The sequence below is a fragment of the Chitinophaga costaii genome (assembly GCF_900094705.1).
GTDB lineage: Bacteria > Bacteroidota > Bacteroidia > Chitinophagales > Chitinophagaceae > Chitinophaga > Chitinophaga costaii.
In genome coordinates this window covers 1-43116 of record NZ_FMAR01000020.1, presented here as the reverse complement: position 1 = coordinate 43116, position 43116 = coordinate 1, and the positions used below count along the sequence as shown (strand labels likewise).

30 protein-coding genes are annotated in these 43116 nt (G+C 48.0%); 10 read left to right on the top strand and 20 right to left on the bottom strand.

All coding sequences use genetic code 11. The features are described 5' to 3' along the window. Positions 1-139: 139 nt before the first annotated feature. The 3 genes from GA0116948_RS19685 to GA0116948_RS19675 all read right to left on the bottom strand — a co-directional run bounded on the left by GA0116948_RS19685 (position 140) and on the right by GA0116948_RS19675 (position 4370). A complete protein-coding gene (locus GA0116948_RS19685; protein WP_089715429.1) occupies positions 140-1609 on the bottom strand; it encodes a glycoside hydrolase family 130 protein in 1470 nt (489 codons plus the stop codon). Positions 1610-1671: 62 nt separating this feature from the next. Beyond that, entirely contained in the window at positions 1672-2949 is a 1278-nt protein-coding gene (locus GA0116948_RS19680) for a glucose-1-phosphate adenylyltransferase (protein ID WP_089715427.1), read from the bottom strand. A 2-nt stretch (positions 2950-2951) separates the two neighbouring features. Continuing rightward, on the bottom strand, positions 2952-4370 hold the full coding sequence (locus GA0116948_RS19675; RefSeq protein WP_089715425.1) for a glycogen synthase: 1419 nt from the start codon (positions 4368-4370) through the stop codon (positions 2952-2954). A 458-nt stretch (positions 4371-4828) separates the two neighbouring features. Between GA0116948_RS19675 and GA0116948_RS19670 the strand changes: the two genes are divergently transcribed. From GA0116948_RS19670 to GA0116948_RS19660, 3 genes are all read left to right on the top strand, one after another. Further along, positions 4829-5749, top strand: a complete 921-nt coding sequence (locus GA0116948_RS19670) for a DUF72 domain-containing protein (RefSeq protein ID WP_089715423.1) — start codon at positions 4829-4831, stop codon at positions 5747-5749. A 199-nt stretch (positions 5750-5948) separates the two neighbouring features. Next, positions 5949-8876 carry an FAD-binding and (Fe-S)-binding domain-containing protein gene (locus GA0116948_RS19665; RefSeq protein ID WP_240619270.1) on the top strand — a complete coding sequence of 976 codons (2928 nt, stop codon included), beginning with the start codon at positions 5949-5951 and terminating at the stop codon, positions 8874-8876. Between the two features lie 74 nt (positions 8877-8950). Then, positions 8951-9625 (top strand): hypothetical protein, encoded by a 675-nt coding sequence (locus GA0116948_RS19660; RefSeq protein ID WP_089715422.1) that lies wholly within the window; start codon positions 8951-8953, stop codon positions 9623-9625. On the opposite strand, the gene GA0116948_RS19655 is transcribed toward GA0116948_RS19660, so the two are convergent. Next, the gene (locus GA0116948_RS19655) at positions 9606-9818 is read right to left on the bottom strand and encodes a hypothetical protein (protein WP_089715420.1); all 213 of its coding nucleotides are present in this window, start codon (positions 9816-9818) and stop codon (positions 9606-9608) included. The two genes, GA0116948_RS19660 and GA0116948_RS19655, sit on opposite strands and share 20 nt — an antisense overlap. Positions 9819-10063: 245 nt before the next feature. On the opposite strand from GA0116948_RS19655, the gene GA0116948_RS19650 reads away from it, so the two are divergent. Beyond that, positions 10064-11116 carry a hypothetical protein gene (locus GA0116948_RS19650; protein WP_089715419.1) on the top strand — a complete coding sequence of 351 codons (1053 nt, stop codon included), beginning with the start codon at positions 10064-10066 and terminating at the stop codon, positions 11114-11116. An 883-nt stretch (positions 11117-11999) separates the two neighbouring features. Beyond that, the gene (locus GA0116948_RS19640) at positions 12000-12530 is read left to right on the top strand and encodes a hypothetical protein (RefSeq protein WP_089715414.1); all 531 of its coding nucleotides are present in this window, start codon (positions 12000-12002) and stop codon (positions 12528-12530) included. Between the two features lie 185 nt (positions 12531-12715). Here GA0116948_RS19640 and GA0116948_RS19635 read toward each other — a convergent pair whose 3' ends face one another. After that, positions 12716-13327 (bottom strand): D-glycero-alpha-D-manno-heptose-1,7-bisphosphate 7-phosphatase, encoded by a 612-nt coding sequence (locus GA0116948_RS19635; RefSeq protein WP_089715432.1) that lies wholly within the window; start codon positions 13325-13327, stop codon positions 12716-12718. Between the two features lie 199 nt (positions 13328-13526). On the opposite strand from GA0116948_RS19635, the gene GA0116948_RS19630 reads away from it, so the two are divergent. After that, entirely contained in the window at positions 13527-14351 is an 825-nt protein-coding gene (locus tag GA0116948_RS19630; RefSeq protein ID WP_089715412.1) for a mechanosensitive ion channel family protein, read from the top strand. 57 nt (positions 14352-14408) lie between these two features. On the opposite strand, the gene GA0116948_RS19625 is transcribed toward GA0116948_RS19630, so the two are convergent. Beyond that, complete coding sequence (locus GA0116948_RS19625) at positions 14409-15086, bottom strand: hypothetical protein (protein WP_089715410.1); 678 nt, start codon at positions 15084-15086, stop codon at positions 14409-14411. Between the two features lie 367 nt (positions 15087-15453). Here GA0116948_RS19625 and GA0116948_RS21340 point away from each other — a divergent pair, with 367 nt between their 5' ends. After that, the gene (locus GA0116948_RS21340; RefSeq protein ID WP_165798540.1) at positions 15454-16071 is read left to right on the top strand and encodes a hypothetical protein; all 618 of its coding nucleotides are present in this window, start codon (positions 15454-15456) and stop codon (positions 16069-16071) included. A 91-nt stretch (positions 16072-16162) separates the two neighbouring features. Here GA0116948_RS21340 and GA0116948_RS19615 read toward each other — a convergent pair whose 3' ends face one another. Continuing rightward, positions 16163-16912, bottom strand: a complete 750-nt coding sequence (locus GA0116948_RS19615; RefSeq protein ID WP_089715406.1) for a dienelactone hydrolase family protein — start codon at positions 16910-16912, stop codon at positions 16163-16165. 108 nt (positions 16913-17020) lie between these two features. Beyond that, on the bottom strand, positions 17021-20278 hold the full coding sequence (locus GA0116948_RS19610; RefSeq protein ID WP_089715405.1) for a TonB-dependent receptor: 3258 nt from the start codon (positions 20276-20278) through the stop codon (positions 17021-17023). A 283-nt stretch (positions 20279-20561) separates the two neighbouring features. Between GA0116948_RS19610 and GA0116948_RS19605 the strand changes: the two genes are divergently transcribed. Next, entirely contained in the window at positions 20562-20939 is a 378-nt protein-coding gene (locus GA0116948_RS19605) for a VOC family protein (RefSeq protein WP_089715403.1), read from the top strand. 79 nt (positions 20940-21018) lie between these two features. On the opposite strand, the gene GA0116948_RS19600 is transcribed toward GA0116948_RS19605, so the two are convergent. The 5 genes from GA0116948_RS19600 to GA0116948_RS19580 form a co-directional block, all read right to left on the bottom strand. Then, positions 21019-21570 carry a hypothetical protein gene (locus GA0116948_RS19600; RefSeq protein WP_089715402.1) on the bottom strand — a complete coding sequence of 184 codons (552 nt, stop codon included), beginning with the start codon at positions 21568-21570 and terminating at the stop codon, positions 21019-21021. Between the two features lie 308 nt (positions 21571-21878). Then, positions 21879-23456 carry a DHA2 family efflux MFS transporter permease subunit gene (locus tag GA0116948_RS19595; RefSeq protein WP_089715400.1) on the bottom strand — a complete coding sequence of 526 codons (1578 nt, stop codon included), beginning with the start codon at positions 23454-23456 and terminating at the stop codon, positions 21879-21881. Between the two features lie 124 nt (positions 23457-23580). Beyond that, positions 23581-24684 carry an HlyD family secretion protein gene (locus GA0116948_RS19590; protein WP_089715399.1) on the bottom strand — a complete coding sequence of 368 codons (1104 nt, stop codon included), beginning with the start codon at positions 24682-24684 and terminating at the stop codon, positions 23581-23583. A 31-nt stretch (positions 24685-24715) separates the two neighbouring features. After that, positions 24716-26083 carry a TolC family protein gene (locus GA0116948_RS19585; RefSeq protein ID WP_089715397.1) on the bottom strand — a complete coding sequence of 456 codons (1368 nt, stop codon included), beginning with the start codon at positions 26081-26083 and terminating at the stop codon, positions 24716-24718. Further along, the gene (locus GA0116948_RS19580) at positions 26073-26681 is read right to left on the bottom strand and encodes a TetR/AcrR family transcriptional regulator (protein WP_165798539.1); all 609 of its coding nucleotides are present in this window, start codon (positions 26679-26681) and stop codon (positions 26073-26075) included. Before GA0116948_RS19580 ends, GA0116948_RS19585 begins: the two co-directional genes overlap by 11 nt. Before the next feature lie 655 nt (positions 26682-27336). Here GA0116948_RS19580 and GA0116948_RS19575 point away from each other — a divergent pair. Next, a complete protein-coding gene (locus tag GA0116948_RS19575) occupies positions 27337-27765 on the top strand; it encodes a hypothetical protein (protein ID WP_089715394.1) in 429 nt (142 codons plus the stop codon). A gap of 9 nt (positions 27766-27774) precedes the next feature. On the opposite strand, the gene GA0116948_RS19570 is transcribed toward GA0116948_RS19575, so the two are convergent. The 7 genes from GA0116948_RS19570 to GA0116948_RS19540 form a co-directional block, all read right to left on the bottom strand. Continuing rightward, positions 27775-29133 (bottom strand): acyl-CoA dehydrogenase family protein, encoded by a 1359-nt coding sequence (locus tag GA0116948_RS19570; RefSeq protein WP_089715392.1) that lies wholly within the window; start codon positions 29131-29133, stop codon positions 27775-27777. Between the two features lie 134 nt (positions 29134-29267). Further along, a complete protein-coding gene (locus GA0116948_RS19565; protein WP_089715390.1) occupies positions 29268-30521 on the bottom strand; it encodes an MFS transporter in 1254 nt (417 codons plus the stop codon). Between the two features lie 22 nt (positions 30522-30543). Then, complete coding sequence (locus GA0116948_RS19560) at positions 30544-33153, bottom strand: glycoside hydrolase family 2 protein (protein WP_089715388.1); 2610 nt, start codon at positions 33151-33153, stop codon at positions 30544-30546. A 165-nt stretch (positions 33154-33318) separates the two neighbouring features. Beyond that, complete coding sequence (locus GA0116948_RS19555) at positions 33319-35103, bottom strand: RagB/SusD family nutrient uptake outer membrane protein (protein WP_089715386.1); 1785 nt, start codon at positions 35101-35103, stop codon at positions 33319-33321. Between the two features lie 24 nt (positions 35104-35127). Then, entirely contained in the window at positions 35128-38652 is a 3525-nt protein-coding gene (locus GA0116948_RS19550; protein WP_089715384.1) for a SusC/RagA family TonB-linked outer membrane protein, read from the bottom strand. A 287-nt stretch (positions 38653-38939) separates the two neighbouring features. Next, positions 38940-39995, bottom strand: a complete 1056-nt coding sequence (locus GA0116948_RS19545) for a FecR family protein (protein ID WP_089715382.1) — start codon at positions 39993-39995, stop codon at positions 38940-38942. Positions 39996-40148: 153 nt separating this feature from the next. After that, on the bottom strand, positions 40149-40751 hold the full coding sequence (locus GA0116948_RS19540; protein WP_089715381.1) for an RNA polymerase sigma factor: 603 nt from the start codon (positions 40749-40751) through the stop codon (positions 40149-40151). Positions 40752-41051: 300 nt separating this feature from the next. Here GA0116948_RS19540 and GA0116948_RS19535 point away from each other — a divergent pair, with 300 nt between their 5' ends. Then, positions 41052-42608 (top strand): S53 family peptidase, encoded by a 1557-nt coding sequence (locus GA0116948_RS19535; RefSeq protein ID WP_089715379.1) that lies wholly within the window; start codon positions 41052-41054, stop codon positions 42606-42608. Positions 42609-43116 lie beyond the last annotated feature (508 nt).

Sequence of the window (43116 nt, the reverse complement as noted above, 5' to 3'; positions counted from 1 at the left end):
GGACACCCTTGCTCTTGGCTAATGGTTGGCGATTACATACCCCCATAACGGACTTACACCGTCTAGTTTATCGCCATGCGTGGCGCACCAAAAAAAAGGCCGGCAGTAAAAAACTGCCGGCCTCCAATATCATGCATCCTTACACACCATCTTCCTTAATCTTATCCAACAACTTCTGCAACGGCACGGTGGCAAACGACGAGGCGTAGTCAGACAATCCATATGGGATAATCAGCTCCTCATTATGCACCATGCTACCGCAGGAGTAGAGTACATTGGGCACATAGCCTTCCCGTTCGTCTTTGTTGGGGATGAGCAGTGGTTCGCGCAAGCGGCCTATTTCAATGGTAGGGTCTTGTAAGTCCAGCAGGCAGGCACCTATGCAATAAGTACGCATGGGACCTACGCCGTGCGTAATCATCAGCCAGCCTTCCGGTGTTTCTATGGGGCTGCCGCAATTGCCTATCTGTACAAACTCCCAGGGATGTTTGGGCGTTTGCAATATCTGCGGGTTTTCCCACACAGTGATGCGGTCGGAGTACATGATATAATTATTGAACCCATCTATGCGGGAGATCATCGCGTACTTGCCGTTGATCTTGCGGGGAAATAGTGCCAGGTTTTTATTTTGGGCACCTTCTCCATACAGTGGCATGATCTTGAAGTTGTAAAAATCGCGGGTCATCATCAGCTTGGGCTGTATGGTGATGCCGTCGAAGGCGGTGTAGGTGGCGTAGTATTTTACATCACCGTCTTCGCTGATATACTTTACAAAACGGGCATCTTCAATGCCCCGGCTTTCTGCTTCGGAGTAAGGGAAGATAACCCGGTCGGAGATATCGGTATCCAGGGAAAAGTTAAGTTCATAGTAGGCGTCGGCCAGCCATAGCAAGCGTTCCAGCGACTTTTTCAGCAAATGGTCTTCCTGGTAGCGCTGCTGCATATCGCGGATGGCGCGTTTAAGACCTACGTAGTCGAACTTCTCTTCCAGGCTATCTTGCACTTCCTGCATCACGCTATCGGGCAGTTTAATGGAAACGGCGTTTTGGAAAAAGCTACTTTTATGGTATTCGGCGTTGCGGATAATTTCTGCTTCGTCTACATAATTCCCGGTGGGAACCAGGTCTATTTCATTATCCCGGTTAATGATACCGCGCCGGAAGGCGATAGAGGAAATATGTCCTTCTCCTACGGCGCGAAAACTCAGGATCACCCGTTTTTCTCCATCTTCCAGCCCGCTCTGATCTACATCTTCAATAAGGGAGGGATTAAAGAAGGCTGCCGATTCGATGGAATATTCATTGGTGAAGTAAGAGCCAATGAGCAGGCGCCGCTTCAGGTCCATGTTATCGTAGTTAATTTCCAAGGCGTTAAACAGCACCTTTAGTTTGTCGGCATGCCGCTCAAATATGCGGGTAATGTTGCGGTGACGTTTGGAAAATTCCCGGAGTATAGGCGTTATTGTTACATCCACCTCACTATCGGTCATGGATACTACTTTCTGGATAATGGCTTTGGCGCGTGCTTCGCCATTGAAAAAAAAGCGGGCCACTACGCGTTTAAGGTCAGGTGCTATCTTGTTAGCGTGTCGCTCTACTGGCAATCGCATAAGTTCGGGTTTTTTATAGTATATGGGGCCATGAAAGGCAGTTCCATGGCCATGCTGTGAATTTATTTTAATTCAAATCCATCCGGTAAAAAAGCGCCTTTTTTAATGACCACAATACCTTCTTTGATCGTATATTTTTCAAAGTCCCCATCTTGCAGGTGAGTACCACCCAGTATTTTCACATCGTTGCCAATGCTGCAATTTTTATCAATGATGGTGTTGTTGATTTCACAACGTTCTCCTATACCGATCAAGGGTTTGCCGGTGGCAATAGACCGGTTAATCTCGTCCAGCGTCTGGTAGAAGTCATTGCCCATAATATAACTGTTGGTAATCACCGTATCCTTGCCAATGCGGGTACGGATGCCTACTACACAGCGTTCCAATCTCTTGGCCAGGATGATAGAACCTTCGGCAATCATGGTTTTATTCAGTGTGGTACCCGATATTTTGGCCGGCGGCAGCATACGTGCGCGGGAGAAAATAGTGCGGGTGCTGTCAAACAGGTTGAAGCGAGGCACGTCGTCAGTCAGTTCCAGGTTGGCCTCGAAGAAGGCAGGAATATTACCGATATCTGTCCAGTACCCTTCATATTGGTAGCTTACTACTTTGTGCGTGTTAATGGAGTCGGGTATAATTTCCTTACCGAAGTCGGTAGCATGAAACTGCCGGGTCATCAGCTCATTAAAAAGTGTGTCACGGTTAAAGATATAGATGCCCATCGAGGCCAGGTATACGCGGCCTTCGGCCTGCATTTCACCACTCACCTCACTTTCCCAGCCAAAACGGTCATCCCCCTTGGGCTTTTCGATGAAGGAAGTAATGTAGTTATTGGCATCTGTTTTCAATATTCCAAAATCACTGGCATCCTTGGCATTTACCGGGATAGTGGCGATCGATATCTGGGCTTCACTTTCTATATGATGCTGCAACATGTCGCGGAAGTCCATTTGATAGAGCTGGTCGCCAGACAGGATGAGGATATATTCGAAGTCGTAATTTTCAATATGGTGCAGGCACTGGCGTACGGCATCTGCGGTACCCTGGTACCAGGTGGGGTTGTCCGGTGTTTGTTCGGCGGCCAGAATATCTACGAATGCTTTGCTGAAATGGCTGAAATGGTAGGTGTTTTTGATGTGTTTGTTAAGCGACGCAGAGTTGTATTGAGTTAATACAAAAATGCGGTTCATGTCGGCATTCAGGCAATTGGAAATAGGAATATCCACCAGGCGATATTTTCCGGCCACAGACACGGCTGGTTTAGAGCGGCTGCGGGTGAGGGGAAACAAGCGGGTTCCGGCGCCTCCGCCCAGTATGAGAGAAATTAAGGCGTTTGACATAACTACTGTTTTAATGATTTATAAAGATCCAGGTATTGTTGGGCGGATCTATCCCAGGAGTGGTCGATCAGCATGTTGGCTTTACGCATTTTAAGCAGTTTTTTTTCGTCGGCATATAATTCTATAGCCCTCCCAATGGCATGGATTACATCGTAGGAGGAGGCATGAAGGAAACGTACGCCATTTCCGCCCTTGTCGCCAAAGTCGGTTACAGTGTCGCGCAGGCCACCGGTACTGCGTACAATGGGGATGGTACCATAACGCAGGGCGTACATCTGATTAAGGCCACAGGGCTCTACCCGCGATGGCATTAGCAGAAAGTCGCTGCCCGCATAGATATGATGGGAAAGCACTTCATCATATCCAATAAATAACTGGAAGTTGCCGGCGTTTACGGCCCTTGTTTGTTCCAGCATCCATTCGATATGTGGATCTCCGCTGCCCAGTACCAGGAAATTGAGCTTACCGGCCTGTTCATACAGCGCCCGGCCTATCACATCCGGCAGCAGGTCTGCGCCCTTGTCGCCCACCAGGCGGCCTATAAAGGAAAACAAAGGCAGCGAAGGGTCCAGGTCGAACCGCTCGCACAAGGCCAGCTTATTGGCTTGCTTACCCTTGGCCACCGTAGTAGGTTTATAATTGGCCGGCAGCATATTGTCCTTAGCCGGATCCCATACCTGGGTGTCTATACCGTTGAGGATGCCGGAGGTTTTGCCCATTTCATAGTTCAATAAATCCTGCAAGCCGTTGGCATCCTGATATAATTCCTGCATATAACCGGGTGATACGGTGGTTACCTTCCAGGCGCTTTTAATGCCGGCGGCCAGGGGATTGATGGCATTATTCCAACCCAACAGCCCGCCCTTGGCAGGATCAAATGCTGGCAGCCGGTAAAACTGTTCCCAGCCAAACTGACCCTGGTATTGGGCATTGTGAATGGTCAGTACCGTGGGTACGCCACGAATGCGGTGGTATTTAAAAGCATGTTGTATTAAAAAGGGGATGAGGCCTGTGTGATGATCGTGGCAGTGGATCACATCCGGAGTGTGGACCCATTCGTTGATCCAGTCCAGCACCGCGATCTGGAAGGCCAGGAAGCGTTCTGTATCGTTCCAGGCGCCATACACCTGGGCCGAATTAAATAAGTCGGGTATTTCCACGAGGTAGAGGTCAAACCCCAGGAGGTTAGTTTTCTCCTTCAACACATTAAAATGATACCACTGTTGGCCCACCCATACGCCCGATTGATGCACCTGTTCAAATTCATGGGTTTCTATAAAACGGGTGCGGTAAGCTGGTAGCACTACTTTTGCAATATCTCCGGCTTGCTGCTGGTACTTTGGCAAAGCACCTACCACATCACCCAAACCGCCTACTTTGGCAACCGGGTAACACTCTGCGCTGACGTGAATAATTTCCATGCTATATAAATAAAAGTTGAATGCTGCTGGTCATTGTCTTAAAGCGTGCAGTTTTGCCAGGAAACCTGCAAAACATCATTTACATACGATTGAACACAAGCTCTGGGAAAATCACAAATCAAAGCGCCTGCCAAAAAAGGTATAAAGCAAGCCGTATGTGAGCATTCCTTATAACGTGCAATAATGGGGCAAAACATATGCGATATTATGCGATATTTTGCATGAATCGAAGCTTTCGAATCAACCAGCATTTTAATGGTGGTGCCCAACAGGTTAGCTTATATTTGTAAAGGTAATTGCTTTCATCATATGCCGTGCAGCTAGCTTATAATAAATACAGTGGAACCCTGTTACTTTACAAGGTTCCCGTAATAAGGGCATGATCCGGGCCGCGCTTGCCCCGCTCCCTTGCCCCGTTTGTCTTTTGACTGCCCGCCTGTTAATTAATACTACTTTTTATGGAATTTGGCCGCGTACCAGAAGAAACGCTGAACGACATCGATTTCAAACTGCCTGCCGAACCGGCATTCAATAAAGGCGTACTCAAAGGCAAGCCGGTGAAGAAACCCAAGCTGTACCTGGGATGCGCCAAATGGGGCCGCAAGGAATGGATCGGCAAGATATACCCGCCGAAGACCAAGGAAGCCCAGTTCTTGGATCATTATGTACAACATTACAACAGTATAGAACTCAATGCCACGCATTATAAAATTTATGGCCCTGCTGCCATCCAGCAATGGGCAGACAAGGCCCGTGGCAAGCCATTTCTTTTTTGCCCCAAAGTACCCCAAAGCATCAGCCATTACAGCTCTTTGGTCAATGCCGGCCCGCAAACGGACGCCTTCCTGGAAGGGGTGATGGCTTTTGGCAAACACCTGGGCCCCATTTTCCTGCAACTGAGCGACCGCTATTCCCCCCAGCGCCGGGACCAGTTGTATCAATACCTGGAAACCCTGCCCCGCGACCTGCAATGGTTTGTGGAGGTGCGCCACCCCGATTGGTACAGCGATGAGGCGGTGCGCCGCACGCATTTTGATACCCTGCGTAAACTTGGGGTAGGTGCCATTATTACCGATGCCGCCGGGCGTCGCGACTGCCTGCATATGGAATTGCCAGTGGCCAAAACCTTTATCCGCTACGTGGGCAATAGCCTGCATCCCACCGACTACACCCGTATAGATGATTGGGTAAACCGCATCCATTACTGGTTGCAACAAGGCTTGCAGGAATTGTATTTTTTCATGCACATGCACAATGAAGCCTTTTCCCCCGAGCTTACGGTGTATCTCGTGGATAAATTGCAACCTTTTGTGGAAGTGGAATTGCTAAAACCCAGGTTTATGACGGAGGAAGGGATTCCCCCTGCTCCCCTGTTTTAAACTTTATCCTGGGCATATCCTACGCGCAGTATGGGCTCGTTATAGGCGCAAGGTGCCTTCATCCCGCGCACCTGCCTTCATCCCGCACGTTGCAACACGGCATTACCCTATTTAATCACCAGACTTTTATTCCCCGGTGGAATGTATTATTTTTAAGGCTTCACGAAACTGATACGGGCCCGAGTGGCCACCTGATAAGATGATGAAAGAAGCTTTACGCCAACTCTCCGCAGATATGGAGGGCATCCTGTACACTGACGACACCATGCGTACCCTGTACGCTACCGACGCCTCCGCTTACCGCGAAATGCCGCTGGCCGTAGCCATACCCGCCGGGGTGAACGACCTGAAATTATTGATTGCCTTTGCCCGCCTACATCATACTTCCCTCATTCCCCGCACCGCCGGCACTTCGCTGGCCGGGCAGGTGGTAGGCCACGGCATTGTGGTGGATGTATCCCGCACATTTACCAAAATACTGGAACTGAATGCCCAGGAAAACTGGGTGAGGGTACAGCCCGGGGTGATCCGCGATGAGTTAAATCTCTTCTTGAAACCCCACGGCCTGTATTTTGGTCCCGAAACCTCTACGGCCAACCGGGCCATGATAGGCGGTATGGTGGGCAATAACTCCTGCGGATCTAACTCTGTGGTGTATGGCAGTACCCGCGATCACCTGCTGGAAGTAAAGGCCCTGCTGAGCGATGGATCGGAAGTGACCTTTGGGGCGCTGAGCCTCGATGATTTTGAGGCCAAATGCGAAGCCCCTCCCTCCCTGGAAACAACATTGTACCGCGAAACCCGCCGCCTGCTGGGCAATCATGCCACCCAGGCGGAAATCCGCCAGGAGTTTCCGCGTAAAAGCATTACCCGCCGCAATACCGGCTACGCAGTGGACCTGCTGGTAGACACCGCCCCCTTTACCGCCGGCACGGAGGATTTTAATTTCTGTAAGCTGCTGGCCGGCTCCGAAGGTACCCTCGCCTTTATTACGGAAATAAAACTGCACGTAAACCCGCTGCCACCCAAAGAAACGGGACTGCTCTGCGTGCATTTCCATTCCATAGATGAAGCGCTGCGGGCCAATATTATTGCCATGCAATTTAAGCCCAGCGCCAGCGAGTTGATAGACCACTACATCCTGGAGTGTACGAAAGATAATATAGAACAAAGTAAAAACCGCTTCTTCGTACAGGGCGATCCTGGTGCCATCCTGGTGGTGGAGTTTCTACGCAACGAACGCGATGCGATCCGGGAAATAGCCGGACAACTGCAAACCGCGCTGGAAGCAGCCGGGCTGGGGTATCATTTTCCCCTGCTCTTTGGAGATGACAGCAAAAAAATATGGAGCCTGCGCAAAGCCGGCCTGGGCCTGCTCAGCAACTTGCCCGGCGATGAAAAGGCCGTGCCGGTGATCGAAGACACTGCAGTAGCCGTGGAAGACCTACCCGCCTATATCCGCGATTTTAATGAGATACTGGCCAAATACGGCCTCTATTCCGTTCACTATGCACACGCCGGCAGCGGGGAAATTCACCTCCGCCCTATCCTGAACCTGAAAACCGCCGAAGGCAATCAGCTTTTCCGCACCATTGCCGAAGAAATTGCCACGCTGGTGAAAAAATACAAAGGCTCGCTCAGCGGGGAACATGGAGATGGCCGCCTGCGCGGGGAATTTATCCGCCAGATGGTGGGCGAAAAGAATTACGAACTCCTTCGCAATATCAAACAACTCTGGGACCCCCAGCATATTTTTAATCCGAATAAAATTGTAGATACGCCCAGCATGAACAGTATGCTGCGCTACACACCGGGCCAGCAAGCCCCCGATCTGAAAACGATTTTCCATTTCCCCCACCAAACACTGCTCCAGCATGCGGAGCAATGCAATGGTTCGGGCGACTGTCGCAAAACACCAGCCAGTGGCGGCACCATGTGTCCCAGCTACATGGCCACCCGCAATGAGAAAGATACCACCCGCGCCAGGGCCAATATTCTCCGTGAGTTTCTGACCCACTCCAAAAAGGAAAATAAGTTTGATCACCAAGAGATCTATGAAGTGCTGGATCTGTGCCTGGCCTGCAAGGGCTGCAAGTCGGAATGCCCGTCGAATGTGGATATGGCCAAACTAAAGATGGAGTTCCTGCAACATTATTATGATGCCAACGGCGTGCCCCTGCGCGCCCGCATGATTGGCAACATTGCTAAACTGAACGGACTGGCATCCCTGGCACCCCGCATGTATAACGCCATTACCGGCGATCATGCTGTAGGTCAGCTTATTAAAAAATGTTCCGGCTTTGCTACCCAGCGCGCGCTGCCTACTTTGTATAAAACCACGCTGCGCCACTGGTACCAAAAGGTATGGCTGCCGGCGCGCCCCGCCAGCAATTACCGGCAGCAGGTGTATTTGTTCTGCGATGAATTTACCAACTATAACGATACGGAGATTGGCATAAAAACGGTACAACTGCTGGATGCATTGGGCTATGAAGTACTGCTCATTGCGCATCCGGAAAGCGGGCGTGCATATATGTCGAAAGGCCTGCTGCGCAAGGCCCGCACACTGGCTGAAGAAAATGTGCGGCGATTCTCCGGCATCATCAGCGCCCACACACCTTTGCTGGGCATAGAGCCTTCGGCCATCCTGAGCTTCCGCGATGAATATCCCGACCTGGTGAGCGAAGCACTGCGGCCTGCCGCCCATGCCCTGGCACCCCACGTTTTCCTGGTAGATGAATTCCTGGCCGCACAGGCAGATGCCGGCTTTATTACAGCCAACCAATTTACCAGCGATACGCGGCAGATAAAACTACACGGACACTGCCAGCAAAAAGCATTATCCGCCATAACCTACAGCAAAAAAATATTATCGCTGCCGGCCAATTATGCGGTAGACGTAATACCCAGCGGATGCTGTGGAATGGCAGGTTCTTTCGGGTATGAAAAAGAACATTACGACCTTTCCATGCAGATCGGTGAAATGGTGTTATTCCCTGCCGTGCGGCAGGCCTCCGCAGATACCCTGATTGCCGCCGCCGGCACCAGTTGCCGCCACCAGGTAAAAGATGGTACCGGCCGCAAAGCGCAGCACCCTGTGGAGATTTTGCATGCAGCGCTGAAGTAAAAAGTTAGTCCATAAATAATTCAATGTTTTGCCGCCTTTACGCACTGGCTAATATTTGATTTGTTGTAAATTGGATGACTAAATTCAGATTTTTGGACAATTTTTGCCCCAGATTGTTTGATCAACTGGAAGTTTTTAGTAATCTTCCAGCAGAAGAATTATCCATTAAAACGGTCAGCGATCCTGATCTTCTAAATTTATGTGGCGGAATTCCTATAGCGGCACCCACTAATTTCAAAATGTATATTGAAATGGAGGCTACCAATGTTTATGAGCTAAAGGTTTTCTGCGATCAATTTTATGTGAATAGAACAATCGATTTAAATACAAAGATCATATACAATAACACTATGATTATCCCCGATGCATATCGTGGCAATGGGGTGGGTACCAATTTGTTTTTAAATCAGGTAAAAGCTTGCAGAGAACTAGCATTCGGTGAAATCAACGTATTAGCTACCAGCGGGGCTGGATATACCGGCCATCGGCATTGGGGACGAGTTGGTTTTAGTCAATCAACCATCGATGCCGAGACTTTTCAGTCATGGTGCCTACGTTTGGGGTTTCATCAACCTAATTTATTTGAATTGTTGAAAAACGAGGAAGGATATAAGTTTTGGACAGAACTAGGGCCAACGTGGTTTGGTACTTTTAAAGTAGAGGATGACAGTCAAAATATGAGCTGGCTGCGAGAATATATTCAAATAATGCAACGGAGGAATGAGGGGATTATACCAATAGCGCTTTAGCCCGTTCAAGTTCTGCATGTAGTTCCTTTTCCACTTCAAAAACATTCTTAGCTGCATTTTCTATAATAAATGGATGCAAAGCAGGAAATGTTTTATCTGTATACTCCAGACCACGCTCTTTGAATAAGCGAAATGCCATTAATTTCTTGTGAAACTGGCTTTCTAGTTGTAATATGTTGTAATTCCAGCCCATAAAATTTGCTTATTTAAAGATAAGCAGAAAGCAAAAATAAATAAAAAAATCAGGGGCGGGAAAGAAATTTAATTAATCAGATGATAATCAATCTGTTGCATATCATCAATACCATTTCTTTAAGGCTAGCAAGCGATGTATAGTCCTAAAAACCTTTAACGCCGGCATATTGAAAACGGCGGCATTGTTAGATAATCCTGCAGCAATCTGTACGGATATTATTTTGTGTACTCAACTATTTTAGCATGTTGTCTGTCGATAAAAAACAAGCCCTACTCCTGCACCAATCTATCCAGTACTGGCGCAGCGCCCAGCTTATTTCTGAAGAGCAGGCACAAACGCTGCAAGCCAGTTACACGGTCAGGAATACCGACTGGCAGGCCATAGGCGGCTACATTTTTGTGGCAGCCATATCCTGCGCCCTCATGGCATTTGGCTCGCTGGTGCTCAATGAAAAATGGATAGAAATACTTCGCAAAAAGTTCTCGCTGAATAATGGCATGGTGGCCCTGCTCTTTGCCCTGCTTTCCGCTTTCCTGTGTTACCACGGGCAGCAGCGTCGCCGGCGGTATGACGCCTTTTCATTTGACCAGGAATTATATTGGATACTGCCCATTCTTAGTATAGGCGTGACCGTAGTATACACAGGAAAAGGACTGGATTACCTGGACGGCAATTACGGGGTGTTCTGGCTATTGGCCGGGCTGCTATACGGCGCCATTTCCGTGGTCCTTCATACCACCTTGCTGGGCATAGCCGCCCTGTTATGCGTGGTGCCGGGATATGTAAATCTTACTTATTTCCTTACCCAGCCCAGTCCCTATTGGCTGGGCATGAACCTGCCCGTGCGCATGCTGCCCCTGGGAGGCTTATTGCTGCTCATCAGCGGAGCGCTGCGCAATACCCAGGTGCCTGCGCAAACGAAACAATTGTTGTGGTATGGAGGCTGGTTATTATTGCTGGTAGCGGGCTGGCTCATTTCTATTTTTGGCAATAGCGCTACCTGGGAAAACTGGCAGGCCGTAAGGCAAATGCAGTTCATCTGGTGGGTGATTATCTATACGCTCCTTTGCAGTGGGGCCATTGCACTGGGCATCCGTTTTAAAGATACCCCCCTGCGGGATATGGGCGTAGTGTTCCTGCTGGTAGATGGGTATACCCGCTACTTCGAATACCTGTGGGACCGTACGCATAAAGGTATTTTCTTTGGCATCATGGCCATTTCTTTGTGGTTGCTGGGCCGGCAGCTAGAGCGGTATAAGCGCAAGGAGAAGGCTACGCGGCTGCCGCTTCCTTAGCAGGTGTTAAGAAGAATAACGCTTTGAAAATTAAGGCCTGGTCATCCCCTGGGCGTTAATTTTGATACAAAATAATGTGGTCTATATATACGTTTTGAGAAAGAACTATACCTTGTGCATGAACACGTTAGTAGCCCCTTTTAGCAATGTTTGCAAAACCATCCCCATGAAGAAATTAGCCTTGCTGATAGTATTTTTTATCAGTGAAAATTTCATGCCTTTCACAAACGTTTAAGATTGATAACGGCGTGACAATAATCCATCTTCACTATAAAGGTTATGATATTTTTCCCGGTTCGGTCTCTTCCTATTCCTGCCTGCTGGGGATAGAGTACCTTACCAGATCCCACTTTTACTTGTCCAGTGAGATCGGTTATTTATCTCAAGGTGGAAGGACTGCCCAGGTTAGTCAAACAGGCATAACTGCTAAATCAAAAAGAAGCCTGGACCTATGTTCATCTCAATACTACGTTCTGGGGATGTGTGATGGTGAGCAAAACGGAACTATTTGTGGGTACGGGACATTATATGAATGGGCGGCTAGGAAACGGCGTATCTGACGCCCACATTTTCGATGAATTTAAGGCGAATGCTTTTAACTGGGGAGGAAGGATTGAAGCAGGTTTTAGTGAATCACAAGGAAGATGTAAGATTGAGTTATATGCTACCTATCTCATGCCTTTTTCCGCTACGGTGTCCACCCCTTTTTCATCATGGAATGCAAGGAGCTGGGGTGCTTATGTAAGTATAGGATATCGTTTAAAATAGCAACAACCCATACACGCGCAATTTTAGTGGGTAAGAGTGAAAGGTGCATATCCTACACTTGTTCATAGGAGCTAGTGTGATGAAATTGTTTACTGATCTATTTAAACAATAGTGAATGAAGAAAATTTTTATACAATATGATTTTATGGTGTTTTTAGCAGCGTACTTCCGCCAGGCATATCTCTCTATTTGGAGATCTTATCATGGCACACCAAGCGACTTATCAGATTTTTATCGAAGTCGCGTGGAGCCATATAAAGTAGTTAGGTATTTATCTGCTATTCCCGATCCGTGCATTTCGTGCACCTCCATAAAATTTAAGAGACCAACAACTTCCTTTCCCATTCGTCGGGTAGCATATGTATTTAATTCATTCCTTTTTAAACCTTTTTTAAATATTGAAGAGTATTGCCATACGATTGAATTGCTTTCCCAACTTGATGTGGTGATACAAGGAAAGGTAAATATTCCTAATGCTCAACTAAGTAAACTAGTACAGGATATTTTTTTATGGATAGATATATTTACAATAAAGAAAATTAAAAAACAGGATTTACATCGTATCAAAAATATTGAACATCACTTTCAGAATGAATCATTTATAACCACTCCCACCGCTGACTATCTGAAAAATATTAACTTATAATTTTTATGAAGCGATTTTATTTTTTTTTGTTTTGGGCTTGGCCGCCTAAGCAACCGAGATGTATCATTAAATCTGTCAACCTATTTTAGGACGATACCCACCAAAGCACTTCATCGACCTCATCGCTATTTCACCCGGAAGCTAGCTCACAACAAGCAAAAGCAAAACTCCACACTCCCCCCTCCTCAAGACGAAAACAAAAACGGCCTATTCCTATTATGCTCTGGAAAAACATACTGATAAGATTGCTGCAAAATAATAGCTGCCGCTTCATTAATAGAACCCGCCACATGATCCGGCACCCGTCCGTACCCCGTATGCCAGGCGGTTTCATTGCCATTATCTATCAGCACCGTACTACAACCAGCGCGGTTGCCCGCCTCCACATCATCCAGGATATCTCCCAGCATCCACGAATCAGACAGGTCAATATTCAAATCTCTGGCTGCCTTGAAAAACATGCCGGGCATAGGTTTGCGGCAATCGCACTGGTAAGCGTATTGCGGGATGCATCCACCGGGATGATGCGGGCAGTAATAAAAACCATCCAGCAAAATTCCATATTCTGCCAGTAAATTTTCTAGCCGTAGGCGCACCTGTTGAAGATGCTGCTCCGGGAAATAACCACGGGCCACGCCCGCCTGATTGGTCACCACTACCAGTAAATATCCTGCGGCCTGCAATTGACGCAGTCCCCTTACCATAGACTCTTGCAAAAATATCCGTCCGGGGTCTGCATTATGCGGCATATTGTAAACCAGTGTACCGTCTTTGTCTAAAAAAATAGCCTTTCTCATAAGCATCATTTTAAATCTATCACATGATCAGTTACACTTACTACTCCACAATTAGCAAACCAAAATGCATGCTCCTCTGGTACGCAAAAGTCTGCTATCCATTTTTGTAGATATAATGCTACACAGCCATTCCCGCACTCACCGCTGACCTTGGCTTAATCCTTGCACGCAACATGACATTACTTAAATACCATATCCTATGTTTCTCCTCAATGAATATGAAAGCTGGAGCCGCATTATCTTCGACAAGCTGAACGGTTGGCGGGTAATGTTATTTAAAATGCTTCCCAACCTCGTGATCGCCATCATCATATTGGTGGTCACGCATTTTGTGGCCAGGCTGCTGCGCAAAATTACTTACCGGCTTGTGCATGGCATTGCCCATTCGGCAGCCCTGTCCAGCCTTTTTTCCAGCATGGCCTATATATGCGTAATGTTCATTGGGCTTTTCATGGCCCTCCAGGTATTGCAGTTAGAAAAAACGGTGAGTTCCCTGCTGGCGGGCGCGGGTATCATTGGGTTGGCTTTGGGTTTTGCCTTCCAGGATCTTACGGCCAATTTTATTTCGGGCATTTACATTGGCTTAAAAAAGCCTTTTGATGTGGGACATATCATTGAAACAAACGGGTTCATCGGTCATGTAGAGGATATACAACTGCGCTCCACCATTTTGCGCACGTTTGATGGATTGTATTTAAATATTCCCAATAAGGAGATCTTTCAGAAACCCATCATCAATCACACCCTTTCTACCCATGCCAAGATAGAGATCAATGTGGTAGTGCCGCTGGCCAAGAACGATCCGGATAAGATAATTGACCTGCTGCAAAACGCCTTGAAAGATGAAACGAGGCTATCCGGTGAAAAACCGCCGGAGGTGGTATTTACAGACATAGAAGGTGGCAACCTGAAACTACAGATCAATCTATGGACTAACCATCCAGCTATAGCGGCTACACGCCTGCTGCGCCACGATGTAGTGACGAAGGTAACGAAGGTACTTAAGGAAAATGACCTGCTGTAATAGCTTGCGGGTGATACACCTTCTTGTTATAATTACGTATATCCGTATACGTTAGTATCAGGGTTTCACCGGTGTGAGGGCATAGTGCTGACCGGTATGGATCAACTTATATTTCAGGGTGCGCACCACTGGCGTGGCACGCTGGGTGGCGCTGTCTGTAACTGGGAACTGCCGTACCAGCAAGCGGTGCAGGCTGTCTATATAAAAGGAGTCTTGCCCTGCATATCCCTTGGTAGCAGGTGCCACGTCGGGGAAGGTGATGCGAACGCCCTGGTGACCCTGCAAGGCCACGCCAAATACGCTGCCATAACTATTGCTACCCTGCGAGCGGGTGAAGGCGTAGATTTCCGGCTGGTGGTCGTTATCCAGGTCGCCAATGGCGGCATCGTACAGGATGCCGGTAAATCCTGGCTGTACGCTGCTATCTGGCAGGGCATCGCCCTTTTTGCGCTGCTGTATAATAAGCTGTTCTCCGTCTGTTTTTAAGGTATACTGCACTGGTCCAAAAGACAGCTGCTTGCTGGCGCTGCCTTCGCTGCTACTACTGGCATTGGCAGCAGCGCCTGTTGTTTGGGCTGCCCCACTCCCACCGCCTGCAGCGGAAGACGAAGTCTGCGTGGTAGAATCAGTGCCACCATCCGATTTAGTAACCGGTGAATTACAAGCCATCACCAAGCAGGCTATACTTGCTGCCAGTGGACAACCGTGTTTTGCAAAAAAAGAAAACCTATACATATGTTCATTTTTAGTTTTAACATTTCTTTAATGTTAGGTCAACTAACATGCCAGCTTATGAGCAGGCATACGCGCAAACTATTGACCACGTTGCATTTCAGCATACTTTCAATCTCTCACTTACTTGCAGGGCTAGTGAAAGGCAACTAGTTATCGCAGGACAATGACAGTTAAAATATTACCCGCTAACATGCTGAATATTAGAAACTTAAAAAGACGCAAGGATGGTTTTAACAAATTGTTTGGAAAAAGGGGCTAGGTTTTCGCATAATGTGCAGGCAGACAACTAGCATGAGCATTTCGGCAGGAATATTGCACCTGACTGAACAGTTTGAAAAACCATTATTCATTATCTAAATCTTTAACCATGAACAGAAAGAAAATGACCATCGCCGCTTTGAGTGCATTTGCATTTTTTGCCACTGCCACTGCTATGGCTTCCAGCACTGGTAAATATGCAGGTTTAACAACGGTAGATTCTCTGTCCACAACAGATAGTATAGCTATCGCAGACACAGCCTCCTTTGCAAACGACACGGCTGCATTTACACACGACACGGCTGCCATGAAATTGGACACCGCTGCGTTCTCACACGACACGGCTGCCATGAAATTGGACACTGCTGCTTTTATTAAAGACACCGCTTCCATGAAATTGGACACCGCTGCGTTCTCACACGACACGGCTGCCATGAAATTGGATACTGCTGCTTTTATTAAAGACACTGCTTCCATGAAATTGGACACCGCTGCGTTCTCCCATGACACGGCTGCTATGAAAATGGATACTGCTGCTTTTGTAAAAGACACCGCTGCATTTACAAAAGATTCTATTTCCATTGCTAAAGACACCGCTGCATTCCGTAAGGATACTGCTGCCATTTTCAAACAAGACACTACTTTGAAATCCGCAGCCGACACCACCGTTAAAAAATGGAAAAAAGGTCACAAGAAAGACACCACCACTACTACGCCTAAACCATAAGGAATAGGTTTTGTGTCTAAAAAAAAGCGATCCGGTAAGTACTGGATCGCTTTTTTGCGTGTAAGTATTTCCTTTGTATTGTTACTGCAGCTTATTCACCAAACACTTCTTTCAGAAAAAGCTGCATATGCTGCCAGGATCGGCGGGCGGCTGATTCGTTATACACCTTGCTACCTGGTTCTGTAAAGCCGTGCTGGGCATCGGCATAATAGATCATCTGCCAGTCAGCTTTACTATCACGCATTTCATGCTGGAAAGAAAGTACATCGGCGTCTGTCATGGTCTGATCGGCGGCGGCATGTAGCACCAGCACTTTGGCCGTTATGGGTGTTATAGGACGGGTAGTATCTCTGGCCAGGCCGCCGTGAAAAGTAACAATGCCTTTTACTGGCAGGCCGCCACGCACGGCTTCCAGGGCACCGGTTCCCCCAAAACAATACCCCATCACTACGATGCGGGCCGGATCGGCACCCTGGCGCACCAGCGCATCTATGGCGGCCTGTATGCGGCGCTGGTATATTGCATAGTTTTTCTTGTAATAGCCCGATCGCTCCGCTGCAGTAGCCATGTCGCTGAGTAGTTCGCCATTACCATATATGTCTGCCGCCAGGGCATTATAGCCCATCGCTCCCAGCTTATCGGCAACAGATTTTGCAAAAGCATTCAGTCCCAACCAGGCCGGCAGCACCACGACGCCGGGTGCCTTGCCTTTGCCGGAAGCGGCTTTCACAAAATATCCTTTGAGCGTGGCATCGCCGGATGTATAGATCAATTCATTTCCCTGCGCAGCCGCAGCGCCGCCTACGCCCACCAGCGCGGCCAGGGCAAGTATTTTTAGCATAACAATTCCAGTTTAAGTGACCCTATAAAAGTAGCGAAACTTGTCATAACAAAAACGCGGCCTTCTTGCAAAGGCCGCGTTGGTAGCAGGTATCATGGTTATGATCGACTAGAAGCTGTAGCGCAGGCCCAGTTGCATTTGGTAACGGCTGTTGAACAGGTCTTTGGAGTAAGGCGCAATGGGCTGTCCCCATTTGTACTGCGGCGTGGTAACGGTATTGCCAGCGCCATCGGTGGTGGTGATAGATTTCAGCGCCACCAGGCCTATACTGCCGGTAGAGTTGTACGTGTTTGGCGAGAAGTATTGGTAACCCCAACTCTTGTTCAGCAGGTTGGTGAGGTTCACAATATCATACGTCAGCGTGATGGTATGTTTCACCTTGCCAGCCTGTATGTTAAAGTCCTGCGCAAAGCGGAAGTCCAGCGAAGTATTCCAGGGCGTGCGGGCACCATTTCGTTCGGTAAACTCACCACGGCGGGTTTTCAGGTATTTATCGTTATCAATGTAGGTAGCAAAAGCGGCGGCCTGTGTGGCGTCGGGAATGAGCTCCTGCTCGTGGCCTTTCAGCGGAATGTAAGCCAGGCTTACCTGCTGTGCCGTATTCTGGATGGTAGCATTCTGGAAGCCATAGGTGAATGGCAAACCGGAAGAGGTGTTAAAGAACAGGGTGAAGTTAGATACCCAGGTATGTTTGTTCGCCCAATCCAGTTTGTAGTTGGCCGTAGCTACGATACGATGGCGGATGTCGAAGTTGGAGTATGCCAGGCCGGGATTATTCGGGTTCAGGGCCGGGTTTAGCTGCCAGTTAGATTCCATAGAGTTGCGGATACCGTTGGTCACGTCTTTAGACTGGCCGTAAGTATAGGCTGCCATTACATTCAGCCCAAAGGGGAATGATTTAGTGACCTGGCCAGTGATGCTGTACCGGTTACCATCCTTGGTGTTAGACAGCAGGTAAGCGTTGGTGAACAGGGGATTGATCTTGCCCCCATTGCTCCAGATAGGCTGCTGGTGTTTGGTATCATAAGAAAAATAAATGGGGTTGTCTGGCACATTTACCTGCTGGAATTTCAGGTCATAAATTACTTTGGTGTAAATACCTTCTACGGTAAATTTCCAGCCATCGGTGGTGGTGTAATCAAAGGCCAGGCTGCTTCTCCATGCCTGCGGCATTTTAAAGTTGTTGTCAATCATATCTACCTGGGTGGCACCTGCAGCATCATTTACATTTACACCTTGTTTAGCGGCAAAGTTAGCAGCCCCGATCACCCCCTTACCCGGGTTGGCAATGGCGTCGCGGATAGGGTCTGTACCAGCTACAAAGGGTTTCACAGAAGCTTTGTTATCATACGCGCCATAGGTTACCCCATTGTTATAGTAAGCATATCCCATCCAGGCAAAAGGGATACGGCCGGTAAACAGGCCGGTACCGCCGCGCAGGATGGCGCTTTGGTCGCCATTGATATCGTAGTTAAAGCCCAGCCGGGGCGACACCTGTACGTTATTCATGAAATCGTTGCGGATGTCTTTCGGCTTGGTATAAGTAAAGGTGTTTCCATAATACTGGTCTACTGGTGCACCCGTAGTTTTGGAACTTAGCGGCTGCTTATTCGGGATATCGGTGTAGTCGAAACGAACGCCCAACGTTAGGCGGAATCTATCGGACAGTTGTATTTCGTCCTGGCCATACAGGCTAAACAGGTTTACTTTAAACTTAGCCGGCGGATTGTCCATGATGTATTCACGGGTATTGTTGGTATAATTAAAGTTACCCCGTACGCGGCTGGGATTGTTGGCCAGGAAATCGGCCACAGAGCCATAATCCACGCGACCATTCCAGGAGTTTACAAAGCCGTAGGTGATGTTATAAAACTCGTTGTGCGTACCCACCGTCCAGGTGTTTTTACCTTTGAAGATGGTAACGTTATCGGTTACTTCCATCGTTTTTTGCTTCATGTTAAAGATAGCCGCTTCGCGGTCTGTACCCAGGAAAATGGTACCACTACCATTAGGTCCGGCAATCTGTATCTGCGGCAAAGCAGGATTGGAAGCAGGCGTACGGTAATCGTGTATATCGGAATAACCCAGTACCAGGTTATTGGAAACTACGTTATTAAAACGGCTCTTCAACTCTGCCACGGTAGAGTTCTGGTTATTGGTCTGTACGTAATCAATGCCTTTAAAGCGGAAATCCTGCTGATCGCGTTCCAGGTTTGTTGCCTCGGAATGTATGTAGTTATTGCGCAGCGACAACTGATGTTTATCGCTGATATTCCAATCCAGTCGGTTAAAGAACTTATTGGAATTGGAATAAATGCTGGAGTTGCCGTAAGTACCGGGATCTACACCATAGGCTGTTTTCATATGATCAGTGATGGCCTGTGCGTCTTGCAAGGTCATTAACTGCCCAATATCTTTTGAACCGGCAGCGAGGATCACTGGATCTACGCGACGGGTAATTTCTTCATTGGTGAAGAAAAACAATTTGTCTTTGATGATAGGAAAACCAAGGCGGATGCCTGCCTGGTAATCATGAAAATCGGATGGTTCTTTGGAACCATCGCCGGCATTGTTCTTACCGATAAACCCGGCCGTACGGCCAAAACCATATACAGAACCATGAAAAGTGTTCGTACCACTGCGGGTTACGGCGTTAATAGAACCGCCGAGGAAGTTACCGATCTTCACATCGTAAGGCGCCAGCAATACCTGAATGTCCTGCACCGCGTCTAGCGATACGGGGTTGGTACGGGTAGAGCTACCGGGCTGGCCGGAAGCGTTGGTTTGTCCACCCAAGGAAGGACTGAACCCAATCGCATCGTTGTTAATGGCGCCATCCAGTGTTACGTTGTTGTACCGGAAGTTGGTACCCAGGAAAGAGTTGTTATTGCTCTGCGGCGTTGTGCGGGTCATATCTTGCAGGCTACGGTTGGCGGAAGGCAGGTTCTTAAGCTGGTCCTGGCCTATTTTAGTGCCTCCATTCCGGGGAGCTGTCTGGCCTTTAACCACAACTTCTTGCAAGGCGGTAGATGCTTCCGCCAGGGTAAAGTTGAGCGTAGTGCCACCCAAAGTAAGGTTCAGGTCTGTGCGTTCCTGTTGCTGATACCCCACGTAAGTAATTGTGAGGTGGTAAGGGCCGCCGGGATTAAGGTTGGTAATGATGTAGCGCCCATCAGCGTTGGTGGTAGCGCCGGCTTTAGCACCGGTAGCCGTATTGATCACGATCACGGTAACACCGGGCAGGTTTTCGCCTTTGGTGCTGGCTATTTTACCGGTGATCTGGGCGGTAGTTACCTGCGCATACAATGCAGGCGTTGAAAAAAATAAACTGGCAAGGAGTACGAATGCTGCGTAAAACTTATTCACGTGCGTAAAATTTTTGCAAACCTACCCACCAACTGTTAAGGAATTGTTACGTGAACATTATGTAAAAGTTAATACTCATTAAGTATACTTATCATCGGTTTATTATATAAAATTATGGGCAAAGTAATTTGACTTATTATTTGTTTAGGCTTATTGATGATATGCGTTACCGTAAAGTTCTTTTACTGGTCATACATACGTGACACCATCAGGTAGCAGGGCAACTTTTTACATTTGCACTATTCTTATAAAAGATTATATTGTTACAACTAAAACGCTCGCTATGCAAAGCATTTCTCCTAACCTCTTTGTCAGGGATATCCTACTCAGTATTGCCTTTTATGAAAAGCTAGGATTTAAAAAAGTAATGACCGTACCAGAGGCCGCACCTTATGTCTGGGCCATGTTGGAGAGCGGGTCGGTAAATATTATGTTGCAAACCTTGGAAAGCCTGGGCACGGAGCTGCCGGAAATTCAGCGGGACAAAACAGGTGGTTCACTGTTATTGTACATTAAGCGGGAGGAAGTAACATCGTTTTTCGAAAGTATACGGGGTAAGGTTACCGTACTAAAGGGCCTTGAAAAAACATTTTACGGTGCTACAGAATTTACCATCATCGATACAGATGGTTATGTGCTTACTTTTGCGGCGGATGAATAAAGGAACTAGAGTGCAGGGGTAATGCTGGCAAACATATACCCCTGCGAACAAAAAAACATACATCATCCCCACGAGATAACTACTGTTGGCCCAGGAACAATCGGGATAAGATGCCCATTGCCAGTAATGCCAAACATACCAGCAGGCTTAATAAAGAGCGGCGGCCAAAATTATTGCGCAGCAATAAACCCAGGGAAAGCAATAATTCCTTTTGTTTTACACTGGCGCGCACGAGTATGCTGCCATTAGCCATATTCAGGTGCCAGGGTTCTTTGGCACTCATCACAATACGGTTTTCCTCCCGCCACTGCCAGTCTGCAGAAAACAGGCGACTGTTCATCCAGCGGAAGCTACTGCCGTCTGCTAATTTGAGCATTGCCCGGGGCATCCAACGGAAAAACGGCTGAATGGTGAGTGCTCCCAGGGAGGTATGGGTGTCTTTGTCTTCAATATGAATGATGTTCTGGAAAAGCCCGCGCTTGCTAAATGAAAAGCGGCGTCCGGCAATTTCGGCGTCCATCGTCCAGCCCAGCCATTCCTTTTTATAAACTTTACCGATCTTTACCGCTTCTTTAAAAATGGAATAGTTGTCGGGCAACGCAGCTGTTTGGTAATTGAGCGTTTGCAACATGAGGGGGAATTTTTAACGTGGTCAATATAAATTTACAAAAAATAACGGATTATACAAGCGGAAATCCCCGACGGGGCATCCTATAATATTAAAATAAACTATTTATTATTTTTGAGCAGTTGAAAGGAGAGGATCGTGATGGCGCTGGCTGGTATAAAATGAAAAGGGCGTATCCTAAATGTGATACGCCCTTTTTATATATGGTAAAGCCAGTACGGTAAAATGAATGATGATACTTGAATGGTGCTATTGTAACTATAACCTGTCTTAAAAACGGGACCCTTACCGTACCGGGTTTTACGATTTTCTTAGTGCATGGCAGAGGCATCCAGCTTGGCAGCCTTCGTGCTTTTTACCATGAGCACAAACGGAATGCAGATGAGAAACATTACCCCCAGGTACAGGAAGGTTTCCATGTACGACATAACGGTAGCTTGCTTCATCACGGCATACTCTATACCTTGGTAAGCCGATTTCAGGGCAATATTCGGTGCCATGCCATGGGCCATGAAATTGGCCTGGGCTCCGGATACCCTTTGTTGTGTGGCCAGGTTATCAACGGTCACATGGCTTACCAGGTCGCTATGATGACGCTGCGTAGTACGGGCAATGAAAGTCGAGATCAGCGCCACACCAAATGAACCGCCTAGCTGGCGCATCATACCGGTAAAGGCGGCACCTTCCCCAATTTGTTTGCCTTTGAGGGTAGATAGCGATAACATGGTGATCGGTATGAACAGGAAGGCCAGACCTAACCCGCGCACCACCAGCATCCAGAAAAAGTTCTCCGCGCCGGTATCGGGCGTAATAATATTATACCCCCAGAAACTGTAAATAAAGAACGTAAGCATGCCAAAGGCCACCATATATTGGTGCTTAAGCCCACGCTGCAGTAGCTGGCCTACGATGGGCATCATAAAGGCCGTTACCAGGGAAGCCGGCAGCATGAGTAACCCCGATTCCTGGGCCGTCCAGCCCAGCGTAGCCTGGGTATACAGCGGGATAATAAAGGTGGAGCCATACAACCCGAAACCAAGAATAAAGGACAGGATAGTACCCACCCTTAAATTCCCATTGCCTAAAACCCGGAGGTTTACGATAGGGTTGCGGAAAGTAAGTTCCCGCCACAGGAAGAAGAAGAACCCAAAGAAGGAAGCGATGGAGAAGCATACGATCAAGTCACTGGAAAACCAGTCTTCATCCTGGCCGCGTTCCAGCACAAACTGCAGGGAGCCTACAAATACGGCCAGCCATAAAATGCCAAACCAGTCTACATCCTTAATAGCCGTTTTCTCTCCGTATTTCGGGCTTTTTACAAACTCCAGGGTAAAGAGGGTGGAAATTACACCCAGGGGAACGTTAATGTAAAAAATGTAAGGCCAGTCGAAGTTATCCACGATGTAGCCCCCCAGTGGAGGCCCCAGCGTAGGGCCTACAATTACCCCCATACCGTAAATAGCCTGGGCCATACCGCGTTTTTCCGGCGGATAGGCTTCCGTAATGAGGGTTTGAGAGGTAACCAGTAGCGCACCGCCGCCCACGCCTTGCAGGAAGCGGAAGATGATGAGTTCTGGCATGGTGTGCGCATTACCGCACAAGAAAGAACAAATCGTGAAGATCACGATCGATGCCGCGAAGTAGTTACGCCGTCCAAATTGCTGGGACAACCAACTGGTCATCGGCACAATGATTACATTACCGATAGCGTAGGCAGTTACTACCCAGCTTACTTCGGTAAGCGTAGCCCCCATGTTCCCTTTTATATTATTCAGCGCAACGTTTACAATAGTGGTATCCACGATCTCCAACAGTGCGCACAATACGGCCGTAATGGTGATAATCACCCGGCGGAAACCGTACTCTACCAATGAGTCTTGTTGTTGCATACGTAATATGTTTAAAGCGCCACGAGCCATGCCGTTAGCTTTTAGCAAACAATTTTAATTCCTTTCATCCAAGCTATTACTTCCTGACTGCTAAAAGCTAACGGCATGCGCCGCAGGCCTTGTATTAGTCTAAATGCACATCCACGTTCACGTTCATGCCCGGGCGCAGCGATTTAATGCGCTCATCCTTGGCATCTACGAACTCTACTTTCACCGGCAGGCGCTGTACTACTTTTACGAAGTTGCCAGATGCATTGTCGGGCGGCAGCAGGGCAAAGCGTGCGCCGGTAGCAGGAGAAAAGGAAGTGAGTTTGGCTTCGAATTCATGATCGGGATAAGCATCCACCGTTACCATTACTTTTTGGCCAATTTTCATTTTAGTAAGCTGTGTTTCTTTGTAGTTGGCAATTACCCAAGGTGCTTCGTCCAGCACGAGGTTAAAAAGGGCCTGACCGGCCTGAACGAACTGCCCTACCTGGATATTGGTTTTGCTCAGGATACCATCTGTAGCCGCCGTTACCACGGTATAAGACAGTTCCAGTTCTGCATTGGCCAGGTCTGCTTCGCGCTGCTGGATGGTAGCTTGTTGAACAGGCACCTGGTTAATGGTGGTGCGGGTCTGTGAACTTACCGTATTAGTTTGGCTGGAAGCCTGGTTACGCTGGCTTTGCAGCACCTGCAACTGGCGTTCTGCACTTTGCTTGGCTGCTTGGGCCTGTTCGTATTGTTGTTGGGTAATAGAATGATCTTTAATCAGATTGGCGTAGCGTTCAAAGTCCTGATTGGCTCTCCACAGGGTAACTTTGGCAGCTTCTATCTGGGCGTCTACGATGGCCACGTTAGCCTGTGTAGAATTGATACCTTCTTTAGCAGCGGCAGCGGCAGCTTCAGATACGGCCAGGCCGCTCTTAGCCGCAGCCAGTGCTGCTTTGGCTTCTTCTACTTTAATCAGTTCATCGCGGTTGTCGAGTACCAGCAGGGTATCGCCTTTTTTCACCCGTTGGTTATCTACCACGTGTACTTCTGTAATGTAACCACTGATACGGGGAATAACCGGGCTGATATTGGCTTCGATCTGTGCATCATCCGTTTCTTCATGGTGCTGGCCATGAATGTATTTGGTAATACCGAACGCACCACCGGCAATCACCAGGATAGCCAAAACTATGATAAAGCGCTTGTTACTTTTTTTAGGTGTTTCTTCCACTTGTGTTTCTTTAGTTTCCATATAAATGGGTTTTATATTGAAAGGTGTGTTTTTACTGATTATTGTTTACGTTGCTATACTGGGTGTGCAGGGTACCACTGGCCTGCAGCAGTTTTTTATAGGCCACTGCGGCATCGGCTTTAGAGAAGGCGAAGTTCAACACTGCCTGTAGCTGGGCTACGTTGGCGTCCAGCAAGTCGGTGGTGGTCACCAGGTTGTTGTCGTGTTTATTTTTAGTGATCTTATAGTTTTCGTTGGCCTGTTCTACCGCTACATTATATACATCGATTTGTTTGCGGGCCAGCAAATAATCTTCATATGCCTGGTTAATTTGCAGGCGCATCTGATCGTCCAATGCTTGCTGGTTAGCTTCCACCTGGCGGGCCTGTGCCTTAGCTTTATCTACTTTGGCACCGGTTTTCCAGAAGGTAGCCACGTTATAGGAAACGCCTACACCGATATTCAGTGCATTGGTCACTTCTGCCAGATGGGGAATATTTATGGCTACATAACCACCAGAGAGGGCAACGGTAGGCAGGTAGTCTGCTTTGGCAATGCCGATGGCCGAGTTGGCAGCTTTTGCGCGGGCAGCCAGGGCGGCAACATCCTTACGATTTTGCGCGGCAGCTTGTTCCCACTCTACTACAGATTTTGCATCGGGTAGGGAGTCCAGGCCCGTGCTATCTACTTCCAACTGGGTGTCTTCGGGAAGGCCCAGCATAAGGTCCATATTAACATTAGCCATTTTACGGTTACGCTGTGCATCCAACAGGGTAAGTTCTACATTGGAAGTTTGGAGTTCAGATTTCAAGAGGTCGTTGCGAGCCAACAATCCGTTTTTCTCCATGTTAGAAAAGTCGCGGTCTCTTTGACGGGACTGGTCTAGGTTCTGCTGCACCAGCTCCACAGAACGGGTAGATTTATACAGGTTGCTATAAGCATTCACCGTATTCTGTATAACCGCGTCGCGGTTGCTTTCTGCATCCAGCTTAGCGGCTTCTGCCAGGTACTTGGCAGATTCGATGCCGTATTTGATTTTACCACCGGTGTACAGGGGTAGCGCTAGGCTGGCCATACCGTACATAGCGGAAGAAACCTTCGGAGAGCTACTGCTGCCACTACCGGAAGAGTCGGAACTACCGCCGGTACGCAAGGTAATGTTAGGATTGTTCAGGCGGAGGTAAGATCCGCTTAATTTCAGGTCAGGGAGCCTGTCATCTTTTGCTTCTCTGAGCGAAGCGGTGGCCTCATCAATCTGTGCCTGATTCAATTTGAGCTGTTTGCTGTTTTGCAAACCCAACTGAATCGCTTCGTCCAGTGTCAGTTTCCGGGCTGTTTGCGCCGATGCTTGCTGCACGGAGAACAGCGCGAAGCAAAGGAGCAACCAAACGCCAACTTTGTTAAACACGTTAGGCTTCATACGTCAATAATGCTTTAAATACTGTTTTTAAATAACTGGTTAATGTTTCCTTTAAGTGCGTCCGAAAGTCATCATCCGACATTTTTTCCAGATCATGCTTACGTCGGTAATGTTTTGCGTTGTTTAAAACCTGATTAGTTGTGCCAATTAGCAAGGCCATCATCAGGCTACAATCTATCTCATGTTTAAACTCCCCTAATTCCTGGCCATCTTTCACGATCCGGTTGATTACAGCGAAATTGCGTTCTCTTACTCCTTCTATTTTATCAGCGATGACGCAACTTTGCGATTCTACCTGTTCCCGCATCCATATCTTATTGAAATAGGGTTGGCTGGTCAATTTCCCGACATAAGCATCGATGAGGGCATAAATTTTTTGGAAGGTGGTCAAAGACTGGTCGTAATACAATGCTTCCAGTTGTGCCCTGCTGCCTTCCATGCGGCGATCAAATACCGCCTCCATCAGTTTTTCTTTGGACCCGAAGTAGTAAGAAATCATGGACACATTGGTATTAGCCTCATGTGCAATATCCCGTACGGAAGCACCTTCAAAGCCCTTTTCGGCAAACAGCTTTTCAGCGGCTTCAATGATGGTCATCTGTTTCTTGGTATATTCCATGTCTTGATCTGATTTCGGCCGCAAAGTTCAAACAAACGTTTGAATAAAACAAACACTTGTTTGAACTTTTTATAAAAATTTTTATAACTAATTCATTAACAGACGTTCACAGTATAAAAACAATTGTAAGATGTCCCAGAATGGGTTATTATTGGAAAAAGGATCAGGATTTTGACAGGATATATCCAGCGCAAAATGTCAAACACGCTGCAAAGTTAAAATGATTTTATGTGAATATATACAGGAAATTTATCTATTTGCTATGATTTAATCTTGTCTTAATATCCGTTTATAACTAGGGCTATATATAATATTTAAAATAAATTATAATATATTGGGGTATGTATTAAGCCCCGGATTAATTTCCTGTAGTAAAACAGCTATCATACGGAAGCAGATTAATATATATTTTTGATCAAATATTACTATCTTAGAAACTCAAATAATCCAACCCCCTAATAAAATCATGGTTGGCCGGACAGCAAACAAACGGATCTGCCGGATATAAAATTTGGATGTATTTTAAAGTAACGGATTACAAGTACTGCTTTGCTGCTCATCACTAATACCATATTCCACCGTATGGCACTACCTTCCGATTACATGGTCTCAATCTGAAAATATTAATATCAAAGTGAATCTGCAGGATTACATTTCATCAGGCATCCTGGAAAAATATGTTCTGGGCTTAGCTTCTCCTCAAGAAATGGAGGAAATAAAACATTTGCGTAAGTTGTTGCCGGAAATCAGGGCCGAACTAATGTCCGTGGAACTGCGCATTGAAAAGGTGTTGCTGGACGCGCCGGTGGCTCCGCCTGCCATAGCCTTTTCACAGGTTATGCAACGGCTGGACTGGCAGCAAACTAACCATTCCTCGCAGGGCGCTACACCACACACTTCCCAGCCTTCTTACCTATTGCAGTCTGGCAAAACAATGACCATCAGCATATGGTGGCGCTGCGCTTTCCTGGTGGTAGCGGTGCTGGCCATTGTATTTGCGATCTCCACGCTTTACTTTTACCACCGTGCGCAGGCATTCGAGCAATTATTCTGGCGCCGGTAACGATTTCTTTTACACAAATGCACTGTGACCTGTAATAGCCCGTCCTACAATCAGGCTATTGATTTCTTTTGTGCCTTCATAAGAATAAATAGCTTCTGCATCGGCCACGAAGCGGGCTACGTTGTATTCCAGCAAAATGCCATTGCCCCCCATCACTTCCCGGGCACCCCTTACCACATCGCGGGTGCGCATGCTACAGAATACTTTGGCCAATGAAGCATGTTCGTCTTCCAGGCGGCCCGCATCCTGCAAGGCAGACAGGCGGAACACCAGGGTTTGCATGGCCGTAAGGTTAGATAACATTTCTACCAGGTGATTTTGTATTAACTGAAAAGAGGCGATTGGTTTGCCAAATTGTTTTCGCTGCATGGTATAGGCCAGGGCATTTTCATAAGCGCCCCGGGCGCAGCCCACGGCCTGCCAGGCCACGCCTGCACGGGTCATGCGCAACACCTTGGCCGTATCTTTAAAGCTGTTGGCATGCTGCAGCCGGTCTAATTCGCTCACCTGGCAATCCTGTAAGGTGATAAGCCCATTCTGCACAATGCGCAGCGCCATTTTATCTTCCATCTTTGCTACGTGCAAACCAGGGGTATCCTTGCGCAGCAGGAATCCCTTTACCTGGTTATCGGCAGTATCGCGGGCCCAGATGACCAGCACGTCTGCAAAGGTGGCATTACCTATCCACTTTTTCTGACCATTGAGCGTCCAGGTATCCCCATGGCGTGTAGCCGTAGTAGTTAGTCCGCCTGCCGCACCGCTACCCACTTCCGGCTCGGTAAGCCCAAAAGCGCCGATGGTTTTTAGCTGCTGCATGCCGGGCAGCCATTCCTGTTTTTGTGCATCAGATCCCAGCAAATAAATAGACCCCATTGCCAGGCCGCTCTGCACACCGAAGAAAGTGGCTATGCTGGCATCTACCCGCGCTATTTCCATAGCGATGATGCCTTCCATGATAAAGGAACGGTGAGGACATCCATAACCTTCATAAGTAACCCCACAGATATTAAGCTCCGCCAGTTTAGGAATGATCTCAAAGGGAAATGCCGCCTTGTTCCAGTAATGATTAGCGATGGGTTGAATTTCTTTTTCCATGAAAGCGCGCACCTTTAACTGCAGTGCGCGATCGGCCGGCAGCAGGTCTGTACCCAGGTCGTAGAAGTCGCCGTTAATAGCGGGCTGCTGCTTTTTTGCATGACCAGCACCGCCCAGCATTTTTATAAGTCCATTTAGCTGGGTACCGTCCATCTTGCCTACGGTGGCCACCAGTTTGGGAAGGTCTACTTTTTGAGAGAGCTTACCCAGTTGTTCTATATCTATACTTTTGAACAGGTGAATGGCCTGTTTTATTTTGGTGAAGGTGTTCATTGCAGTTGTTTTCGTGGCAGGCTAAATGTAATGATTATTTTATGGGATGACCCAAGGTCTGCCCTGCTGCAATCAAAAAACTGGCCGGGAAAAATCCGCGGCCAGGTTAGGGTTCTACTATTTACATCAACAGCTTATTCTTGGGATGTCTTAAAAAGGTTAATGGTTTTATTTGTAATGATGGGTTTGGCCCATATGCCAATGCTCAAGATGTAGGTCATGGTAACAAACAGCACGGCCATGCCGGTTCTTAGCCCGGCCATGTCGCCCACCCAGCCTACAAGCAAGGGCAGCAGTGCGCCACCAATAATACCTGTAATGAGAATGCCGGCAAAGGAGCCGTGATGCTCATCGATAGAGTTAAGTGCCAGTGAAAAAATTACCGGATACATCACGGAGGCAAAGAAACCTACCATGGGAAAAGCCACCCTGGCCACCTGACTGCTGCCATACAAGGCTGCGGCAAAACTAATGATGGCCAGCACGGTAAAGCTGATGAGCACCTTGCGGCTGTCCATCACCTTTAATAAAAGTAAGCCCAACACGCCCCCGGCCGTCATCAATCCCCAGAAATTGGCCACGGTATCGGCACCCACCGTTTGCGGATCGATGTGATGGTAGGTAAACAGGAATTGCGACATCCAGTTATTCAGGCATTGTTCTGTACCCACATAGGCGAAGATGCCAAAGAAGTATAATTGCACCACCGGTTTTTTAAACAAGGCTATGTGGGTATTGATAGAACCTACCACCTCATCGGCGCTCAGCACTACTTTCGGGAACCGCGACAGGAGCAGGATCAGCATCATCACCAGGCATATTACTACAAACAGCCAGTACAGCGATACCCAGGGCAGTGCCGGGGGTACTACGTGTTGCAAAGACACCAGCCAGCCAGCGGTGGGCGCAGGGTCTTTTAAACGCTCCACCAGCCAGGAATATAGCTTGGGACTTGCAAAAGAAGCCAGCCCGAAAATAAGTTGGGCCAGTACGGAGTTAAAAGCATAATGCTCCTCCCCGCCCGCCGCGCGCAGCAAAGGATTGATCACCACCTGCAACATGGCCATACCACCGCCTATCAGGAAAAGCGAGCCTAGCGCCGTGCCATAGTTTGGCCAGAAAGCCAGCAACAGGGAGCCTGCAAAAGCTACCGCGAAAGCAGTGACCATAATTTTCTTTTCCTTGTATTTTTCCAGCAGGATGCCTGCGGGAATAGATACAATGCCGTAGGCGATGAAAAAAGTGAAGGGGAGTAAGCCCGCCTCACTTAGTTTAAGCTGAAACCCGTTGATAATATCCGGCACTAGCGGCCCGGTGATATTGGTCAAAAGGGAGATCACGAAAAACGTAAGCATGATCAGGCCTACGATATAATAGCTGCGCTTCATAGTTCGAGCAATGTTTGAAATTTTAATTGGCATTCCATCCACCAACGGTTACCAGCGGCTGTTGCCCATGCAGGTCTTTGGTATACACATAACCCTGTAGAATAATGGTATCGCCTGGCAGTAAGGTCACATCATTTTCCGACCAGAATACAGGACCTACCGGCTCTTTGGTCGCTGCATTCCGGATGTCTACATGGGTCATAAATGCCAGGTGCGACGAAGGGTTGCTTAGTTGCACGGATACTTTGGTTTGGCCATGCAAGGCCGTGACCACGACGGTGTTGTTTAGCTTTACAGGGGGCAGTTCCTGCAGGGCGGAAAGGTCGGCATATTCGCTAATGGGTGTAATGTACCAGTTGCCACGTTTAGTATTCAACACGTCTTCCTTGGTAGAAAGTGCATAGAAATTACGACTTACTATTTTGCCTTTTTCATCTTTTAATTGCAGGTTTAGGAACCAGGTATTTCCTGCCACGGCAATAGATGGTATTTCAAACAGGGATAATGATTGCTGCGCAGTGAGCCCACTGATAGGTATTTGCTTTTCAAATATCATATTCAGCTTCGGATCGTAGCCTGTGGCAATGGCGGTATAGGCTACGGTAGTTTGGTTAGTATTGTTCAGTACCGTAACGGCGTGTTTACCGTAATCGTAGGCCATGTGCACTGGCTCATTTGCTTTCTGTGCGCCATAAAACGCGCCAGTGGGCAGCAGGTAATAATCATACAACTGCCACCAGAGTTTGGGCCAGGCAGAATTGTACATCCACTGGATTATGCCAGTAGCTTTAAAGCGATTGGTTTCAAAGGCTTCGTACATGGCACGCATACCCTCGTAATTAAGGTATTGTGCTTTGCGGAGGTAATCGGTGAGGTCTTTGGCTTTGCCCAGGCGCATATCCATGGCACTATCATAAGCAGTGAGATTATGAAAATCGCCTTTGGCAGCATGAAACATCCAGGCGCTGCTTACCGGCCACAGGGAGTCGGGGTCTATCATTTTCTGCAAAGTTTCCAGCACAGGTACCTGGGGGCCGGGACCGGTTTCGGTATTGAAGCCGAAGGCCCCGCCCAGGGTAGTATCTATATACCAATAGTCGGGCGGCACATAATCATAAGGGCCTCTCATCTTTACCGCACTGGGGCCGGTAAGGGTGCTGGTATGTTCCTGAGCAGAAGATAATACGGGGCGGGTGGTATCGTATTTTTTCAGGATGTCAATGTATTGCTGTTCCAATGCAGGACGGGGAATTTTATCGCTGCCATACATCCACACGCTTACGGAAGGATGGTTGCGCAGCCATATCACCTGGTCGCGCCAGGAAGTAGCGGCAATGTACATTTGTTCCGGCTTGCTGATGGCACCATAAAGATCATCCGGCACGCCGAAGAAATTGCTCCACTCCCAGCCGGCGCTGTAGCCTATCATGATGAGCAGGCCCTTTTCATCGGCCAGGTCGTAGAGGTGGTGGTTATTGCCCCAGAAGCCTTCCATGCGGATGGTATTCAGGTGCATTTGTACTGCGTAGTCCATGCCGGCTTCTTCATAAGCCGTATCGGCGTCCAGCAGCATACGGTCTGCCCAGCCACCGCCTTTGATGAGGATATTTTTACCATTTAGCTTGTACCCTCTCCTTCCTTCTGGCGTAAAATAATCGGTAACAGAACGGATGCCGAAACGCAGGCGGGTGCTGTCTTCTACGGTTTTACCATTTACGAAGGATAGCCGCAGGTGATACAGGGCTGGCTTGCCCAGGTCTTGTGTCCACCAGATGCGGGGATGGGATATTTCCAGTTGCTTATACTGTGCGGGGGTAAATACTACTTCTTTTGTTTCACCGGCCTGTAAACTTACGGGCTGTGACAGGGCAATACCGCCGTCTATACTGCCTTTTAGTATACCCGTAACCGTTTGTTTGCTATGGTTGGTAAGCAGGGCGCTGATGGTAAGCGCGGCTTTATTTAATGTAGCGGTATCCAGGCCTGGCGCTACAAAGGGCTGGGTGATGGATACGGCGCCGCTGGTTATCAAATGCACATCTCGCCAGATGCCCAGGCTATGGTCTGGCGGGGAAGGATTCCAGTCTACGAAACCCAGTGTAGGATCGCCCGGGCCGGGCCGGGTAACTTTCACGGCCAGTATATTTTCTCCCGCTTTAAGGTAAGGCCCCACTTCGAAGGTAAACCGGCGAAAGCCGCCCCGTACACTGTCTGCATCAGCCAGTAAATGACCATTCAGCCAAATGGATGCGCGATAGTTAATGCCATTAAATTCCAGCCTGGCAGCGCCTTTCAGGGCAGCGGCGGGAACGGAAAAGGTATTACGGAACCACCATGGATGAGCAAAGAGGGTATCCGGAACTTTCTCCAGGTTATTGCTCATGAAGAGATCTTTGTATTGGCCCAAGGCTACCAGGCCACCCATTACGGTGCCTGGCACGCGGGCCGGGTACCATTTATCCGTATTAAAACCGGGCGCTGCCACCTGTTCATCTGTAGCGCCCGTGCTATCAGACGACTGCATGTACCAGTGCTGGTTTAAGATTTTATCCTGAATGACAGGTATGGCTTGCTGGGCCTTGCTTTGCAGGCATAACATCCCCAGGAACAATAGTGAGAAGCATGATTTCATAAATGATCGTGTAAGTGATGATATGGTAAAGTAAGGAGTGGTGATTGATAATAGTGGAGCGCGCTATGGTAACTTATTGGTGGAGCAAACAAAACTGCGGAAGGTAAAAGAAGCAGGCACCGGGCGTTGCAGCCCGGCACCTGCGGGATATATTATTTCATTACATCAATAGTTCTGTTCCAAGGTAGGAACACCGTTCGAGGTACTCAGATCAATTTGCCGCTGTGGTATGGGGAAATACTCGCTTTTTCCGGTCACGAAGTGAGGGCTTAGGCCATTGTAGTCGGTAAGACCATTTTTCAATTCTGCCGTAAAGTAGTTATTCAGTGCATCTGATGCGATGCCCCAACGCACCAGGTCGAAGAAGCGATGACCTTCCATAGCCAGTTCCAGCTTACGTTCAAAGCGAATGGCTTTGTTAGCGTAATCTTTGGAGGAAAAGGCGCCAGCCGGATAAGGGCTGATCTTATAATTGGCGGCAGGCGTAGTGCTAAAGCCACCGGTAGGGTCATCATCGTTTTTGTATTTGTACACCCAGCTAACCGGGTTGGCAGCGCGATTGCGAACCATATTTACATACTCTTCTGCCTTATCTAAGGATCCAGCTTCTACTTCACATTCGGCAGCCATGAGCAATACATCTGCAAAACGGATGATCAGGGTATTAATGGCTGTACCGGGTGCCCATTCGCTAAAGTCGGCATATATATTCATGGTAGCCTGGCGATACATCATTTTCACCGGGGAATAAGGACCAGCATAACCAGGATCGCCTATCCAGTCAGGGCCTGGATGTGGGCCCCAGTCGAGGTAAGGAATACCACGACGGCCAGCCGTCCAGTCCAGCCGTGGGTCCAGCGGGCCATCATCGGGCGTAAAGGGACTGCTACTGGGAATACCTTTATCACTTTTTACAGCGTGGCTGTTGTAATCATCCAGGTAAGGCAATCCATCGGACGTAGTACGGAACGAGTTCACCAGGTCGAAAGATGGCTGGAAGAAACCGCAACAGGGTGCTATGATAGCGGGATAATTCAGCATATCTCCCTGGTTGGCATTGGCCGCCGTTACGGTACCATCAGCTACGTTGTTCTGTATGGCAAATACGGATTCCGAATTATTTTCCGTAGCGGCATCCCAGTTATCTTCAAAACGGGGTACCAACGCATATTTCAGGCCGTTGCTGGTTTCTCCGCTGTTGATCGCATCGGTAAACAGTGGCAGGGCGGCTGCATAATTTTTCTCATACAGGTAAGTCTTGGCCAGGTACACTTCTGCAGCGTATTTATTCACCTGTCCTACCTGTGGTTGTGTAGCCGGCAGGTTTTCCATGGCAAATTGAAAATCTGCTTCGATATTTGGATAAATCTCCTGATCATTTTTAATTGTAACGCTGGTAGAATCTTCCCCAACCCAGGGTACTTTTTTAAACATCTTGCGCAGATCAAAGAAATAATGACCACGCAGGAAACGTGCTTCTGCAGCCATTTCCGTTTTTTCTTCATCGGTCATATCCGTTACCTGGCGCAAGGTGGTGAGTACAAGATTACAGCGTTTAATGCCTTCATATGAACACACCCATTTGTCGTTATAGAAACTAAGGGTAGGATCTGACGTAAAAGCTGCTATGCGGAGCATATCATCCTGGTCGCCGCTGGTGCTACCTTTATGCGCATCGCCACCCACTAAAGCACCATAGATCCAGTTGTCTGGCGATACCGCAAAGCCGCCACCGCCATTCAGGTTAATCATATCGCCATTGTCGTTCTGTCCGTCCAACGCACCGTATGCACCTACCAGCAGGTTTGTTACCCCCTGTTTATTGGCCAGCACGTCTATGCCCAGGGTACCTGGCGGGTCATGTTTCAGGAAACTTTTGGAACAGCCGAATATTAGCGGCATGGCGGCAAGGATGGATATATAACTTAAACGATTTTTTATACGTTTCATATTCCTGATTTTAAAAGTAAAGAACTAAAAACCTACATTCAGACCTACCAGGTATTGCCGCTGGTTAGGATACCCCATATTGTCTACACCAAACCCGGTTACCCCGCCGCTCAGCTCTGGGTCCAGGCCGGAGTATTTAGTAATGGTAAAGAGGTTGGCAGCCTGTACATAAATGTGCACTTTAGTAACACCATACTTTCCTAACAAAGAAGATGGCAAGGTATAACCCAGTTGCATATTCTTACAACGGAGGTAACTACCATTTTCTATGTAATAAGAATTAGCCGTACCACCGGTGCTGAAGTAGGATTTCTCTTCCTGTTTCGGTGCTTTTGCATGGTGATTTTCATCTGTCCAGGAATTGTATAAAGCGGTTTTGCTTTTTGCGCTGGCAAAGTTGCCGTAAAAGTCGCGCCACCACAGTACGCTGTTCCAGATATCATTGCCCTGGGTGCCATAAAGTGTCATAGAGAAATCGAAACCTTTATATGCCAGTCCCAGGTTCAGGCCATAGGCAAAATCGGGATGGGGGCTTCCCAGGAAGGTACGGTCGTCGGGCGTAATCTGACCATCGCCATTCACGTCTTTGTATTTGAAACGGCCAATGCCTTCATCAGTTTCGTAAATGGCATCGGGGTCGCCATTTTTCCGGGCCTGTGCATCTGCATTATCAATATCTTCCTGGCTATTAAAGAAACCATCGATCTTGTAACCAAAGAATGCGGACGTAGGGTGGCCTACCTGGTTGCGGATAATGTTGCCCAGTCGGTCTTTACCTATATCAAAATAGTTGGAGTTGTCTGCCACTTTCACCACTTTGTTTTTGTAAGCGGTGAAGGTAATGGTGGCATCCAGGCGCAGGTCGTGTGCAATAGTGGTGTGGCCTCCCAGGGAGAGGTCTATCCCATGATTTTGCATACTGCCCACATTAATGTAAGGCGTGGTAGCCGTACCTACTAAGCCTGGCATAGTGGGATTGTACAGCAGGTCTTTAATATCCTTCTGATAGTAGTCGGCGCTAATATCGATGTGATCGCCCAGCAGGGTGGCGTCGAAACCCACGTTGGTATTAATATCCTTTTCCCATTTGGCCTGCGGCGCGCCAATTTGTGAGGGCTGGAAGCCTTCCACAATGCTGTTGTTTGTACCGCCCAGGTCGTAGTAGGAAGAGGTGCGTACGCCGGCAAAGGTGGTATAACCATTTGTTTGCGAGGGGTTCTGCTGATTACCCATGATACCGTAACTACCGCGGATCTTCAGATCGGTAAGCCAGGTAATTCCTTTCATAAATTTCTCATCAGAAATACGCCAGGCAGCACTTACAGCGGGGAAATTACCATACTTGTTATCTACAAAAACGGAGCTACCATCGCGGCGGATGGTAAAGCCGATCAGGTATTTATCTTTAAACGCATAATCTACACGGCCTATCAGAGAAAACAGACTGCGAATATAGGAATCGCTATAGTTTGTACGTAAACCGGAGCCGGTGCTCAGTGTTGGGTAAGGCGGATCGAAGCTGTAGTAATCTGAGGTGCTACCGCCTACACTGTTAGAGCGCGAATCGTTAGCTTCCGTACCCACAATTACTTTCAGATCATGGTATTTACCAAGCAGGCTGTGATAAGTAAGGGTATTGGTCCAGGTCCATTCGTGGCTATTATCGGCAGACTGGCTGTATTGATTGATCGAAAAATATTCCTTGTTTTCGTAGGTAGGATAGGAAAAGGAGTGTGCCCAGTCGGACCCTACATCGCCGCCAAAGCTGGTGCGGAGGGTAAATTTCTTGAACAGGTCTACCTCGGCAAATACGTTCCCAAACAAGCGGGTGGTAAAGCCCTTGTTGTTGCGGGTGCGGTATTGATTAGCCACCGGGTTTTCTGCATCACCCAGTTCGTTTCCACCATAAGAGCCGGCAAAATTACCTTTGATGTCGTACACTGGAATAATGGGCTGCTCGCGCATTACCATGGCCAGTATACCATCTGGACTTAACACTGCTACCTGTGGGTTATCTACCATAGAGAAGGCAAGATTTTCCCCTACGCGGATGTGATCTGTAATATTGTACGAAGTATTCGATCGCAGTGTGTAGCGTTTGTAGTAGGTATAGTCCAGGGTACCTTGCTGGTTAAAATAGTTTAGCGAGAAAAGGTAACTGGCCTTATCTGTACTACCGGTAGCCGTAAGGTTATGACTGGTGATGGGCGCATTTTTAAACACGGCATGGTACCAATCGGTACCTTGTTTATTAGCCCTGGTAATACGGTAAAAGTTGTTATACTCATCGAGGGAGGTATAGTTTGGGTTTACATTATACAAGGAAGGATCTACGCTGGGATCGCCTTCCATGGCACCTTTGGGCGCAATGTAGTCCGGGATTACCGGCGTGGTGCCATAGCCATATAGATCACTGCCGGGATTTTCCATGGCTTTCCAGCGCAGGTTGGCCATTTCCTGGGTATTGAGCGTATGCAGCACGTTACCACCCTTGGGATGTTGCACACCATAATAACCATCGTAGGTAATTTTTATTTTACCCCCGCCTCTTTTGGTGGTCACGATAATTACCCCGTTAGATGCCCGTGCACCGTAAATAGAAGCTGCACCCGCATCTTTAAGTACCTGCATAGAGGCAATGTCTGCCGGGTTTATGTCGGAAACATTACCAGTAGGTACACCGTCTACTACATACAGGGGGGTATTATCACCAAAGGTATTTACACCCCGGATGCGGATGTCTGGCTGCTGACCAGGCTGTCCACCACCTACCACTGTTACACCCGACGCCTGGCCTTGCAGTTGCGAGGTTACATCGGAAGTAGGTTGGCGGGTAAGCGCGTCCATTTTCACCACAGACACCGCGCCGGTAAGGTCTTTCTTTTTCTGGGTAGTATAACCGGTTACTACTACTTCATTCAGAGAACTGGAGCTTTCTTTAAGAATAAGATTAAATTCCAGTTGTCCGCGTATATTGATGGTCTGTGTTTCAAAACCAATGTAGGTCACTTCGAGCTGCTCACCGGTAGTACCGGGTGTTTGCAACTTAAAATGGCCGGTAATATCTGTTACCGTACCAATGCTGGTACCTTTCACTTTCACCGTTACACCGGCCAGGGCATTGCCCTTTTCATCTCTTACGACGCCCTGCACGGGGTCTTGCTGTATGGCTTCGCCGGAGCCGCTTAACTCCTTTTCGGTGACCATATAAAAATGTTCCCGCACTTTTTCAAAATGCAAGGGAAAGGCCTTCAATGCTTTTTCCAACGCCTCTTCGGGAGACTTAAAATCGTTGACGGCAAATTGTAGCTTCTTGCTTTTCACCAGTTCGCTTTTGTAGGCGATGGAAACACTGAATTTGTCTTCAATTTCCTGGAATGCGAACTTCAGCGTTACTTCCTCTGGCTGTGGCGCTGCCGCAGCAGGCAGGGCTTCGGCAGCCACTACCGGCTGATCTGCGCTGGCAGCCACTTGTCTGGCCAGCAACGAAGATGTTGGTAATAACAGGGCTAATGGAAACATTAGCATCACATGTACACCTCTTTTCATTTGGAGCAGGATTTTTTTTCGTTGCCTGTTATCTATCGCGCAGGTAATACCTACCGCGAAATACCGCCGGCAACAACTGTTAAGTAAATAGTCACAAACAGCACGGTACAAGACACCGGTTATATAAACCACGTGTTGTGCAACGCCATGTAACTGTTAATGCAAATAATGATTCTATACTGCCAGACGTGAAGCCGGCGACCTTGGTTGATTGATTACAGGTAAATAATTATTGTTTTTGGTTTAGTAGTATGTACTGTTTTATTTTATGCTAGTGGTATGCTGGCTTATTTGCCATTAATCCAAACGTCGTCCCCGCTCCTGCCTACTTTTACTTTAAATATCTTTCCCAATTGCATGAGCATGGTATCTGCATTGTATACGATGGGCATAGAACCGGAAATCTTACGTAGTAACAGGTTTTTATCTGATACAACCAGGTGCTGTCCGAACACCTGCTCCATAAATACGGCTGCATCAGCTAGGTTGTAATTATCCATTTCCAAGCGGCCTTTTTTCCAGGCTATATAAGTTGCGGTGAGTACCGTTGCTTTTGCATATTGCCCGTCTGCTTTATTATAGGTAAGCATTTCACCGGGTCGTAAATATAATTCGTGGTTGTTATTGGAGGAAGCTTCCCCCAGGTCCAGGCGTACATTACCTTCTTCCAGCACCACCTGCACCTGCTTGCCCATACTATTGATGTTAAACGCTGTACCCAGTACTGCCACCGAAACATTATCATAAGTGTGCACAGAAAATGGTCGTTGGCCTTGCGCGTGTTTTACTTTGAAGTAAGCTTCCCCGTCCAGCCACACCTCGCGGCGACCGGTATCTGTAGCGGTGTACAGCAAACGGGTATTGGCATTCATCGTAACCATTGTGCTATCTGGTAAATAGAAGTCTTTCTTTTCGCCATAAGCCGTGCGCAGGGCCAGCGTTTGCATAGGTGCTGCGCGCTGGGGATTGTGCAGCAGCATCCATCCCGCCGATACGGCAACCCCAAATAGTAAGGCTGCGGCATATTTCCAGGCACTTTTGTATCCTGTATATTTTGTGGTAGCTGTTATTTTAATGGAGGAATGTTGTTCTTCTTCCCCTATATGCTCCCAGAGCGTTTCCCATAGCCTATCCTGCTGGGCAGTATCCAGCGTGTAGGATTTAAAACCGATACCGCGCACTAAAGTGATGGCCAGTTGTATATCCGCTTGCTTTTCCGGATGTACCATACGCCATTGCTCCCAAAATCTGGAACCACCTTCCGGCCGGAGCACCCATTGCTGGAAACTCTCATCTAAAGCCAGTTCCTGTGCCGTATACGAAGCATAATCTTTTATAGCCAAGTGGGTGCATTTATTATATAGAGCCACCCACGGCCCTCATCTCATCAATTATTACAAGAAATATTTATTTTTTTTCAGCTGGATAGCATTTTTCCCGTGGTAGATTGGGAGTATAAAATGTGCGCATATAGTGTGGTAGCAGTTTTTAGCGCATCAGGCATATTGTAGTAGCAACAGGAATAATGGTAATAGCAACGCTTTTTTAAGTGCGCCGATAGCCTTAGAAATGGTATTATAAACAGAATCTATTTTCATCACCATCAATTCTGCCACTTCATCGTAGGACAGGTCCTGGTAAAAACGCAGGTAAATGGCTTCACGCTGGCGGCGGGTAAGGCCGGATAACGCACGCTGTAAGTCACGGATGCGGGCCGCAGCACTTTCATCGTTAATGAGCTGGTGTTCCCTGGGCAGGGTGCATTCCAGTTCAAAACTTTCCATATCCGGGCGGCTAAACCAGTTACGGTCGCGGTGCAGGGAACGTAATAGCCTGCGGCGCAGGCTGCTCAGTAAATAATAACGGATATTGCGGATGTTGGCAGATAAGTGTTCCCGGCTCTGCCACAAATCCTGGAAAAGATCTTGCAGGCAGTCTTTCACACGCTCGCCATCCGCGCAGAAGTGCATCCCATAATGATACAGGTCATCCACATGCTCCCGGTACAGCAGCGCAAACGCTTCCCGGTCGCCTTGCTGGAAACGCTCCCACAAGCTGATCCTGGAAGTGACCACCTGCATACCCGAAGGCTTTAGCATGTCTTGCAATATATTCTCCACTGTGACGGCATTTGGTTGATAATACAGGTGATGTCTATGCAATGAATTGGCCTGATAATGGATGAATAGCTTCTTTAAAACTTGCAAATTATTCTCAGAACTGCAAACAATTTAGCAATTTTATTTTCCTGTTTGCCTTTTTTATCCGTATTTTCCTATATCACTACGCAGTTCCCTTGCGCTATATGGTTTTAATTTTAATGCCAGGGAACGCCAGGTTTTTCACAGCCCCGTTTACCCCGCTCCCTGTTTTTTTGAAAACATAGTAATGCTTTTTATATGAAATCCCAGTTCTCCCAATACGTGGTATTACCCGGCAGTTATAAAAAACAACCCACCGGTATTCAGTCTAAATCCATCGGCAAAGACAGGCTGATCACGGTAAGCATTCGCCTGCAACCTAAAACACCGCTGCCAGACCTGCTTTCGGAAAACAATGCCCAATCTTTTGCGCCGCCCACCCGCGCCGCATTTTATGAAAAGTATAGCGCCCGGCCTGAAGACATACGGCAAATCACCGACTTTGCTCACATGATGGGTCTTTCCATAGTGAAAGCAGATGCACGTACCCGCACAGTACAGTTGCGCGGCACTTCATCACAGCTAGCGGAAGCCTTTAAAGTAAGCCTGCAACAGTATGAGCAGCATGGTAAAACATTCTATGGACGCAGTGGCAATATACAGGTGCCGCAGGAACTAGCTGGTATTATTGAAGGAGTATTTGGCCTCGACGACCGCGACGCTGCCACCCCCAAATTTCAGGCAAGACCCCACACAGCCACCACTACCTCCTTTAACCCAAACGAACTGGCCACACTCTATCATTATCCCCAAGACGCCACTGGCAAGGCACAAACGATTGCCATCATAGAACTGGGTGGTGGTTACAAAACGGCAGATCTTAATAACTACTTTAAAGGACTTAACCGCGCGGTGCCCAAAGTGGTAGCCATATCAGTAGATGGTGCGCATAACGCCCCCACTACCGCAGATAGTGCCGATGGAGAGGTGCTGCTGGATATAGAGGTAGCCGGTGCCATTGCTCCAGACGCCACGCTGGCCGTGTATTTTGCACCGAATAGCGACCAGGGTTTTCTCGATGCCATCACACAAGCCATTCATAATGATACCTATCCACCATCGGTCATCTCCATCAGTTGGGGCGCCGCAGAAGTGAACTGGACCCAACAATCCCTGCAAAGCTTTAACAAAGCCTTCCAGGAAGCCGCCACCCTGGGCATTACCGTATGTGCGGCTGCTGGCGACACCGGTTCTAACGATAGTGTGAATGATGGCAAGGCTCATGCCGACTTCCCCGCATCCAGCCCTTATGTGCTGGCCTGCGGCGGCACAAAACTCACAGTGACCGATGGTAAAATAACCCAGGAAGTAACCTGGCACGAAAGCAACGACAGCGCCACCGGGGGCGGCGTTAGCGAGGTATTTCCCCTGCCCGATTATCAAAGTAAGGCCCAGGTGCCCGTGTCAGTGAATACGCAAAAGCCCGGTCGTGGCCTTCCGGACGTAGCCGCCCTGGCCGATCCCGAAACGGGCTATAATGTGTTGGTAGACGGACAACGCTTTGTCATTGGCGGTACCAGCGCAGTTGCGCCTTTGATGGCTGGGCTACTGGCCCTTATCAACGAAAAGTTGCAAAAAAATGCAGGTTTCATTCACCCCAAATTATATGCACAACCCAGCGTATGCCGCGATATTACGGAAGGCGATAACATTACCGTGGCCGGCAATAAGGGCTATCGTGCAGGACCCGGCTGGGATGCCTGCTCCGGCTTAGGCGTGCCGGATGGCACAGCGTTACTAAAAGCATTGGCCTAGTACTTAGCCACCTACGGCTAAGCTTCCATAAAGCATATGAAGCAGCGATTTACAGTTAGGAATACTACCTATTTTTTATAGCATGCATAGAGTGTCCCGTTGTTGGTCTTTAATTTAAATGGCCATAAGTTACTTTCCCGGCAATTCCCCCTGACCTATCCGGCGGTTAAATAAAATTTCCAGGAGCACCATCCTTAGGTAAGGTGCAATAATTGGCAGCACCTATTTTCCACCCATTACCTGCTAGGTTCTGGTAAACTTCCGGAGGGCTTTAAACTATATTCCATTTCTTTCCTTAGCCCTGAGCACTAAGCGTCCGCATGGTTTGGTGAAGGGGTGAGTGTAACTGCCAATCGAGTAGGAAGGTAGGGATTAATTCCCTACCTGTCCTCTCACACCACCGTACGTACCGTTCGGTATACGGCGGTTCCTTAATTTAGTTCCGAGCTTTCAGGTAACAGTCGGTCAGGGATACATACCCAGCTTCGGTGAGCCGTTCGTTAGTAAC

What these genes read in the sequence shown, in the direction of transcription:
- GA0116948_RS19685 (WP_089715429.1), bottom strand. Translation starts at nt 1,609, where the DNA reads ATGCGATTGCCAGTAGAGCGACACGCTAACAAGATAGCACCTGACCTT.
- GA0116948_RS19680 (WP_089715427.1), bottom strand. Translation starts at nt 2,949, where the DNA reads ATGTCAAACGCCTTAATTTCTCTCATACTGGGCGGAGGCGCCGGAACC.
- GA0116948_RS19675 (WP_089715425.1), bottom strand. Translation starts at nt 4,370, where the DNA reads ATGGAAATTATTCACGTCAGCGCAGAGTGTTACCCGGTTGCCAAAGTA.
- GA0116948_RS19670 (WP_089715423.1), top strand. Translation starts at nt 4,829, where the DNA reads ATGGAATTTGGCCGCGTACCAGAAGAAACGCTGAACGACATCGATTTC.
- GA0116948_RS19665 (WP_240619270.1), top strand. Translation starts at nt 5,949, where the DNA reads ATGATGAAAGAAGCTTTACGCCAACTCTCCGCAGATATGGAGGGCATC.
- GA0116948_RS19660 (WP_089715422.1), top strand. Translation starts at nt 8,951, where the DNA reads ATGACTAAATTCAGATTTTTGGACAATTTTTGCCCCAGATTGTTTGAT.
- GA0116948_RS19655 (WP_089715420.1), bottom strand. Translation starts at nt 9,818, where the DNA reads ATGGGCTGGAATTACAACATATTACAACTAGAAAGCCAGTTTCACAAG.
- GA0116948_RS19650 (WP_089715419.1), top strand. Translation starts at nt 10,064, where the DNA reads ATGTTGTCTGTCGATAAAAAACAAGCCCTACTCCTGCACCAATCTATC.
- GA0116948_RS19640 (WP_089715414.1), top strand. Translation starts at nt 12,000, where the DNA reads ATGAAGAAAATTTTTATACAATATGATTTTATGGTGTTTTTAGCAGCG.
- GA0116948_RS19635 (WP_089715432.1), bottom strand. Translation starts at nt 13,327, where the DNA reads ATGAGAAAGGCTATTTTTTTAGACAAAGACGGTACACTGGTTTACAAT.
- GA0116948_RS19630 (WP_089715412.1), top strand. Translation starts at nt 13,527, where the DNA reads ATGTTTCTCCTCAATGAATATGAAAGCTGGAGCCGCATTATCTTCGAC.
- GA0116948_RS19625 (WP_089715410.1), bottom strand. Translation starts at nt 15,086, where the DNA reads ATGTATAGGTTTTCTTTTTTTGCAAAACACGGTTGTCCACTGGCAGCA.
- GA0116948_RS21340 (WP_165798540.1), top strand. Translation starts at nt 15,454, where the DNA reads ATGAACAGAAAGAAAATGACCATCGCCGCTTTGAGTGCATTTGCATTT.
- GA0116948_RS19615 (WP_089715406.1), bottom strand. Translation starts at nt 16,912, where the DNA reads ATGCTAAAAATACTTGCCCTGGCCGCGCTGGTGGGCGTAGGCGGCGCT.
- GA0116948_RS19605 (WP_089715403.1), top strand. Translation starts at nt 20,562, where the DNA reads ATGCAAAGCATTTCTCCTAACCTCTTTGTCAGGGATATCCTACTCAGT.
- GA0116948_RS19600 (WP_089715402.1), bottom strand. Translation starts at nt 21,570, where the DNA reads ATGTTGCAAACGCTCAATTACCAAACAGCTGCGTTGCCCGACAACTAT.
- GA0116948_RS19595 (WP_089715400.1), bottom strand. Translation starts at nt 23,456, where the DNA reads ATGCAACAACAAGACTCATTGGTAGAGTACGGTTTCCGCCGGGTGATT.
- GA0116948_RS19590 (WP_089715399.1), bottom strand. Translation starts at nt 24,684, where the DNA reads ATGGAAACTAAAGAAACACAAGTGGAAGAAACACCTAAAAAAAGTAAC.
- GA0116948_RS19585 (WP_089715397.1), bottom strand. Translation starts at nt 26,083, where the DNA reads ATGAAGCCTAACGTGTTTAACAAAGTTGGCGTTTGGTTGCTCCTTTGC.
- GA0116948_RS19580 (WP_165798539.1), bottom strand. Translation starts at nt 26,681, where the DNA reads ATGACCATCATTGAAGCCGCTGAAAAGCTGTTTGCCGAAAAGGGCTTT.
- GA0116948_RS19570 (WP_089715392.1), bottom strand. Translation starts at nt 29,133, where the DNA reads ATGAACACCTTCACCAAAATAAAACAGGCCATTCACCTGTTCAAAAGT.
- GA0116948_RS19565 (WP_089715390.1), bottom strand. Translation starts at nt 30,521, where the DNA reads ATGAAGCGCAGCTATTATATCGTAGGCCTGATCATGCTTACGTTTTTC.
- GA0116948_RS19560 (WP_089715388.1), bottom strand. Translation starts at nt 33,153, where the DNA reads ATGAAATCATGCTTCTCACTATTGTTCCTGGGGATGTTATGCCTGCAA.
- GA0116948_RS19555 (WP_089715386.1), bottom strand. Translation starts at nt 35,103, where the DNA reads ATGAAACGTATAAAAAATCGTTTAAGTTATATATCCATCCTTGCCGCC.
- GA0116948_RS19550 (WP_089715384.1), bottom strand. Translation starts at nt 38,652, where the DNA reads ATGAAAAGAGGTGTACATGTGATGCTAATGTTTCCATTAGCCCTGTTA.
- GA0116948_RS19540 (WP_089715381.1), bottom strand. Translation starts at nt 40,751, where the DNA reads ATGCTAAAGCCTTCGGGTATGCAGGTGGTCACTTCCAGGATCAGCTTG.
- GA0116948_RS19535 (WP_089715379.1), top strand. Translation starts at nt 41,052, where the DNA reads ATGAAATCCCAGTTCTCCCAATACGTGGTATTACCCGGCAGTTATAAA.